We start from the raw sequence: 54,172 nt of genomic DNA, 5'->3' as shown, positions 1-54,172 counted from the left end.
TGCTGGCAAAAGAGGACTGGTTATTGGGATGGAGAAATTTGAGAACCAACTCAAACTTTCTATTTTGAGAGGGTTCGCACTCAACATCCTGCGTCGCAATGGTTATCATTCCATCACAATTGCACAAAGATTTCTCTCTAATGATATTGACAAACTTCTTTTCCTTATGGAATGAAACAGCCCTGGAGCGGGGAGGGGTTGGGGGTGGGGTGCAATGACAGTGGGAATCATAAATAATTACCCGGACTTGATATTAAAACCTGCTTTTGCAGGTTTTGCCTGTGTGCAAGCAAGATTAACTGCAATTTATAATCGCCACTTTTTTCATTACAAATTACAAACTACGAATTAATAATGCAATTTGATACCCAACTGCTACCACGCATTAATGCCACAGCCAAAAGAGAAAATGGTAAACAATATTATGTAGATGCCAACGGAAATCGCTTTCCCAGTGTTACTACAATACTTAATGCCACCAAATCACAAGCAGACAGAGACAGATTATTAAACTGGAAAGCGCGTGTTGGCACAGAAGAAGCTACCCGCATTACTACAACTGCTAGCCGTCGGGGAACCCAAACACACAAACAAATTGAGCGCTACCTTCTTGGACAAAACCCTGTTTGTCCCGAAGCAAGTCGCCCTTATTGGGAGAGTATCCAGCCAGTTTTAGAACAAATCGACACAGTTAGACTTGTAGAAGGCTCTGTTTTTCATCATAATTTGGGTTATTCTGGCAAAGTTGATTGTATTGCCAGCTATCAAGGTATTCCTTGTATTTGTGAGTGGAAAACAGCAGACAAACCCAAAGGTTCAATTGAGCATTTATATGAACATCCACTACAACTTACGGCATACATAGGAGCAGCTAACGAATATTATCAAGATTATGGCATTCAACTAAAGCACGCTCTCTTGGTAGTAGCAATTCCAGAAATGCCAGCAGAAGTATTTTGGTTTGAATCAGCAGTTATTAAAGATTACTGGGAGCAGTGGGAAAAAAGAGTTGCCCAGTTTTGGGAACGCAGAAGTATTTGGGGTTAATCAGTAGGATTACATAATTACCGGGCGTTAACCTTGTAATGGCAAGACAGTAATTAACCCAGAAAATCTTACAAAATCACCTATGTTGTGAGTGAGTAATTGAGGAATGCCATAAACTAGCATCGTGGCGACAATATTTGCATCATGAACTTGCTTACCACCGCTAGGAATTTCCTCCATGAGTGTCAGTAGCCTTTCCGTCACATGAGAATTATCTTCAATCAAGCGAAAATAACTAGCAAAATATCGTACATCTGCCACTAAAGATGTAATAGGAATATTCCCAGTTAAGTCACCTCGTCTTGTCATTGCTGCCAAATACTCTCTCAAAGTTTGGCGACTAATCCATAAATCAATACCTTGTTCTGTAAGCGCTTGCAGTCGTTCTGTCGCTTGTACATGAAATGGCGACAAGGCTAGATTTGCATAAACTAAAATATTCGTATCGATGAATACAGGGTTATTAGTCGTTTCCATAAAGGTCTTCTCTGCGGAAAGTTAAACTTTCCGAGACTAATCCTACAGGATACGCGGAAAATTTGAGAGGCGCTTTCTTTTCTTTCTTCTCCGTTTCCTCAGTCAAAAGCTTTTCATCAATCACTATTACCACCTGATGTTCACCCTCTGGAATATCCAATGGTAACTGCGCTGTAATTTTACCATCTTTGGTAACTGTGGCAATTGTTTCTATACTTTTCATCTCATTTATCCTTAATCAATCCATTACAGCTAACACAGCTTTCGGCAATAACTTATCTTTAAACCAAACAATTCTGGCGGGGACATCATTTAATTTTACTCCCGCCTTTTCTAAATTAAGTCGCTCGGAAATTGCTAAAATTAAGTCATCACGTCCAGCCCGTCGCACTTGAGAAAACTTCTTTTGTAAATATTCTGGTCGCCAATAACCAACAATTTCTAATAAGAAGGTGCGTCCATCAGCATGAACTAAGCGAAAATCGGGAATCATCACACTACCGGGAATCGGTATCAAATCAACTTCTCGCTCTAACGCCCAACCACTTTTCAACGCATCCCACTTATCTGCAAAGGATGCTTCTAACATACTATCGTAGGGCTTTCCTGGTGGATAATGGGATACCAAACCACATTCAGAATTGAGAGTAAAACGTCCAGTTTTCCAAGTATTTGTATAGGCATCACGAGTTTGGAGAATGGAAGAAAGACTCCATTTAGTAACGTGAAGTAAAGCCGGAATAAGTTTAGCGATCGCTAACCCATATCGCGTACTAGGATTAAATAAACTTGTCGGGCCATCAATGGTAATTGTAAACCCGTGGTCAGCATCGCCCTCAATATAAGCCATCAATTGAAACAACTTTAAATAGCGAAATAATAGCTTATATTCGCCCGGAACATTTCGGTGAGCATTTAACACCAGTTGACTGGCCTTATAAAATACACCCTGCACCTGAGATAAATTATATCGATTTAACAAATCTGGTGCTGTTGGTGCATCAAAAACAGTCAAAATCTTATTTTCAGATAAATCAGCATAGAGTCCATTACGAACCTGTTCTAATAAAACTTCCCGTTCAAGTTCTTGAGTTAATTCATCAGCAATTTTACTCAGAGTTACTTGTGTAGATTCTCGACTAGAAACTGATTTTGCAGCTAATGAAAACACCCGTTCTCTTAACATCTGTGGTTCTAAAGGACTAACTACCTCAAAAGTGCAAAAACTGCTTTTAAGAATATAAGCTAATCCCCGCTTCACCCGATAATCTGTAGAATCTCCTTCAAAATCAGTCAGTTGTCGCTCAAGTACACCTTGAGTCTTCCCCACTGCTGATTGAAAATAATTAATTAACTCAATCGCCAACTCCGAAGTTTTTTGATCAATCTTCAGTCTCTTCGGAATGATCTCCTCTCCGTTTTGGCGATGCATCAGTAAATCTGTCGGTAACATCTGCTGAATTCTGGATTTTAGATACTTCGACTACTTCGACTACTTCGACTACTTCGACTTCGCTCAGTACAAGTTCGCTCAGTACAAGTTCGCTCAGTACAAGTTTTGGATTTTGGACTGAATAATTAATTTCTAACTGTTCCGCAGCCTTCAAACTCCGTTCCTTCCCACTCCCATACACAACCTGTAACTTCCCTTTCCTCCCTTGTTCTCCCCCTGCTCTTTTTTCCCCTCTTCGCCTAGCTGAAGTCCCCTCCTCACTCGTATCCTCCGCTACCACCTCATACAAAATCGCCTGTTTATTCTCAATATTCCCCTTCCGTAAAACCCTACCCAATCGCTGAGTATACTCCCTAGCCGAACCAGTTCCCGATAAAATAATTGCAACAGTTGCCGCCGGCACATCAACCCCTTCATTCAACACATGAGAAGCAACCAAAGTATTATATTTACCCTCCCGAAACTTTGTTAATATCTCATGGCGTTCCTTTACAGGAGTTTGATGAGTAATTGCCGGAATTAATAACTCTTGAGAAATGCGATAAACCGTCGCATTATCAGCAGTAAAAATCAAAATTCTTGCCGGATAATGTTCTGCCAATAAATCAATCAAAATTCGCAACTTCCCATCAGTACCTAAAGCGATATCTTTCGCTTCTCGATGCGCTAACATCGCTCTACGTCCAGATTGCGATCGCGCACTCATTTGCACAAACATTTGCCAACCCTGAAGGCTTCCCAAAGAAATCTTTGATTGCTTTAAAAAGTCATTGCGAGTTTGAATTAGTTGATTGTATCTTTCTCGCTCAAGTTGCGATAACTTTACTTTAATTTGGACAATTTCATGTTCTGCTAACGCCTTCCCCGCCAAATCCTCGGCGCGTTTGCGATATACTTCTTGACCAATGAGGATATTTAACTCAGCGTGTTTACCATCGGTACGTTCTGGTGTCGCTGAGAGTCCAAGACGATAAGGTGCGATCGCATATTCAGCAATCACTCGATTAAAATCTGTCGGTAAATGATGACATTCATCAAAAACAATTAACGCATATTGATTTCCCAACGTCTCAGCGTGAATTGCTGCACTATCATAAGTTGCAACTAGGATAGCTGTTCTATCCCGCGAACCACCACCCAGCAATCCCACCTCAGCATCAGGGAAAGCCGCTACTAGGTGTGCATACCACTGATGCATTAAATCCAAAGTTGGCACCACAATTAGCGTTGTGCGCGGCGTTGATTGCATTGCCATTTGCGCCAAATAAGTCTTACCTGCCGCTGTAGGAAGCACAACCACCCCTTGTCTACCCGCCAGTTTCCAAGCGGCTAGCGCCTCAGTTTGGTGGGGATAGGGTTCCATTTCCAGAGTGGGAACCAAATCTACGGGATAAAATTGCTTGGCCTCATCGATAAAATTCACATCTTCCGCTTGTAGTGCTTCCACTAGCGATCGGTATCTAATTGCGGGAATGCGGAATTTTTCAACTCTATCATCCCATGTAGCGTAGTCCATCCAACCTTTCCCACGTGGTGGTGGATGCAAAATTAATGTGCCACGATCAAAATTTAGTGTGGGGGTACGAGCCATGAGTATTGGGCATTGGGGATTGGGCATGGGGGATTGGGCATTGGGCATTGGGCATTTGGCATTGGTAATTTTTCCATTCGCCATGCCCCATGCGCTATGCCCCATTCCCTAGTCTATTGATTACTAATAACGCAAAAAGTGCATGATTCATCCAAGTAACTCCAACAAAATCCAACTAGATACGCTTATTAGTCATGAAATGTCTGATTGGCAAACCAATAAAAACCTTTACCATATTGTCGGTTTTACAGAGCTTTCAACTCGTATCAGTAGCTTGGCACAATTAAACCGAACTATACAAAGTTTTGTATGGGTAAAGGGAAAAGGTTAAAGGGTAAAGGTTTTTCCCTTTTACCCTTAACCTTTACCCTTCTTAATTTAGTTGTGTTTTTTAGCACATACTTACTTATTTCCTGCAAAATTAGTCGAGTGATTAAATATAATATTAGGTAGTATTCAGGTTTGTGAAACAATTTATCAGCTTTTAAAGAATAAATATTTATTGGAAAAACGAGGTTCAATTCAGGTTAAAGGGAAAAGACAAATGATGACTTGTATACTAAATAAAATTAATTAAAAAATTTAAGAGTTTTCTCCTATTGGACAGAGATTAAAAAATAAAACGTATATAATTAGAGCGAGGCTTATCAAGTTATTTAACCTTTGTTAAAATTGAGTTTTACTACTTTAGATAGATTAACCGCAATTAACTGCTTAGATAGATATTTTTCGGATGCATAATAAATGTTGAGCGATGTCTACGACGGGCTACGCCAACGCATTGTCTAGCTGATTTTGGGAATAATCTTTTAGCTAGCTGCATAAAAGGAGAAGCCACATTGAAAGGAATACGTTTCCTTCTAGCGCCCTATGCTGTAACCTTATTGGCTGTTGGTAGCGCACTGCTACTAACACTATTGCTACAGCCACTACTGAAACCAACTATTTTCCTACTGTTTTTTGCTGCCGTGGCGCTTAGTACCTGGTATGGCGGCATGAAAGCAGGGTTACTGGCTACTGCTTTGTCTACTTTAGCCGTTAGCTACTTTTTTTTAGAGCCTGTGTTTTCGCTCCTTGTTACGAATGTAGAGAGCATAGCGTGGTTAGGCTTGTCTGTTTTTGTAACAATACTTATTAGCTTGCTCAACTCAGAGTTAGGCACTGTGAAACAACATCTGCAAACGAGTTTGCAGAAGCTAGAGGCGAGCGAAGGAAGATTTAAAAGATTGGTAGAGTCCAACATTATTGGGGTAATTGTAGCCAATATGGACGGGGCGATCGCAGAGGCTAATGATGCTTTTTTACGAATGGTAGGTTATTCGCAGGAGGATTTGCTAGCAGGGCTTCGATGGCGCGACATGATACCACCAGAATATATTGAAATTAATAATAGTGCGATCGCAGAACTCGCAACGAAAGGCGTGTGTCAGCCCTTTGAGAACGAATACATCGGCAAAGATCGTAGCCGTGTTCCTATTCTGTTAGGTTCTGCTTTGTTAGAAAATAACCAAAATGATATTATTTCTTTTGTGATTGATTTAAGCAAACGCAAACAAGCAGAACTTGCCCTTTCCAAAAGCGAAGAACGCTACCGCACTTTTTTAGAGCAGAGTTCAGAAGGTATCTGGTGTATGGAATTGGAAATACCAATTTCACCAGATTGTTCAGAAGAGGAGCAAATTCAACATTTTTATCAATATGGTTACTTAGCAGAATGCAACAATGTTATGGCGCAGATGTATGGCTGTTCTCATGCCGAAGAAATTATCGGCGCCAGACTAGGAGACTTTGTTGTTGCCTCCGATCCACATAATATTGAATATCTGCGTAACTTTATACGTTTTAACTACCGACTAATCGATGCTGAGTCCCATGAAATAGATAAGCAAAGTAATTCCAAATATTTTTTGAATAATCTGGTGGGAATTGTCGAAAATGGGCTTTTAGTCAGAGCGTGGGGAACTCAACGCGACATCACAGAATACAAAAGAGCAGAAGTAGCACTCCGTCAACGAGAAGATCAACTCCGCCTAATTACAAACGCTGTGCCCGTCCAGATTTCCTATGTTGATGGTGAGCAGCGTTATCGCTTTAATAACAAAGGATATGAAGACTGGTTTGGAATTCCTACTTCCGAAATTTATGGTAAACACATTAAAGAAGTTTTAGGAGAATCAGTTTATCAGTCAATTCTTCCTTATATAGAAACGGTACTTTCAGGAGAACAAGTAACTTACGAAACCCAATTACCTAATAAAGATGGCACAAACCATTATGTGAATGTCACTTACGTTCCTCAATTCAGTCAGCAGGAAAAAGTTGCAGGATTTGTTGCTCTAATCACAGATATTACACTTCACAAGTTAGCAGAAGCAGCTCTCAAACAAAGCGAGAAACGGTTAAAGACACTCACCGAAAAAGTTCGCATAATTCCTTGGGAGGTAAATGCCATTACCGGAAATTTTACTTATGTAGGACCGCAAACCGTTGAGATTATTGGCTATCCATTGTCAGACTGGTACACCGATGATTTCTGGGCAAAACACATGCATCCAGAAGATCGGGAGTGGGCTATCCAGTATTGCCAAGAATCTTCTCTATCACTGAATAATTATGAATTTGAATATAGAATGTTGGCTGCTGATGGCAGAGTTGTCTGGCTATATGACATTGTGAATGTGGTGCGGGATGAAAATGGCCCGCAGCTACTACATGGATTCATGATTGATATTAGCGATCGCAAGCAAGCAGAGCAAGAACGCGAACAACTGCTTAAACGCGAACAAGCAGCACGCGCCGATGCCGAAACTGCCAACCGCATGAAGGATGAGTTTCTCGCCACACTTTCCCACGAACTCCGTACACCTCTCAACGCTATACTAGGCTGGACGCAGCTACTTAGAACTCGCAAATTTGATCAGGCTACTACTGTTCGGGCACTAGAGACAATTGAACGTAATACTAGATCCCTGACGCAACTGATTGAAGATGTTCTCGATGTGTCACGAGTTATTAGAGGCACACTTCATTTAAATATGGATCGGGTAGAACTTGTACCACTTGTAGAAGCGGCAATCGATACTGTGTACCCAGCAGCCCAGGCTAAAGAGATTAATATTAAGTGTAGATTCGACCCAAAAGTAGAGGTAGTTGTGGGCGATGCCAACCGTTTGCAACAGGTTGTGTGGAATTTGCTCTCCAACGCCGTCAAGTTTACACCCAAGGGCGGTGGAGTTGATGTGCAATTGGAGCGCATTGCATCTTACGTGCAAATTCGGGTGAGTGATACGGGAGTGGGAATTGCTCCCGAATTCCTACCCCATGTATTTGAACGCTTTCGTCAAGCTGACAGTTCCAGCACGCGATCGCATGGCGGATTAGGATTAGGGTTAGCGATCGTTCGTCACTTGGTAGAACTACACGGTGGCACAGTCTCGGCCGAAAGTCCAGGAATTGGACAGGGAGCGACATTCGTTGTCAGTCTGCCAATGAAAGCTATTTAGGATAGAGGCAGGGGGCAGAGGGGAAAAACTTACTGCAACCGGACATGATATAAGTTCTCTGTCCTGCTTCTAAGCTGAACGCTAGAGAGTTCAGCCTTCACATCCTCGATGACATTAAATTTGGGACTACGACAAATCAAAAGTCATATCATGTTCGCTTGATTACTTACTAAACCCGAAGAACCCCACCCCGCCAAAGCTACGCTTCGTCTCCCCTCCCGAAGAGCGGGGAGGGGATTAAGGGGAGCCAGTGCGGTCTTGGGGTCTCCCCAAGTGGAGCATCTGGCGTGTGGGGTGCAATGACTGTGGAAATCATAACTAATTAGGCGGACATGATATCACTAGACTTCTTGGCATTTGTCGGGGTAAAGGGGAAGGTGGGGCCCCCTCTGGGGATAAGGGTAAAAAAACTCAAAATCCTTTCCCTTTAACATGAGTCCCTTTTCCCTAAGAGTGCAAAAATATATTTTTGCAAGAGGTCTACTGTACACTCTCTCACCCAATAATTAATTTGCTCAAACTATATTTGAGTGAAGCGATCTATTAAGTCCAATAAAGAATTTCAGCATTTGGAAAGCGTTTACTAATCTCACTCTCAAAAAAGCTACGTAACGCCTTCATTGTGTCTTTCTCATAAACGTACTTCGTCCCGCCAAACTTATTACGCTTGACACTGCGTTTTGCCTCATCCATCTCTAATTTTGATTGCGGATACCAAGTTTGTAACACTTCTTTTGACCCTGGTGTGAACCGATGCGAGATTAACTCAAAGGTAAGGTTACAGTCAAAATCCAGTGCCTCGTTTATCTGGTCAAATAAACGACTATAGTGCATTTGCCAATCATCTATCGGCATAATTGGCGCGATCACCAAGCCTACTGGATAACCGCCACCGCCACGCTCTTGTGATAACGCCAACCGTCGCAACGCATTCAGTCTGGATGCTACGGATGCCGTGCCACCTTCAAACTTACCAGAAATCGGTGCAGCATTAACGCTCATCCGACAGCGAGTATTCCCATTATGTGGTAAGTCGAGTAATCCATCCACAGCATCAAACTTCGACACCCAACGTAGATGTGCATTGGGACGAGTGCCAAAGTAACGGATACATTCAGCAAGACTTCCAGTTAAATGCTCGATACCCAATGGGTCTGTGTAACAGCTAACTTCAAAACTTGTGGTTTTCCCCTGTTGCTCGTAGTTAGCTAAGTTCTCTAATATCTGCGGTAAGTTGGCAAAAGCCCGAATGACAGGTGGTCCCGACAAGCTACCCGCTAGGTAGCAGTATTGACAGTGAGCCGGACAACCTTCGGCAAGGTGAAACTGCCAATCCGCAGAAGGTGGAATCGGACTCAGTTTAAAAGAACTGGGTGGTGCAGTAACCACAGCTAAGGTACGCTTGGCGATGTTGTAAGTATCCCGCTCAGATTCACCGCGCAGTCCCTTCAGGCGGTTTTGTGATAGTTCTTCTATTGGTAAGTTGAGTGACTGCACACGTTTAAGAATCTGCTGCCCCCAATCCTCATCTAAGGCAGCAGGTGTAAACAGTACCCGTTCAGGTATCCACAACCTTGGCGATCTTGTTTGTGTATCTGATACTGAAACTTGGTCTGTAATGGTATTCAGCAATATCTTTCTCCGTTATTTAGTTTGCTGACTTCTGCAATTAATTTTCCAGGACTTGCTTAATTCGTCGTTCTAACAAATCGAGATCCAAACTGCCTTCATCACGGTTAATTCGGCGCACAGTGGAATTAACATTAGCTAAATTAACCAATAAATCTTGAAGAATTTCCTGTTGCTGACGGGCTTGAGTAACTTCGCGTGGTTCCTGTACCAAATCACGTATGATGGTATCTTCAGCGCGAGAGGCGATAATTGGATCGTTTTGCCCTTGAATGTGAACAAAGGTTCGTCGGCCTGGGCCTCGCTCCTCTTCTATTGGTATAACTGCTGTCACTTGATCAGAACGCACATATTTGCCAAATCCCAAATGGACTAGCTCTGATGAGAGTATTTTCATATAATTGAAGCGTTATTTTTATGTCTTACTTATATTGTAAAATCTAGAAAAGTGACTTAAAGCCATAGAGCATACGGGTTATACCCAATTCAAGGTAGTAGTTTCCTTTCCCAATTTAATGTCCTCATCTGCGATCGCTCTCAAAAGTATGATGACTTAAATTAGTCTTCTCAATCTAGTGACTTTATTTACAGCAAACTTTATTTTCCTACGTATTTCTTACATAGCCTCAAATTTTGGAATAGGCGATACCTACGGTAAGCTACGCTAACGCACTTCATAAAGCGATCGCAATTTGAGAATATCTTGCCATTCGAGATCGGTGAATGGTTGGGTAACTAGTTCTATACCAAAGTACTGTTTGGCTGTCTCTGTCAGTGTATCCACAATCTTTGCAATCCAGTCATCCTCTTTCTGTGTATTGCAAAGTGAGGTATTCCACGGAGCCGATTGTTCAAAGATTTCCTGAAATAAACCTTTGTCTGTAGACAAAATCATTGAGCCGTGTTGAAGAATGGTATTTCTTCCCTTGCGTTGGGCACTACCAATAAATTTACTTCCATCGGTAGTAACTAAGTCAGCTGCTGTTGCTGTGTTGAAGCAACTGGGATTGTGAATGTAACCTCGTCCAGCAGAACCATAATTTAACTCAATATTCAAGGTTTGCCAGCCTTGGATCAAAAAGTTACAGATTTTTTCATAAGTACCCCAGCTTTTTCCATTACTAGCTGAGGTAATCAGGGCGTAGCTTAAGTCTCCTTGGTGGAGAACAGCTCTACCTCCCGTTGGCCGACGAACTAGATTGAGTGGCTGTCCTTGGTAAATCAGATTATGCCACTCGGCAGGCCATTGTTTTTGCAGATGTCCCAAGGAAAGAGCATAAGGATACCAGGTATAAAAACGCAGGGTAGGCGGGTGCTGTCCCTTTTCACATTGGTTGAACAACCAAGCATCGATCGCCATTTGCACTCCCCCTGATGTCTGAAGCATTGGGATGAAACGCCAGGTGGATGGTGATTCGGTTGCTAGTTGTCTCATAGGTTTCAGACTATAGAAAGAAAATCAAATAATTGATGCGCCATTTCTAATTTAGAACAAGGTGCAATTTCTACCTGATTTCCTTGACTATCTAAAAATATTGCTTGATTATTATCGCTACCAAAACCACTATCAGGTTGATCGATGGGATTGGCAACAATGACATCGAGTTTTTTATTCTGTAATTTCTCTAATGCAGGTTTGACAATATCCCCAGTTTGTGCAGCAAAACCAATTAATTTTTGATGCGGCTGTTTGTGTTGTGCTAACTGGGCAACTATATCCGGTACTGGTTCCAGAGGTAAAGCTTGGGGGAGCGATCGCTTGGGCAATTTCTCTGTACTATAATCTCGTGGCTTCACATCGGCCACGGCTGCTGACATGACAATGATATCAGCGCTGGGTAAAGATTCCACCATGACGTGCTGCATTTCGTCTGCGCTAACAACAGGAATCGCTTGTACTCCCAGTGGTACATCCCAATTAGCTGGGCCATGTACCAGAGTGACATTTGCCCCTCGATGAAATGCGGCTTGCGCTAAAGCTAATCCCATTTTACCTGTGGAAGGATTACCAATAAACCTCACTGGATCGAAAAACTCTCGCGTTCCCCCAGCACTAACTAAGACTCGTTTACCTACTAAATCTCGTTTGCCTTGAGTGTGTAACAACGATTGGATGTGAGCGAATATTTCTGGAGGTTCTGCTAATCTACCAGCACCGATGCGATCGCACGCTAATAATCCTGATGCTGTATTCATCCCATGATATCGGCTATCTATCAATAACTGTTGCCAATTCCGTTGCACCGCTTGCTGTTCCCACATATCAGTATTCATTGCGGGTGCTAACAGCACGGGACAAGTAGAAGCCAGCACAGTATTTGTGAGTAAATTATCTGCCATCCCGTAGGCTAACTTTGCTAATGTATTAGCTGTCAAAGGGGCAATTACCATAATATCTGCCCATTCACCCAACTCAATATGCAACGGACGAGAGTGAGTTGGTTGCCAGAAATCATCATCTGTGTAGGCGGGATGACGAGATAGGGTTGATAAAGTCAGAGGCGTGATAAATTTTTGCGCCGAACGGGTAAGGATAACTCGGACTTCCACCCCAGTTTTAAACAGCGTCGAAACCAATTCACAGATTTTGTAGGCGGCGATACCGCCACCTACACCAATGAGAACCCTGTTCAATTTTGGATTAGTCATGGTAAAAAGTTAGGAGTGAGTCGTTCAAAAATTAGTACTAAATAGTTATAAATTCTAATTCTTAACTCCTAACTCCTAACTCTCAACTAAGCTTCATCGTAGGGTTCCAAGTCTAAGAGGTAGATATAGGGTTCAACTAACTCTGGACGCTGAAATGCGATCGCTCGCAATAGATGCCAATCGTTTAAACCCTCAAAAGCATTACTATAATTATCCAGTTCCAGACGTGTAGCTAGTTCTTCTACTTCTACTGCACTCATGGCAGCAATTTCTTTTTGGGAAATGCTTAGAGTTGTCATAATACTTGCCCCTCCCGTATGCAGCACTCGCCTTCAGCATGGGTTAAGTTGCGCTGAACGCAGCCACCCAATATATATTACTCATTAGAAGTCATTAAGTTCGTGAAAATTGTCAGAATTTGTACCAGAATTTATAAAAAATTCGTAATCCTGACTAAGCAATTGTATTTACAACGAAATTTCGTAGCACTTCTAACGTTTTTGGATCTATTTCATGCCCCATATCAAATTCGTGGTATTCTACTGCCACTCCTAGAGACTTTAGAGTTTCTCGTGCCTTCAAAGCAGCTTTCAGGGGCACAACTTCATCATATCTACCGTGAGTGATTAAAGTCGGCGGAATCCCACTTTTAGCTGCCGTTAGCGCGTCGGGATGTAAATACCCGCTCATGACAACTAAACCTGCTAAGGGTAATTTTGAACCGACATCTAAAGTCATTGCTCCGCCTTGAGAAAATCCACTCAAAATGGTACGTGACAAAGGTATGCCAGTGGTACTTTCTAAAGATTCCAAGAAATCTGTTAGCAGTTGCCGACTTTCTGCCAACCCTTGATACATATTTTCCACCCGCAGGTCATACCATGCCCTCCCTATAGGGGAATAGGGATAAGGATAAGGTGCATTGGGCAATACAAACTGGTAATCGGATAAGTTGAGCAATGGTAACAAAGATGCTACATCCTCAGCATTAGCACCCCAACCATGCAAAGTGACAATTAAGCCTGCTGGAGGTTGAGAATTTGCTGTCGGAACGGTAATGGCTTGTAAAGACAGAGGTTTACTCCTAAAATTCTACTCTTTTCATAGATCCTATCTGCTTGCCCAAAAAATACCTACCTTGTTTTGGTGCTAGCAACCAAAAGCCAGACAGTAATTTTGTCTGAAAACATTTTTTCACCAATTTCTATAAGAATAATTTCCAGCTAGAAGTTATTGCTTTTAGGCATTTTTTATTTAATAAAAATAATTATCAATTCTTTTGCAAAAATTTATTCTAATTAATTGACAATAATATGGATAAATAATTATTTCAACTAAGAAATGAATTGCTTCTCTCTATTGAGTTAGCAAGATATTAGTCTGAGTATACATTAAAATGTCATTAGGCAAACTGCCTAAATTAATAGTAATATATTTCAATAAACTTATTAATAGTGTGTGTTTTATTGGAGAAAGCTTATGAAGCGCCGCAAATTTGTCTATATAGTAGGACTAGCAACTGCTAGTGGTGGATTAGCGATCGCTTGTAATTCTAATCAAACTCCCACCGATACTGCCCAATCGCCATCAGGGCAAGCTACACCGACTACGGCTGCTAGCGGTACATTAGAAAAAGAGCTAGTAGTCTACTCAGGACGCAACGAAAAACTCATTGGTGAGCTGATCAAACAATTTGAGCAACAAACTAATAGTAAAGTACAAGTTCGCTACGGCGATACTGCTGAGTTAGCATCAGCAATTTTGGAAGAAGGGGCAAACAGTCGCGCAGATGTCTTCTTTGCCCAAGATGCTAGCGCCCTCGGAGCTATGCAAAAAGCAAATCGAGCAGTACAGTTACCAACATCTCTTCTCAATCAGGTAGATAGTACCTACCGTTCACCAGAGGGGAAATGGCTAGGTGTTTCTGGGAGAGTTCGTACAGTAGATTACAACTCTAAATTAGTAAAACCAGGGGAATTACCATCGTCAATTTTTGGCTTTACTGAACCGAAGTGGAAAGGTAAAATTGGCTGGGCACCTACAAATGGTTCCTTTCAATCTTTTGTCACCGCCTTACGAGTTGCAGAAGGAGAAGACAAAGCAAGGCAATGGTTAGAAGGTATTAAAGCTAACAATCCTAAAGTTTATCCTAATAATGCTGCGATCGTGGAAGCCTTATCTCGCGGCGAAATTGCTGTGGGATTTGTCAATCATTATTATCTAGAACGAGTTAAGCAAGGTAATCCTCAAGTTCCTGTGGAGCATCATTTTACCGATGATGTGGGTTCCTTGGTAAATGTTGCAGGCGTAGCAATTCTTAACAGCGCCAAACATCCCAATATTGCTCAAAAGTTTGTCGAATTCATGCTGAATGAAAATGCCCAAAACTACTTTGCTAATCAAACCTATGAGTATCCTCTAACTTCGGCTGTTGCGCCCAAAGGTAAACTTAAATCTCTCCAAGAAATTAAAAAACAAGCTCAAAAAATCGACTTGAGTAATCTTAGCGATTTAGAGGCAACACTCAAACTCATGCAGCAAGTACAAGTCATTTAACTTGCAATAGGCTTGTAGAAGCTTTAATTGATTACCTGCTCAAACAGAGTTCACAAAATTACTTTGCTCAACAAACGAATGGATATCCTTTAGTCAAAGGAATTCCAGCACCATCAAAACAAATACCAATCAGTAAGCTCAATCCACCTAATGTTAGCCTGACAGATTTAAATGATTTACCAGGAACTTTGAATTTACTACAGCAGGCAGGAGTTTTGTAACAGTTGAAAGCGGTTCGCCCTCCCTTATTTCTCACATTAGCAGCAATAGTAGTGGCAGTTGCGATCGCTCTGCCATTGCTATACTTAATCATTCGCACCGCAGGTATTGGCGGGGAAGAGTTATGGGAATTGATTTCTCGTCCCCGCAATATCAATATTTATTTCAACAGTGCGGCAATGGCGGCAACGGTAACATTATTTTCTACCCTAATCGCCGTACCATTAGCATTTTTAACTGTGCGCACAGACTTACCAGGAAGACGTTTTTGGTTAGTGGCGACAACATTACCATTGGCGGTTCCTAGCTATGTAGGTAGTTTTGCACTGATTGCGACTTTGGCACCACGGGGTAGTTTTTTGCAGTTGTTGCTTCAACCATTAGGAGTAGAAGAATTACCTTCTATTTATGGTTTTCCTGGGACAGTTTTGGCAATCACTCTGTTTACCTATCCCTATATGCTGCTGACTGTGCGTTCTGGATTACAAGGGATTGATTCATCTCTAGAAGAAGCATCTCGTAGTTTGGGTTATGGCAGTAGAGAAACCTTTTTCAAAGTAACTTTACCACAGTTGAAACCATCAATAATTGCAGGTGGATTATTAGTAGCTTTGTATGCTTTGCGTGACTTTGGTACACCATCGCTGATGCGATTTGATGCTTTTACACGGGCAATATTTTTGCAATATAAAGCTAGTTTTAATCGTAATTCCGCCGCAGCTTTATCTTTGATGTTGGTGACATTGGTGCTGCTGATTTTGTGGTTAGAATATCGAATGCGATCGCGTGCAGCTTATTATAGTCGTGGTTCGGCTTCTCTACGTCCACCAAAAATTGTCAAATTGGGAATTTGGAAATGGCCAGCTTTCGGCTTTTGTCTACTAATTACTAGCTTTGGTGTAATTTTACCAGTAGGTATCACCTTATTTTGGCTGATTCGCGGACTTAACAGTGGCTATACTTTCCCCAATTTATTCCCCACCATTCTCAACTCCATTGGCGCAGCTGGACTAGCGGCTTTAGCTACGACAATCTTTGCTCTGCCAGTAGCAATTTTAGCAGTCAGATTTCCAAGTAAAATCACCGCCATAATTGAACGTTGTTCTTACATCGGTTTTGGAGTTCCAGGAATTGTTGTTGCCTTATCTTTAGTATTTTTTGGTGCCAACTATTTGCCAGCACTGTACCAAACTCTGCCGATGCTAATATTTGCATATTTAGTTTTATTTTTACCGCAATCAGTGGGAACAGTCCGCAGTTCGCTTTTGCAAGTCAATCCCCAGCTAGAAGAATCAGCCCGTAGTCTAGGTAGGAATGCTTGGCAAACTTTAAGAGAAGTTACTCTCCCTTTGGTACAACCGGGTGTGTTGAGTGGTGCGGTGCTGGTATTTCTTACAGCGATTAAAGAACTACCTGCCACAATGCTGTTAGCGCCTATTGGCTTTAGTACTTTAGCAATGCAAATTTGGCAAGCTACAGAAAATGTGGATTTTGCCGATGCGGCGGCGGTTTCATTAGCTATGCTACTAGTTTCTATGGGTTCAACTTTATTGGTGCTATCTCAAGAGAACGTCAAAAAAGAGAAAATAATAAGCAAAGCCCAAGTGTAAACAAAGTTCTAACTACTCCTCTGTTATCTACTTATGCAACAAGCAATTCTCGACTTACAAAATGTCACCAAGCAGTTTGCAGAAAGTACCTTTCCTGCTGTAGATAACGTATCTTTGACGTTGCAACAAGGAGATATATTGGGATTGCTTGGCCCATCTGGTTGTGGTAAAACGACGCTGTTGCGAATGATTGCTGGTTTTGAGCGATCGCAAGTAGGAGAAATTAAAATTGGTGGACAGATAGTTTGTAATAATTCTACTTGCACTCCAGCCGAACAGCGCGATATCGGTGTTGTTTTTCAAGATTATGCCCTGTTTCCCCATCTAAATGTGGCAGAAAATGTGGCTTTTGGGTTGAAACATTTCAGTAAACAGCAAATACAAAAACGCATAGCCGAAGTCATTAATTTGGTGAGACTCGAAGGCTTAGAAAAACGTTACCCTTATGAACTTTCAGGTGGACAACAGCAAAGAGTTGCCCTCGCCCGTGCTTTAGCACCCCAACCCCAACTCATGCTTTTGGATGAACCTTTGAGTAATCTTGATATTCAAGTTAGGTTGCGCTTACGAGAAGAAGTGCGCGACATTCTCAAAGCGGCGGGTACTTCAGCAATTTTTGTTACCCACGATCAAGAAGAAGCATTAGCTATTTCAGATATAGTAGGTGTCATGCGCCAAGGACATTTAGAGCAACTAGGCACACCAGAAAAAATTTATACTCATCCAGCATCAAGATTTGTCGCCGAATTTGTCACTCAAGCTAATTTCCTTCCCGCGCGCCGCCAAGGTAATGTGTGGGAAACAGAAATCGGCAGTTTTGAGTTAACAGCGAATCACACCGAAGATACTGGCGAAATTATGATCCGCCAAGAAGATTTTATCTTAAAGCCAGCTACAGATGCGCCCGTAGTTGTCCGCACCCGACGATTTTTAGGGCGCGAGTATCAATATTGTTTACAAACTCCCTCTGGTAAAGAACTCCATGCGCGAACACTGAAAGATATAGCGTTACCTTTGGGTACAAGGGTAGAGTTATCTATCGCCAGTGATACTATAAAGGTTTTTCCGCAGTAGATTTTGCTTGCTGTTAAATCCCAAATAGTATGCGCCACAGAAGAGCATAAATACCATGAGTTCAGAGGGGCAGAGGGGAAAAAACTTGGTATTTGAACTCTTGCACAAGAGACCTCTTAGGGAAAAGGGACTTATGTTAAAGGGAAAGGATTTTGAGTTTTTTTACCCTTTTCCCCCGCCCCTTATCCCCAGAGGGGGCCCCACCTTCCCCTTTACCCCGACAAATGCCAAGAAGTCTAAGGTTTTGAGAGATGTGGTGATAAATCCGGGTTTTAAGATGTTTTTACTAGATATTTGAAGAGGTCATTAATTATTTTATTAGCTCCGATAGTCCCTCCGACATTCCAATTTACGTTGTATACCTGTTTATTTTGAACAGCTTTAAGTTTTGACCAAATAGGCTTTTTCAAAAAAGATAAAAATTCAGGATTTGCTTCTTTAAAATCTCTTTTTAATAAATCGGTCATAATAAATAAAAAATCTGCATCGTATTCTGGTAAAACTTCAATACTTAATGTTAATTCACGTTGTTTTTGATTTTGTTGAATTAGTCGTAAACCTGCGTCACTAATGATTTGACCATAAGGTAGAAAGTCTCCTCTATAGCTATAAAAAATATCTGCCGAACCTGCAAGATAAATTACGGATATTGTTTTTGCTTCTAGTTGTTTTCCTAATTGCTGCCGCAATTTTTGGATTCGATTTTGGTACTGAGTCAGAAGTTCTTCGGCGCGATCGCTCTTTCCCAACACCTGGGCTACATATCGTAGTCTTTCTTTAAAATCGTACATGGTGGGAAAATCGATCAGTACTGTAGGCGCGATGCTGGAAAGGAGTTTATAAGAATTCTTGAGGTTTGTTAACCCCAGAATTAAATCGGGTTTTAAAGCAAGAATTTTCTCTAGGGAAGGTTGACTCCCAATACTGCCCAAAACTGGAACGTCAGCAAGTAATTCGCTAGGTATACCTCGAAACTTTTCCTCACAGCCCCCACAATACACGACACCAACTGGCTTTATACCCAGCGCCACTACAGAATCGAGAATTATATTTTCTTCTAATACAATAACTCGCTGCGGTTGAAGTGGAATTTCAACTTTACCTAAAGCATGGCTAACCGTTTTTGTTTCTATAGGCGTTCGTGCAAGGGTTGACTTGTGAGTTACTATATGTGTGTTGTGGTTACAGGCTGCGATCGCTAAAACCACAACTATTGTCAGAAAGAATGGTAAAAATTTGTAATTACTCGAAACCTGTCGGGGTTGCCATAAGATATGTAAGCTGAAAAAAACAGTCTTGACAACCCAAACAAACTTAGCAAAAGTCAAAGCACAAATAGCTTTCATACCAAGTAACAACCGCATAATTGTACTAATGGCTTTCTTTGTCATTGTGGAATATTTTTCTTTAACTAATATTTGGCAGGTTGTTCAGAAGACTGATAATATATTTAGGCTCTACAAAAGAGAGAGTTAAAACTCCCAGCTAATTGAGCCGAAAATTGTAAAAGGCGCACCTCTTCGCAGAAATGTGCTGCCATCGTCAGAGGTTCTAATATAGTCCGTATCAAATAGATTACGAATATTGATACCAGCTTTAAAACCATCTCTACGGTAGTAAATCGCTGCATCGGTACGCAAGTAATCGGGTATTTCAAAGGAGTTAGCTGAATCTCCCGATCGCGTACCCACATAAAACAGCCCCAAACCAAATCCCAAACCCTTCAAATCGCTATTTTGAAACTCATAGGTTGTCCAGAGACTAGCTTGATTTTCTGGTACACTCACCAATCGATTGCCTACAGGAATATCGTCTTCTTCAGTTTCAGTTACTTCTGCATTAGTGTAAGCATAAGAAGCGATCGCTTTCCAACCTGGCAAAATTTCCCCTGTAATATCTAACTCAATCCCTCTACTCCTTTGTTCCCCTATCTGAATGAAGTAATCAGACTCTGCTCGTTCACGATCGGGAGTTAGAATATTTGACTTAGTAATTTGATAGGCTGCCAGTGTTGCCGAAAGCCGACCCTCTAGAAAATCACCTTTAATACCTACTTCATATTGTGTTCCTCTTGTAGGCTCAAATGTTTCACCATCGGGGTTTGATTCAGTTACAGGGACAAAAGATTGACTGTAGCTGGTGTAAAGAGAAATAGATTTGCTGGGCTGATATACCAAGCCGATTCGGGGACTAAAAGCACTATTTTCAGGGTTTTCTGTCGTCTGCCCTGTCACGTCATTTGTATTATCGCCTATAACCCAATCGAAGCGCCCACCGATTAATAACTTCAGATTATCTAGAAAGCTAATCTGATCCTGAAGGTAAATGCCATAGCTTTGAGAACGATCGGTAGAGCTAGAACGTGGGCCATAGTTGAAGCTTGGAATGTCGTAGTTTGGATTGGCAATATCTAGATTAGGAACATTACTTGCAATTGACCTTGCAAAAGTCTGGGTATAACTATTGAAATCAAAACCTATCAAGATTTGGTGTGAAATTGATCCCGTATTAAACTTTCCAAGTAAGTCGATCTGTCCAAAATAGTTGTCTGTTGTAAAATCACGATCTTGAGCAAATTGCCGTAAGGACTGATCGTTCACTACTTCTGTTGCTAAAGTGTATTCTTCAGCGTTGCTACTAGTAACTACAGAAAAGTTATTACGAATTTGCCAGTTATCACTAAACTCGTGGCTGACGGTGTAACCAAACTTTTGGGTAGTATTATTTACAAAAGCATCGTCAGGATATCCCTGATAGAAGCTCCGAGGCAGAAATGTATTATCGCTAAGAATTGAGGTATATTGCTCAAAAGTTCCTTTAAAATTAATATACTCATAGTATAAAGTCAGGTCTGTTCTATCACCCAATTTCCAACTGATTGTTGGTGCAAATGTAGTCAGATTGGTGTTGACAAAATCTTGAAAACCATCAGAAGTTTGATAGCTAGCATTTAAGCGATAAAGCAAAGTTTTATCGTCATTTAAAGGCCCTGAGAAATCAAGACTGGGCTGATAAAAGTCACGATTCCCCGCCTCAAATTCGAGCTTATAATAGGGTTCACTCAAGGGTTGTTTGGTGACGATGTTGACGATTCCACCAGGTTCTACAGCCCCAAACAAAACCGAGGCTGGCCCTTTTAGAATTTCCACTCGCTCAATCGTGCCCACTCCTGTCAAGCCAAAAGAATTTACATCTCGATAGCCATTTCGGAAACTTCCACCCTGTTCAAATCCTCTGATAATGAAGTCTTGTGCAGGCGAACCGTTGTAGTCAGCGCCGTCAACTACGCCACTGACGGTTTCCACTGCCTCAGCTAGACTTCTCGCGTTGCGATCTTCCAGCACCTCTCGCGGCACTACCTGAATAGATTGGGGAATATCGCGCAACGGTGTATCTGTCTTTGTTGCCGTCGTCGCATCCTGCACGCGATATCCATCTTGCTCACCCGTTACCACCAACTCAATCGGCTCATCCTGCTGTGCTGCTGGTTCCTCTTGGGGTGTCTCACTTGTAGGCTTTTCTTGAGCTTGTGGTGTTTCTGGTTGTTGCGCCGCAGTTACATCTGGGATCACGCCAAAAATTAGCCCTTCATCACTGTCAAATAACTCAACCTTTGGCACTCCTCCCTCACCCGTGACTGTTACCCGGATTGTATTGGCATCAAGGTTTGTAACTGTTATCTCAGTAATCCCTGCAACTGGGTTTTGGGAACGGAATGTAAACGCATCGCCACTGGCTAAACGCAATTGCGTATTAAGAATATCAGCGATAAAGTTATTTTCCGCACTGCGATTTGTAATTTTTAGCTGCTCTCCTTGAGTGGTTTCTAAAACCACCTCCACACCTTTATCTGTCGGATTGGCTTTCACTCCCGTGACTTGCACAACTTCTGATGAGGATGCTGGCGACTGTACTAGTAATTCTGCACTTTGGGAAATCTCGCTCAGTTTAGCATCCTCACTTCTAGCAGGAGTGTTGATCAAAACAACAACTGCACCTGTGAGCAGCAGACTTTGAAACAATTTATCTAACTTCATTTAGTCACCCACACTCCCTCACACCACTTGACAGTATTAAGAAAATTTCCTAACTAAACTGGCAGTGTATGCATAATAAGGGATACGGATTTTTTATTTGAACGCTAGACGGATTTTATTTGAACGCTAGACGGATTTTTGGCGCTGCTGAAAGTATTGTTTAGGATTCAAGCCGAACTTTTTACGGAAAGCAAAGGCAAAGTAGCTGCGACTATCAAAACCTACCCTAAATGCCACTTCTTCAACCTTCATTTCTCCTAATACTAAAAGTTGTCTGGCTTTTTCCAGCCGATATTCGTGTAAATATTTAAACGCAGATGTTCCAAAAACTTGACGGAACCCACGCTTCAATTTGAAGTCATTTAGCCCTACTTGTCGTGCTAACTCTATCAGACTGGGTGGATTTTCTAGATTACCTAGCAATATTTCCTTGGCTTGATAAATTTTATCAATATCGCTCAAATCCCTGGCTGGAAAGCTATGATTATGAACATCCTGCTTTTGAAATTGCTGAAAATGAAGCGTAATCAATTCCATCGACTGACTTTCCAGATACATTCGCTTCATCAAACCTTGATAGGGACACTGGAGAATATTACATAACACCGTCCACATTTGCTGTGTGATTTCCCCTTGGTGGTAATAGGGCTGTAACTTATCACCCATTAAGGCTTGGCGCAGGAAAATTGGTATTTGTTCTAATTCTTCTTCGCCAAAACTTTGAAAAAATTCCTGTGGTTCGATTTTCAGATAAATTCGTGAAAACTTCTCACCGACTTTCCACCATTCAGTTTCTTTGATATCGCAGTTACATTCAGAATAATACCTGCCTAGTGATTCGTTAGTCTCATCAGTTAAACCGTGGCGTTCAATTCTCACTTTTCCTGAGAGAAAAAAACTTAATCCAAATTGAGATTCATCCAAACTATCTCTAACCCACACAAGATCATCAATAAAATCCTCTTCATGTATGCAAATAGACAAGCCATTGCGTAATTCTATCCAGCATTCATAGATATTACAAATATTTAAAATCTTCCCTTGACGGATAGTTTCGACCCCCTTTGATTGACTGGAAATTGCGCCATTATGCTCACTTTCTACCCACAGTTCTTCCCACTCTGTAGATGTAAAAATTTTTGTCATAGTTTAATAATAATTACTATCATTATCAAGCTGATATATGATTGGATCTGAGGCACTGTCAAGAATTATCCAAAAGGCAAATCCATGCTATGTTAAATGCTTATAGCCGCTCCTAGCCAGCTTGTTGTGAAATGCTGATATTCATAGCGATCGCTCTGGCGATAAGTACCCCAGCAAGCTATATAATCCCTTATCTAAATAAGAAAGATTCTTAATTATTGCACGAAATTCAGCGTTATAAAAGCGACTTGTTCACAGTCGCTACGTCTAACCCAAGTGTATTGATATATAGCAGTCCGAAATCATTCGTGAAAATTTGAGATAGTTATAACCACCCTGTAGTCTTGATTCATTAATTTCAACTTGACAGGCTACTATTAGGGAACATGGTCGGATTTGCCAAGAGCCAAGCTTTTTCAGTCTAGGCGTTATTAAATAACCCCATCTCTGACACGTTTAATTCAAATGAATGGGGTGGTGATTCTAGTAACAAAGGCGAACCTTTTACAAAAACGATACCTGCGGGAAGCTACCCTAACGCATGGCTTCATAAGAATTATTTCCTAAAACTTCCTGCATCACTTCGACTTTTTTCGACTTTGCTACCTCGGCTCCGGTTCCATCGAGCGACTTGTACTGAGCGTAGTCGAAGTAAGTCGAGATGCTTGGCACAAGTCAAGGCAAGTCGCTCAGTAACCGCCTGCTCTCTGCCTTTGTTCGGTTAAATAAAACGCAAAAAAGGCAGATACCTTGTCTGCCCTTAAGACCTTAGAGTTAAATTTTTGGTTTTAGAGCTTAATAGCGGCCACCACCACCGCCACCGCCACCATAGCCTCCTCGTCTACCACCAGAGGAACCTCCGTCTGTTTTGGGCTTGGCTTTATTAACTTTTAAGCTTCGACCCATCCATTCAGCGTTATCAAGGGCATCAATCGCCGCTTGTTCTTGTGCGTCTGATTCCAATTCCACAAACCCGAAACCTCTCATCCGACCAGTTTCTCGGTCGACAGGCAATTGAACATTTTTTACAGTTCCATATTCTGCAAAGACTTGCCGGAGGTCATCTTCTTTAACCTCATAAGATAGATTACCGACGTAAATTGACATAGAATGTCTCCAGAATCAGGGGATGTAGAGATTTAGATCCGGAGAGGTCTGTAATACAAGTATATATAAAAACAAACTGTACAGCCGAATTTCATCTTCCACGCATACTTTAACATAAATTGAGAAGTTATGTTCTTAAGTAACACTATACTTAATCTGTCGATCTAAATACTCGGATAGTTGGCAAAACTCTTTTACAATCGACCTACCAGCGATCGCATGAAATTTGCAGTCATCAAAAAATTTCCATAACTGAACTTATTTCTCTTCAAAGAATATTAATTGGTAATTTTTAAATTTTGTTCAATCAAAATTTCGAGAGAGGGCAATTCAAGAAAAGCAGTGCGATCGCTTGTAACGTAAAATTAGTTTCCATCCAGCATTTGCTAACAGCTTGACGCCCATGTTTTGCGACTACCTCATCCAAATCCTGACTGCTCGTGTGTATGATGTTGCCCAGGAAACACCACTGGAGTATGCTCCAAATTTGTCTGCACGGCTAAATAATCAACTCTTGTTGAAACGTGAGGATATGCAGTCAGTATTTTCCTTTAAACTGCGAGGTGCTTATAACAAAATGGTGCAACTGCCACCAGATATATTGGCACAGGGTGTAATTGCAGCGTCTGCGGGGAACCATGCTCAGGGAGTCGCCCTTGCAGCAAATCGTTTGGGAACCAAAGCGATTATCGTCATGCCAGTAACCACACCCCAAGTCAAGGTGGACGCGGTGAGAATGAGGGGCGGAGCAGTGGTGCTACATGGAAACACTTATGATGATGCTTATAGCTATGCGCGTGAATTAGAAGTAGAAAAAGGATTGACCTTTATTCATCCCTTTGACGATCCCCACGTAATTGCTGGACAGGGAACAATTGGGATGGAAATTTTACGGCAATATCAGCAACCCATCCATGCCATATTTGTAGCAATTGGAGGCGGCGGATTAATTTCTGGAATTGGGGCTTATGTGAAACGATTACGTCCCGAAATTAAGATTATTGGTGTTGAACCAGTTGATGCTGATGCCATGTCTCAATCGCTCAAAGCCGGGCATCGGGTACGCTTATCCCAAGTAGGGTTATTTGCTGATGGTGTGGCGGTGCGGGAAGTCGGTGAAGAAACCTTCCGTTTATGTCAGCAGTATGTAGATGAAATTATTTTGGTGGATACAGATGATACTTGCGCTGCGATTAAAGACGTGTTTGAGGATACGCGATCCATTTTAGAACCAGCTGGTGCATTAGCGATCGCAGCTGCCAAAGCCTATGCCGAACGAGAACAAATCGAAGGGCAAACCTTAATTGCTGTCGCCTGTGGTGCAAACATGAATTTTGATCGCCTCCGCTTTGTGGCAGAACGAGCAGAGTTCGGTGAACGCCGCGAAGCGATCTTTGCAGTCACAATTCCAGAGCAACGGGGAAGTATTCGCCAGTTTTGTGAATGTATTGGCAACCGTAACTTGACCGAGTTTAATTATCGTATTGCCGATGAAAAAACAGCCCATATTTTTGTCGGCGTGCAAATTCAAAACCGTGCCGATGCTGTCAAGATGGTAGAAACCTTTGAAGCTCATGGATTTGAAACCCTTGATTTAACCGACGACGAACTAACTAAACTACATCTGCGGCACATGGTAGGTGGACACTCCCCCCTAGCTCATAATGAATTGCTCTACCGTTTTGAGTTTCCCGAACGTCCCGGCGCATTGATGAAATTTGTGACTTCCATGAGTCCCGACTGGAATATTAGTCTTTTTCACTACCGCAATAACGGCTCAGACTACGGTCGAATCGTTGTCGGTATCCAGGTTCCCCCTCACGAGATGGAAGATTGGCAAGCTTTTCTCGATCGCCTGGGCTATCGCTATTGGGATGAAAACAAGAATCCCGCATACAAGCTGTTTTTGGGATAGGCGGGGAGTGGAGAAGAGGCAGAGGGGCAGAGGGGCAGAGGAGCAGAGGGGCAGAGGAGCAGAGGGGCGGGGGAGCAGTATAACAATGCCCAATGCCCCATGCCCAATGCCCAATTTAACGAGAACTCCCTTTCAATATCAGATTTGAGTCCCAAGTGTAAAAGCCAATTTGATTAGGAACCCTAGCGAATCTACCTGTGCGATAGCCTCTAGATAGTTCATTCAGCACCTTATTTTTGATCTCTCTAATTTGCTGAGAATCTAGTTCTCCATAAATTCCGGCGATGACTTCAGCAACGCTGAAAACTTTACCTGGATTTTCTTGTAACAGAGAGGTGAGGGCGTCAATCAAGAATTGACCCTCAAAGGCTTTGAGCATTGGTACTGTTTTTGTCGGGGGAACGAAAGGCTTCTTGTTTTTGTTTTTGATACTCCTAGAAGCAGCATTGCGATTACTTGGGGCTACCAAACTTAAATCCAGAGTATAACAACCTGGCTCATCGGGAATAGTTACCCAGTAATTCCTTTCTCTGCCTTGGGTGAGGGAAGATTGCACTCTACCTTTAACTACTTTGAATAGATGGGAATCTAACTCTCCATAAAGCGATCGCACGATAAAATCGATATGACAAACAGTACCTATCTGTTCTTGCAATAGCTGTTTTATCGCTTCCATTCGCGAGATAGCGTGCTGATACTGAGGTAGCATCGGGATTTCCACTACCTTCGTTGAACTATCGTTGTTCTCTAGGACAATCTTTGGATCTGTTGATGTCGTTAGAGATTGGCTCTCTTTTGTATCAACAGCAGAAAAAGAATTATTTATCTCAACCCGATCTGAGTCTTTTCGTTCTGACTCTAAAGATTCCACCAAGTTGATTTCGCCGATGTCATCAAGGGGTGATAAAAACCGCAGAGAACTTTCTCCAGAAAGATTTGAGGTTTCATCAGTCGCTGTTAATCTTGATATCTGCTTGTTGGTATCAGAAAAAGACCAGTTAGACAACAATGCTTCTACATGATCGAGCTGCGATCGCGCCTGCACAAAGAGGCGTTCATACTCTTCTGTCAGGCGAGCATAATAGTCTCGTAATTCCAACAATGGTGAGAGAAAGGTTCCCGGAGGCGGTTCTAATTGTCCATTTTGAGTCATAGGGCTTTAATCAATTTAAATCGATGTCACTTTTATAAGACATTGCTCTGGGTTTTGCCTTGTGAGATGCTGGCTGGGATTTCTTAGGCGGTTGAGGAGGGCGACATCTCTCACAATATAAAGGTCGAGGGCCGAAAGTCTCGCGTTTTGTCAGATCGTTACACTCTTTACAGACAAACTGGAAAACACGAGTATGAATCTGTCTTTTGTGCGCCCTGACAGTATATTCTCTAACATCAATGAATTTACTTGCCATAATCAGGAATTGTGAATTGCCGACGTTATCAATGTCCTATCAATATAGCTATTCAAGCAAATCAAACCGCATCAGTGTGTGTTTATGTAGAAGTTTTATTCAAATCAGTGAATTTGACATCTAGACATAAAGTGCAGATGAGCAATTTGAGAGTTAGCTGTTAACTATATCTCTCAGCATATAATTGGTGATGAGCAAACACTACTATCATTCTTTAGGCGCAGCAATTTACATTGCCCCGATCAGAAAAATAGATAGGGAAAGTGCAGGATTATTTACTTCCACTACTATTGATTGGCAAATCAAGCGATCGCCAGCGTCTCTCATAGCCCATCAGAAAATTACCGCACTCCTAACCCCTGTTCCTCATGCTAGATGGGTAATGCTTAATGAAGCCATTCCTGTCTAAAGAACAACCGCCTCCTAAAAACAGGAGGCGGCGATCGTTGTTAATCGAAGTATGATTCCAATAAGTTTGATCCCTCTACTAGCAGTATGTCAAGTCAACTTCACTGGGTCAAGAAGAAGGGTGTAGGGGGTAGGGGGTAGGGTGTAGGGATAAAAGACGGCATTGGACGAAGCTTGGAACTTCCACCAATGCAATCGCCCTTTATGACGCGGCAAGTGACGAAGAAGCCCCGTTGGGGCTATTTCTTCCCCGACACCCGACACCCGCCCCAACGGGGCTTAGTCAATAGACCTCTTGCAAAAGTCCCTAACACCCCACCCCCAACCCCTCCCCGCTCTTCGGGAGGGGAGACAAAGCGTAGCTTTGGCGGGGTGGGGTTCTTTCTTATTTTTGATTTATGCAAGAGGTCTAATAAATTTGTAGTCAGGACTTTAGTCCTTTGTTAAGCGCTCAAGCGCTTATTACTAACCCATCAATTTCAACTTGACAGACTACTGCTGACTAGGAGCCGCAGGTTGCGATTGAGGTGGTTGGCGTAAACGCCGCAAAGAGTCCCGCAATTTATTCTGGCTACCGTTATCTCTTCGCCGCCGCCGATTTGTGGTTGCTTGTGGCTTTTGTGATGAATCGGTAGTCGTTTGCTCAGTTCGGGTGCGGCGTAGGGATTCTCTTGCAGTTCCTTGAGTACGAGTTGTTCTAGCTTCAGATGATGAGTTTCTAGCAGGACTTTCTGCTCTTTGAGGTTCTAGTCGCCGACTAAATCCAGATATTGCTGGTCTTGATGGGGGTGCCAACTCTCTGCGCCTACGTCTTGAAGTTCCCTCTGTGGAGTTAGAGTTGGATGCTGCTGTCTGTTGGTTTCTCTCCCGTTCTTGTCTCTTTCTTTCACGTTCTCGGACTTCTTGCTGACGGCGAGAACCATCTACAACGAAGTTAGGGATAAGTGTCGCTTCTTTTCTGCCACCACTTACTTTCATTTCACGCGCTTGTCTGACGGCGGCTTCATCCAAGGTGGAGTTCCCACTAGAGCGAGTAAGACGCACATTAGTGACATTACCTTGTTCATCAAGCTCAAGTTTTAACTTTGGGCTGCCTTCAGGCTTTTGCCCTCGTAATGACGTTGGATACTTGAAATCGCAATTGCGACGGCAAGCTGAACGACTATTACCTGGACTGTTAGTTTTTGGAGGTGTAGGCGCTGTTGCAACTGTCGGACGGTTTCCTACTCCGCTACCAATTCCACTGCCAGTGCCGCTACCAATTCCACTGCCAGTGCCGCTACCAATTCCACTGCCAGTGCCACTACCAATTCCACTGCCAGTGCCACTACCAATTCCGCTACCAGTACCAGTGCCAGTTCCACTACCAATGCCACCACCAGTGCCAGTGCCAGTTCCTCCGCCAGGACCAGTACCACTGCTTGTACCTACAGCAATACCACTACCTGAGCCTAAACCAACACCAGATCCGCCGCCACCGCCACCGCCACCGCCACCACCTGCTGAACTTGCTTTGGAGTCTTCAGACGGAGCTGATTGGGGAATAGATGCAGATTTCACAGGTACTTCTGGTACCGATCGTGGAATAGGTGCAGATTTCACAGCAACTTCTGGCTTGATAGGAATTGCTTTTGGCGGCGTATCTATCGGCTGTGGCTTCTGAGGGACTGCTGTAATCTGTTCAAATTTTTCTACTGGTGGAGTTTCTATAGGCTGTTTTTGGACAACTTCTGGTTCTTGTTTTATTTCTTTTGGAATCTCTGCAATTGGTTTTTCTGATTCCGCAGTCGGAGCATCCACGATCGCCAACTCTATTGGTTCTTCTTCTCCTGTGGGTACTCTGGTCAAATAATTACTTATGCCAGAAGACAGTACGCCGATATGCAGCGCCAGTGAACCTATCAGACTGTAAGTCAGAAAAGACTTGAGAGCCTCAACTTCTTTGGAACGTTGCTCGACAGTAATGCCAGAAAAGCTCATAGCTATTGCTACCTATTCTCACTAATTTAGCTATCTTAGAATGCAAGGTTACAAATATCAAGTAAAAAATTAAAATTAATTGCGATCGCGTTACGGAACCCTGCAATAACAAAAATATCTTTTCAAAGTACCAATATCATGCTTTTTGGACAAAATTAATTTTTGTTGCAATCTAATTAAATTAATTTATGTAAAACAAACTAACAATTAAATAAAAGTCATGAGCATTACATTTGAAAAATTTATCATTATATTTTATATTTTATTGAGAAAAAGTTTCAGCTTTTCTCTAGATTCTGGTAGTCTGATTTTGTATTGTGGACGACGTTATAGAGGCACTACATGGGAATTCAGAATTTGTTTGCAGCAGGTGGTGTGGTCATGTGGCCCCTGTTGGCGTTTTCGGTCTTGGGTGTGGCACTGATCATTGAGCGGATCAGGTTTTGGGTAAGAATTAATCAGCGTCAAAACCGGGTGGTGCGAGATGTTTTGAATCTCTACCGTCTCGATAATGTTGTCGGTGCAATGGATAAACTTCGGAAAAACGCAGATTTGCCACTCGCCCGGATTTTTCTAGCAGCTTTAGAATTAGAGGAGCCAAATCCAGAAGAATTTCGTTTGGCGCTAGAAAGCGAAGCGCAAGCTGAGATACCTGTGTTAAAACGTTTTCAAAACATGTTCGAGACAATCATTAGTCTGGCACCACTGTTAGGTCTTCTCGGCACAGTATTAGGATTGATAACCTCCTTTGCCTCTCTAAATCTTGGTGACGTGGGAGGTAGCAGAACGGCAAGTGTTACGGCTGGTATTAGTGAAGCTTTGGTATCAACAGCATCAGGATTGATAGTTGCTATATTCATACTCATGTTTGCCAATACCTTCCGGGGACTGTATCAACGGCAAATTGCACTAATTCAAGAGTATGGGGGACAGTTAGAATTACTTTACCGCCGTCGCTATGAACGAGGAGAAAAAACGTATGCGTCTACAAGATGAACCAGATATCCCAGCACAGATTAATATTGTGCCGATGATTGACGTGATTTTTGCAATTTTGACATTTTTTATCATGTCAACTCTGTTTTTAACACGTTCAGAAGGTTTACCAGTAAATTTACCGAAGGCAGCCACAGCAAAACAACAACAAGTTCCCTCTAAAGTTACTATCACGGTAGATGAACAAGGAGTAGTAAGCTTGAACCGGAAACCAACCACAGTTGATAATTTAACAGCGCAAGTGCGGACTTTAATTGGTTCTAACTCAGAAATGTTAGTGATTATTAATGCTGATGAAAAAGTTGGTCACGGTCAGGTGGTGGCGGTGATGGATCGGGTACGTCAGGTTGAAGGGGCAAAGTTAGCGATCGCTACCCAAAGACAATAAATAGATATATTGGGCATAACGAAGTTCAGAGAGTCAGGGAAATTCTATATTCTGACTCCTAACTCCTTCTTGTCTAATAGATATCTTCAGCAATCTATTATGTTATGTGTTGCCCAAAATTATTTTTATACACAATTAATTAATTTTGCCTACCTGATTTTCACCAGATGTTTAATTCTAAAGGCAGTAACTTTTATCAAAACAGAATTCAGGAGCCAGAACGAGCGTCTTCATTCTGATATCAAGTCCGGGTAATTAGTTATGATTCCCACTGTCATTTCACCCCACCCCCAACCCTTCCCCGCTCTTCGGGAGGGGAGATAAAGCGTAGCTTTGGCGGGGTGGGGTTCTTGCAATTTAATAAGTAACCAAGCAGACATGATATGACTCCTGACTTCTGAATTCTGACTTCTTCTTCACTGCTGTAGGTTTTGCCAAGGTTAAGTTTCAGCCGAATGCTTCCATTCTAGTATCTACAATCACGACATAATCCAAACTGACTTGATAAATTGCTAATTACACGATCAAAATAAGGCATAGCAAATTTATACAAGCAGGTAGATTATCTGATGATTATTCCAGAGTCAATTAAAAAATTCATTACATGGATACAAGGTTTTGACCATCGTGTTTTGCAAAATAAAGATGATGTAAAAGAAAAGTTTATTTTGCCAATGTTTCACTATCTCTGCTATCCAGAGATATGTCATCGTGAATACTCTTTAAAAACCTATCAATCAGAAACCTACGCCAATAATTTAGAAATTGCTCAGATTTATTTTGCAACAGATGATGTTAAAAAACAAAATACAGATACATCACTGATTTTTGTAGAAGCGATAGAACCGCAAAAAACCAAGTTAAATGAGGCTATTGAGCAAGCTAGATTTTATAGTAATCATTTTAAAACACTATTTTTTATTGTCACCAATGGATATGACATCAATGTTTTTCAGCGTCTACATTCCCATCGAGAAGAATTAGTATTTGATCTAAATATAGATACCTTAAAAAATAACGATGTCGCTTCAAATTTTTATAATAAACTCAATTTTGATTTAGTTAGAAACATCGATAAAAATACAGCCAGTATTTTAACATCTACTAAATGTAGTTTAATAGAAAAATTAATCATACGTCATCCAGATTTACACTATTTTTTAGAAAAATGTGATTTTGAGCCTTCTATAATGCGAGAAGATTGCCACTTAGTTGTTGTTAAACCAAAAGTAGCGATCGCTTGTAATTTACCCAAAGCTTTTGGTGAAGGTAATTGTCAAATAGAATTCAGTAGTATTCTTTTTAAAGGTCTAAAAATTCACTTAAATCATCAAGATATTTTAGGTCAATTAATGACAGGATTATACACTCATCCAGATTGGGGTTGTCGTCGTTTTTTGAAAGAATTAGATAAAAATAATTTTACAGTGCATTTTGGTCAAATAACAGTTATATTATCAAAATTAGAAGCAACAGACTTGTGTTTGTGTATCGATGAAGTTTGCCAAAACTATAAAAACTCAATAATTGAATTTGAAAATGCTCTAGAAACATGGGATTTTGAATTTATAAACTTTTCACAAGTTCGTGGTTTTATCCTTTTTTCTGTAAAACAAGAATTATGGGAGTTAATGCAGCAGTTTACGAAAGAATTTGATTATAAGAAAGGCAAGTCAGAATGGCATCTATTTCATAGAAAAAATATATCAATTCGAGTGAGTCGAGGAATTCGCGATCATGCATTTATCTTTCCCAAATTTGACAGAGATTTATCTTTATTACCTAGTAATCAAGTTAACATAGTCTATGAACTAAATAATGTTAATTTACAATCTATTGAAGCACCTAAATTTAGCTCATGGCAACAAGATATTGGAGTACGAGGAACTTGGACAGCTAGATATACCAAGCAGTGGTTATTAGATAAATATATCCCCAAGGTTATTAATTACTACTCAAAGAAATCTCAATTATCTGAATCGGAATTGCTAGCAAAAATAATAAATTACAGAAGTGAACGTGCGCCAATCAAAGAAATTGATAATATTAGAGATTTAGTACCTTATCTTCGTGATATACAATCTTGGCTACATATCTATGTGGAAAATATTGCAGCTTCACTATTGAAACCATATTACCAAGCCTATACAAATTTAGTGCGTAATACGGATTCTTCCATAATAGGCATAGACTATATTGTTGGGAATTTGCGGCGAGTTGAGTGTAAAAATACGCCAGAAGAAAATTATAGCAATTCCACAGACTGGAAAAACTTGACTTTTAAATATGCTATAGATTGCTTAGATCGGCAAGTAGTAAGAATAAATAATAGTGAATACGAGAATAGTTTTAAGGCAGATTTAATCACTCGCATATTTATTTGGATTATAGAAAATGGTAGAATATCTTTTTCACAAGCTCAGTTAAGTGCTGCTAAACAAGCTTTAATACCACTTTGGGAGCAAAGCCGCTTTGAAATGCGCTATATCTATCCTAATCAATAAAACTACATAATTTGCTGTAAATCCAACACAAATCCAGGTAGTATATTTTCTCCAGATAAACTAGCAGGATTGTCTAATATCTCTACATTTTTACCTGGACGATAAATTTCCACTCGCTTGTTTTTGCGATCAATTAACCAGCCTAATTGAGTGCCATTTTCGATATACTCCTGCATTTTCTCTTGTAATTCTTTCAAGGAATCAGTACGAGAACGCAACTTTACTACAAAATCAGGACAAATCGGGGCAAATTTTTCTTGTTGTTGTGGGGTTAAAGCATTCCACCGCTCAATTTTTACCCAAGAAGCATCAGGAGAACGTTCTGCACCATTAAGTAGCGTGAAACCAGTTGAAGAGTCAAAAACTTCGCCTAAATTAGTTTCAGAGTTCCAAATATCTAATTGAGTTGTAATTTTAACATTACGTCTGCCAGTGTCACTACCTGTAGGTGGCATAATTAATAATTCACCTGATGCTGTACGCTCAAATCGATAATCGCGGTTTTTCTGACACATCTGGAAAAATTGCTCATCAGTCAAGTCGATTTTCAATTTGAGGGTAGAAGGGAAAGTGGTTGTCGTGGCGTCCATAGGCTATTGTGAGCATCTTACTTTCTAGTGTAGTGCTGTGTGGAGTGCGTAGGCGTAGCCCGTCGTAGACATCGCATAATGAGATCGTGGAGTGCGATCGCAATCCAAACAACTTCTGGTTAAATGTTACTAATTGTTACTAATGCTCTATAAGCTTGATACTTTAGAAGGTAGAAAAATTTAGATGCTTTGGTTATCTCAATGGCTAGTGTTAGGAACTATATTTGTTAGCTTAACTTTTAGCACACCTTTAGTTGCCAGTCAGTCTATGAACCAACAAGATATGCAGATATTAATAGAAAAAGCTAAAGATGCATGGGTTGCTCAAGATGTCGATGCCCTTACACAAATGTTTACAGTTGACGGAGAACTAATCGTGCCTGGTCAATGCTGGCGGGGGCAAGAAAGAATTCGAGAAGGACTTGCCAATTTTAAAGAACAGTATTCAGATGTCAAAATAGACATCCACCGGATTATCATTGGCGAAAATCAGGCAGCAGTAGAGTGGTACTACGAAGATACAGAAAAGGCGACAGGTCGTCGTAATAAAGCTGATGACGTAATTGTTGTAGATTTTAAGGATAATCAAATTAGTCGTTGGCGTGAATATTTTGACACACAAACGCCAACTAACAAATAGTTACACTAGTCGTGATAGTCAAATCTCCTTAGCTCAAAATGAACTAAGAAGATTGGAGTGTCAAAATTAAGTTGTAATCTAAAAAACACAAGACGTTTATCACCTCAGACCGCTCTGATAAAGAATTTAACCTTCCCTTGGTGATAACAAGGTGGAGGAAGCGACAAAAACTCCACACCGTCAAGGATTTTTATTGATTTACACTGTTCAAACATCTGTCATCGCTCTCCTTCGATGTTCGATAATGGGCCACAGCGGCATAACACCCATACAGTGCTGTCTATTTTCATAAAACTAGAGTAGCTGACAGTTGGGTGAAAAACTCTCTCTCTCAAGTATAAACACTAGCTAGCCAAGAGATATAGCTATATTGTTTATACAAACTTGTCTAAAGTAAGATTTTAATTCTTAATAACCTTAGCTGCTCATTTGACGCCGTTGGGACTGTGCTTGGTTAAACTGCTTTTGTTGTGGTGTTAATTGGCTGTAATCACTTGAAGATTGCATATCCCATTGTAATTCTGCTAGTAAGAGTAAACTAACGGTCATAATTAGCCCCGTTGAGAGAAACTGCATAACACCGCAGTACGGTAAAACTAAGATTCCTAGCAAATGAATAAACCCCATTAGAATAAATGTGCGTGAACGCATTCCTACCCCGGTGCAAAAGTAGCCGATGGCACTTAATCCTAACCACAGTGGACACAAACGGATTAACACCTCTCCCCATCCCAAAAAAATGCTCAGATCGGTCAAGATTAAACCCGCTATGATTAAAATCGCCCAGCTATAAACAACCCAGCGTAGCTGTTCTACAGTTGCCCAAAACCAAGTTAAACTTACCATACCGACTGCACCGAATAAGGTAAGCACTGACCACAAAATCGCTTGGCTACTCCAGCTAATGGGTAAAAACTGAGCGGTTACGAAAATCCCAGATGAAATTAGTCCCCAGAGAATAAATGCTTGATCGACGCGAGTATAAAACTTTGAAAAGAGGACGAAATTTCCAATTTGGTAGTTGAGACAGACTAGACCTTGAATATCTTGAAAATCTAGCTCTTGCTGTTTTTCACGTAGTAGCGGCTCAGAAGAATTGAAAAAAGTCATTGATAATCTATTACTCTTGGTAGATGAATAAATTATTACTCTATCCAAAGATATATTGTTATTTAAATATAAATAAACAAGTAAAGAATAGTTGAGATACTCTTGAGCATACTACTTATTTTAAGTTTGTATCTTTAAAAACCTTAAACAAGGCCGTACTCACCTTAAAACTATTTAATAATCTTTTAAAAGATCGCTGATGGAATCGGTTATTTTCAATAGCGATCGCAGGATAAAAATACCAAAAAAAGCCGTTATTTTATTTTGCTTAAGCGTAGTGAGGTAGCGATTGCTTCTTGACTCATCCATGCTTAAGCAAAACGACTAATCTAGCCCTCTATTTACGTACTAGGTTCAGCAGTTCTTTTGGAGAAGCCAGCAAGTCAATCGCTACAAAGAATATTTTGCCTTGGGGATCTAGCAAAAACCGCCATGCAATATTCATACCTACGCTGGCACCGAACCAGGGGGTTTGGACTTTGCCTGTAACTTTAACTTGGGTATAGCCATCTTCCACTGGCTCAGATACGCCGCGTTCTGGGAGCATCTTCAGCCCCTGGCATTCTTCACGCATATAAGCACGAATTGCGTCTTGACCAACAATTGGTCTTTCAAAGGGAGGTTGCAAAGCACCTTCGGAACGAAACAGAGAAACCGCAGCATCAAAGTCATTGGCATTCATGTTGTTGATATAGCCAAGCACCGTAGGATTGTTGATGCCCTCAATGGTGACTTTAGTCCGAAATGCTGGTGCAGTGGGAGGAGCTACTGGCTCTGAGACTTTTTTGTAACTACCAGGAGCATTCGGATCGAATCCCATGCTAATTACGGTATTGCGTAGGATGGTAATTTGTTGACCTGAATCTGCATTGCCAATGGCTTGTAACACATCGGCAGCTTTAGGAGAAAGCTTGTAACCTGGTGGAATTGGAGCAACGATTCCCTGAGCCATCCACTCTCCTAACTGATACCAAAAGCCTAACTTGATATTTACGGTGAAGGATGCATAAGAACGGCACAGAGGAGTGTCAGCACGGTTAGCCAAATCGTACATGACTTGCGTTTGAGCCTCAAAAGGCATCTGCTTAATTTGTTCGAGTAAGCCTTGTGCAAGGATCATGTTGGCTGCCCCAGGAGCCGCAACTGTAATACTTCTACCCATCTCGGTATAAGCAAACCAAAGTAATGCTAATTGATCTTCAGCATTGAGCTTAGAGAATGATTCGACGACGGTTGGAACAACGTCAGCAACTAGGGTGCCGGGAAAAATACTTTGAGCCGACTGGATGGTAAAAGACATAGCAGAAATTCCAAAAAAAAAATTACAGTTCTACCAAATGTGAAAAATCAAATGTGCAAAGACCGAGGAAAAATGCGTTTAATTGTTAATAAAGGCACTTAGTAGGTTTTGCATCATTAAACAGCCTGTTTTAGACATAGTTCTAAAAAAGGCATAGTGATGCGTTGCCGTTGAGTTTAGATACTTGGCAAAGCCCATTGCAGGCTCAACTGCATAGTTATTTAGAGAGCCTTAATTAACGGTGGTTTAACGCATTAATACTGCTTTGTATCTTTATGTAAAGAAACATAACAATTTCGTTACAAATAAGCAATACTTTCTCAGTTATATATAAATAACTTCTGCTTATGTAAAATATAAGTTTTACTGATGTTCAATTTAATGCAATTGGTTGTATGAATTCCCCTCCAAGAATCACTAAAGATGCCATAAATCATCACAAAGACGCGACAAATCGCCGTGTCTACAATAGTCTTTCGCGATTCATCGCGTCTCTTGCCTTAACCAAACAGTATTAAGCCGACCTTGTACAAATCCGAAATACCCTACTCATTTGGTACGGTTTCCACTACCTTTCTTCTTGTGTCAAGTGGTTGCAAAAAATATTTACAATAGTTAATATTCGTTTACATAAAGCAAAAGCAAAGAATCAAAAATGACAAGTAAAGGCTTTACCATTAACGAACGCGGTCAACTCAACAGATTTGCGATTGAACCCAAGGTTTATGTTGATGAAACTCCACGGATAGGATTCACCAAATATGCCGAAAAACTCAATGGGCGTTTGGCAATGATTGCTTTTGTTTCACTCATAGCTGTAGAAGTTATCACCGGACACGGTTTGATTGCATGGCTAACCAGCCTTTAAAGAAGACAATTTGAGATTTATTAATTTTCTTCACTTGACGAATAAAGCAATTTAGAGGCAAACTTACTTATGAAAACTGATTTTGATTATCCCAAAAAGGATTTAATTGGACCCGTTGTTTTTAGACCTGCTTTCAACAACTTTGAGACTATCAATGCAAATCAAGCCTGGTCATTGTTTTTTACTGCCGGTCAAGACGACAAAGGACTTGGACAAGAAATTGAGTTCGGCAGATTTTTCACTAACCTGTTAATTGCCATTGGAGTAACTGGAATTATTTGGGCGATTTACTTTAGCCAATTAGGATGAGTAAGTTTGTTCATTTCTAGTGTGTAGTAATTTCAATAGAGGTCTTGGATTTGGATACCAGGACTTCTTTTAAATTTTCAATAGGTTTAAAAAACTCTATTTAGCTTTGGAAAAAGTTTGATGTTGATTGGATTTATAAAGCTTCCCAATTTGTCACGGTATTGTGGATACGTGGGCTTAGAAGTAGCACAAATTGTTTCCAAACATCTTGCTGTTCAAAGTAAAACCTATGTAATTCAAAATAGAAGGGTATTGATACATCAACTTTTAAAGTCTGGTCTAGATGCTCATACAGCAGATCGAACTGTTACTGTACTTGTATCAAGCCCGGTTTTACAATTAAGCAACAAGAACCAGTGTGCAATTAATTGTATGGGAGAGAAACCATACAGGTAGTAAAAAATATTGGGGTTAAAGGAGAGTTTACAGGTGACAAGTAATAATCTGTACCCTATTCCTTTCTTCAGTCCCTACTTCAACGCAAACAACGAATCGCCTCTAATAAACCTCTAGCTTTATTTAGCGTCTCTTCGTATTCTTTCTCTGGCTCAGAATCAGCTACCAAACCTGCACCGGCTTGTACGCTTACTGTCTTATCATGCACTACCATTGTACGAATTGCGATCGCAGTATTTAATTGTCCTTCAAAATCGTAATACCCATACACACCCGAATAAACACCCCGACGACTAGACTCTAACTCGTGGATAATTTCCATTGCCCTAATTTTGGGTGCGCCGCTTACCGTACCTGCTGGGAAGGAAGCTTTCAGTAAATCCCATGCTGTTTTACCAATTGCTAATCTACCCACAACATTGCTAACAATGTGCATCACATGGGAGTAGCGCTCAACTACCATTAATTCATCGACTTTGACACTACCACTCTGACAAACACGCCCCAAATCATTCCGTCCTAAATCGACAAGCATCACGTGTTCGGCAATTTCCTTGGGGTCTTGGAGTAAATCTTGAGCCAAGGCTGCATCTTCCTTAGTAGTTTTACCTCGCGGACGCGTCCCAGCAATTGGGCGTACCGTAGCTATCACTCCACCATCTGAATCGGTTTCGGCTTTCACCATCACTTCAGGACTGGAACCGATGATTTGCCAATCTTGGAAGTTAAAGAAAGCCATGTAAGGCGAAGGATTTATTTGACGTAGCGACCGATAAAGGGCAAAAGGGTCGCCTGTGTATGTTGTTGATAGTCGCTGAGAAATTACTACTTGAAAAATATCACCTGCTTTAATGTAATCTTTGGCCTTCTCAACGCTGGCACAAAAATCAGGGCGGGTAAAATTACTCTTATACTCCTCTGCTCCTCGGTCACTGAGCGTAGCCGAAGTGCTGCTCCCCTGCTCCCCTGCTCCCCTGCTCCCTGGCGGATTCCATTCCAATCGAGTTTTTTCTGGCGATAGAGGGAGAGATAGCTTTTCGAGCATCTGGGTGACGCGATCGCTAGCTTGTTGATATGCTGCTTTCAAATCTACATTCGGATCGCGTAAATCAGCATAAGCGATCGCCCAAATTTTCCGCTTCACCTGGTCAAAAATCAACAAGTGGTCTACCTGCATCCATAACCCATCAGGGATATTCCGCTCATCTGGTGGATAAATGGGCACACGCGGCTCAATCCACTGAATCAATTCATAGCCCCAAAACCCAAACAAACCACCAATTCCTGGTGGTAGCTGTGGTAATTTCACTGGGTGATAAGGTGCTAAACATTCGGCTAAAGCTGTAAAAGGGTCGCCAGCAAAAACTACCTCCGAACCGTCACGGTTTTTCTGAGTCGTGCGATCGCCCCTTGCTTCCAAAACCCACACCGGATCGCAGCCCACTAAACTATAGCGTCCCAGCTTCTCTCCACCTTCTATCGATTCCAACAAAAAGCTATAAGGCTGACCCGCACAGACTTTATACCAAGCAGATACGGGCGTATCTAAGTCCGCCACCCATTCTTGATATACCGGGACGAAGTTGCCTTCTTGCGCTAGGGTAGAAAACTGGGAGAAATTCGGAAAAATCATTATTTTTTAAAGGTAATTGGTAATTGGTAATGGGTAATGGGTTTTTACTTACCAATTACCCATTACTAATTACCCATTAGCTACTAACAGCTAGTTACGGGGCGTCGTAGGTAGTAACACCGCTAAACTTAACTTTAGAGGGGCTGGGGTTTTGTCCGATACGACGGTCTACATAACGCACTTTGTCACGACCTGGGTTCACCTTTTCGGGGAAGACACCATCAGCTGGGTGAAGTAAGGTAGTTTCTCCGTTGGGTAGAATCCGGTAAACTTTGTAATCTGTGATTTTGAGTTTACGAAGTTGCTGACCGCCCAAAAAGATGCCATATTCTTTCCGAGCTATATACAGCAGGTTTTCACCTTTGCGCATAGTAGCAGCACCACCGGTAGGCAATTCAAAAACTTGCTCTTTCGGGCTAGTCCAAGTGATAGCGTACTTTTCTTCAACTGCTGCTTTTGTAAGCAAGCCACCAGTGCTGCCAGCAAATAGCGGGGTTTGTCCAGAGAGTGTTTCTGCCATAAAGTCTGTTCTCTCAACGTTTTTAGGGAATCCTAACATCGCAACCAGGATCATATTGCGATCGCGTCATAGACTGTAACAGTTTTTAGTCATTTGTCCTTGGTTCTTTGTCATTTGTTAAAAACCAATGCTTCAGGAGTGCTGAGTGCTGAGTTAGGAGTGCTGAGTTAGGAGTTATTATTTCTCCTCTGCTCCCCTGCCCCTCTGCTCCCCTGCCCCTCTGCCCCATGCCCAATGCCTATTTACTCTTGACTTTTGTCCGTTTTTCCTCTTGGTTACTCCGAACAATTGGGATAGTGAAGTGAAACTGACTGCCCTGGTCTTTACCAGTTGACTCTGCCCAAATTTCTCCACCCCAGCCATTAACAATTTGACGGCAAATTGCTAAACCAAGTCCAGTTCCGCCAGTGGTGCGGCGCAGCGCTCCTTCTTCTTGATAGAAACGGTCAAAAACTACTTCTAAACGATTTGGTTCAATGCCGCGTCCGGTGTCAGCTACAGTCACCTCGACCATTTGACGGCTGTTGTAAATCGCTTTAATTGTGATTTCTCCTTGGGGTGGCGTAAATTTCAAAGCATTGTCCATAAGTTTTGCCAGTACCTCGACTAGCCAATCACCGTCAGCTCTTACTAAAGGTAGGCTTTCGGCAATTTGAGTCTTGATTTGGGGCGGCTTTTCCGTTGAGGAACGCGTGCGATTTCGGCTGAGTGCTAAATCCACACATTCTTGTAAAGTGAGGGATTCTGGATGCCATTCCACCCGGCCGCTTTCCAAGTTGGAAAGTGTAAGAAAATCTTGTACCAGTTTTCGCATCCGCTCTGAGTCGGAAAGAGCGGTGTTGAGCATGACTTGCTGCAACTCCACAGGCATATCTGGTTCGGTAGCAAGACTTTCCAGGCACACTTGAATTGTAGATAGGGGGGTACGCAGTTCGTGTCCGGTGATGGCTATGAGGTTGCTGCGGGTGCGGTCTAGAGCTTCTAACTGCTGGTTAAGTTCTTCTAGGTTAGCGTAAGCTTCCGCTTGGATGAGAGCTGCTCCTACTTGGGTAGCGATCGCTTCTACCAAATCCAATTCCCCAGGTTGGCACTCATGCGGTGGCATCCGGCAGTAATGTAACTCCACAATCCCCAATAATCGCCCTTGATAGAATACTGGTTCCATCAGCCAAGAACGAATGGCAAACTTTTTGGCGATCGTGGAAAGTCTTGGCGATTTGGTAACGCGGGGGTCACTCAGCGTATCGCTCACACAAACACCTTCGCCAAGTTCTACGATGTCCCGAAATAGGGAATTTTTCTCTAACTCCCAGGTTTGTCCGCAAACAGATAAAACACCAGGGGTCAAAAACTCGTGTTCAATTATGGCTTGGCTATCTGTGGCTTGAGCGCGGTAAATTAGACAGCGACAAGCTTCTAGGTGTTGCCCTAATTCTTGTGCCGCCACCTGGAGAACTTCGTGAGGATCGAGCGATCGCCGAATGGCAGTACTAATAGAGTTGACTAATCGTTCTTTTCGTGCTTGTGCAGCAATAGACCGATAAGCTTTGTGCAATTTGTACTGGCTAGCTTGCAAATAAGTTACTAAGCGCTGCACAAATGGGTCTGTATCAATGTCACAGGCATACTCGTTTACCTGTTCGGCTCCAAAGTAGTTTCGCGGTTCGCCAATGCCAAACCTCTGACGTGCCTGTTGAATTTTACTTGTCAGTTCTGGTCTGTAAACCAAAACCCGATCTAACAACAATTCGGCGGCTTTCAGGCTAACTCCCCTTTCTGATGTCCAAATTCCCTCAAATCTTCGGGCTGTGTCTATATCCAAATTAGGGCTTAGTTCCGGTAGTTGGTTATTTTTGGCAAGAGAACCAAGGTTTTCTCGGCAAACAAGACAAGTAGCATAATTGTCAGCAATCACTACCAAATGCCACTCCTGACTTAAGCCATCCGTTGCCTCAAAAGCCACTTTTTCATAGTGTTCCGAACTGTTGGCGAAATCCGTTTCTGGAGCAGCTAATACGTATATTTGGTTACTCCGCAAGGCAAGTCGCAGGTAGCGATGAGCTTCTTGGCGGTAGAATCGCTCTCGCTGGAAACTAGCAATTACAAGGGGTTGAGCTAAAGTCGCAGCCAAAACTTGATCTTCCATCGCGTGGGAGAGCGCCGTTAGTGAAGCCTTAAAATATAGCTGGGGCCGCAAGTTGGGTAGGGACTTTAGCAGATCACTTAGCACAGAAGTCGAAATGCTCATGAATTATTGTTAAACGCTCAACCTCGATCAGATCCACGTCACAGCTGCATTGTACAAATTCCAAGGGACTCTCAAGTTAAATAGATAGTTGCAATATGTAAAGAACGCTAATAAGCGCTTTTCGCCAAAGCAGTCGCAACACTTTGTTACCAACTAAGGGGCGTGGAACTTGATTTGTTGATTGACAGCCTATTACGCCCAATATACATTCAGGGCAACTGATGCTTTTGCTTGCACAGGTAAAATCTTTCAGGAGTAAGTACTAAAACGTTAATTCTTGTATGGTTTTAACTCCTGTGTTCGCTATATAACCACGGGTGAACGATTTACAGTCCATACAGGCAAAACAGCTTATCGTAGACATCGCCTACTTTGCCGACATTAATTTCTGCTCACTAAATCAATTTTCTTAGCCGTAAATCATGACTGCAATATTTACATAACTTAATTCCTGATGAGTGATTAAACTTAATCAATTAATTATCATAAATTAGTCTAATCAAATATCAAAGATTATTTAAAACAAAATCGGATACTAAATAAATTTTTTTTATGTTCACCAAAAACTGTAAGACGTTTTTGGTGATTATACTATATATCTTGTATTTTTGAAAGTTCAACGACTAATAAATTATCTCAAAATACTCAGTCAGTTTTCAATCTTGGTCTGACATTTATAAAATATAAATTTATCGACGAAAGACAGTTCTTGCTGTTCGCGCAGCGTGTCGTAGGCAGGGCAGTCTTCCTGCTGGCTTTTCATGGAAAGTACTGAAACCCCCATCAGGACTAGGGTAGGGTGTAGAGAACTGATATTGTCTTACTACACCCTACACCCTACACCCCACACCCCACACCTTTGCTCCTTTTCCACATACCGTGAAAAGTCAGAGTCTTCCTGCCGCCTCCTGCGGTCTCGACTGAGCGCTCGCCGGACGTTCTTCTGCATCCTTCAACAAGATTTGTTTATATAGATATAAGCGCTGCTATTTTGTCAGCAATATGTCAGGATTATTTTGGTTCGAATAGCTCAAACGAGTTTTAAAGAGTGTCTTTTGTCGGAAGTTGTGAGGATGAACAAGGAGCAGAGAGGATAAAGCAAAGGGAAAACCCATACTTATAGTGATTTACAGCTATTTAGACCACGACTGAGATGGGAAGTAGGGAGTGGGGGGGTAGTGTAGTTAAATTAATTAAAAAGCGCTGTCAAAGCAGGGCAAGATAACTGACCTGGCTCCGTACTTTGTGTCTCTCGACGATAAGCTATTCTTTATTTACACTACGTGTGTCGACACAAATCTTTCTTTTTTCGACCTAAATAAATTTAGTTGCTCTGTGCCAAAGCAAGAGAGTATTTTTTATTTCCTCTCTGCCTCTTGGGTAAGAGACTTCTACTCAAAAGACCACAAAAATACCTGTACACGGAATTTTGGCTAATGACCCCGGATACGCTAATGACCCCAGAAAAAATTTTTCTGGATGGAAAAACTTTTATTCCTGCCGAACAATTACCGATCCCGGAGTGGCCTTGTGTTGTGGCTGAAAGATCGCAACCGACACTGACGGTTAAAGATGATGATTTATTTTTTGTGACAGATACTATCGGGAACATTTCTGGCTGTTCCCTCAACGATGGCAATCCCAGTATGGGACTGTTTTGTTGTGATACGAGATTTCTCAATCGCTTAGAGTTGCAAATTGAAGGGCGATCGCCTGTACTCCTCAGTAGTACTGCCGAAAAAGGTTTTTCACTCTCCGTTTTGTGTACTACTCCCAGGATCGACGAACGCCTGAAAGCCGAGACTATCGGAATTCGCCGAGAACTCGTGCTGAATGGGGCGCTGTTTGAAGAAATAGAAGTATCTAACTACAGCACAACCACTGTCAATTTTGAACTAACCATCAGCTTTGATGCGGATTTTGTTGATTTATTTGAAGTCCGGGGCTATGACAGAGAAAAACGAGGTCGGCTTTTACGGCTAGTAGAACCTACGGTTGAGGAAGGAACATTTTCTCACGTCGATGGTGTTTCACCAACACCTAAAGAGCCATCTGCTTCTAGAGAAGAATCCTTAACACTCGCCTATCAAGGTCTGGATGGCTCAGTGATGGAATCTCGGATTCTATTCCAGCATCGGCAACCAGACTATTTCAAGGGTTACACTGCGGTTTGGCAGCTTGAGTTGGCTTCTCACGAAACTCAAAAGCTGGGCTACCGAGTGAATATGTTGAGAAACAACCAGTCCAGTTCAACCGTAAGCGCCGCCACTACATTAGGACAAGCGAAAGCCGCTGAGTGGATGGAGGAGCAACACTGGGTACAACAAATTACCCGCATTAGCTCAGATAAGAGTACCTTCAATCGAGTGATTGAGCGGGCTGAACAAGATATGTATTTGTTGCGCCAGTCTTTTGGAAAGCATAAGACTGTTTCCGCCGGGGTGCCGTGGTTTTCGACACTATTTGGGCGAGATTCGCTGATTACAGCTTCTCAAACCCTGATGTTAAACTCGCAAATCGCCAAGGAAACTCTGATATTACTGGCAACATACCAAGGTAAAATTGACGACGAATGGCGCGAAGAAGCACCGGGTAAGATTTTGCACGAGTTACGTTTGGGAGAAATGGCTCGTTGTCAAGAAATTCCCCATACACCTTACTACGGTACAGTTGATGCCACTCCCTTGTGGCTGCTGCTCTATGCCGAACATTATGCTTGGACTCACGATGGAGAACTCCTAGAGCAACTTTGGCCCAATGCTCTAGCAGCAATGGAGTGGATCGATCGCAATACCAAAGAAACCACTTATCTCAGCTACTTCCGTACATCGAAACGCGGTCTTGCTAACCAAGGTTGGAAAGATTCTGGCGACTGTATTGTAGACCGTAAGGGAGAATTAGCCAACGGCCCAATTGCCCTTTGTGAGGTGCAAGCTTACGTCTATGCTGCAAAAATGCGCCTATCAGAAATAGCCAGGATGAAGAAGCGGCTTGATTTGGCTGATCGTTGGCAAGAAGAGGCGAGAAATCTTAAGGTTCGTTTTAATCAAGATTTTTGGGTGGAAGACCAAGATTTCTGCGCTCTGGCTTTGGATGGAGAAGGCAAGCCAGTAGACAGTATTACCTCAAATCCTGGCCATTGTCTGCAATTGGGACTCTTCACAGACGAAAAAGCTCACAGTGTAGCAGAACGGTTGCGGGCACCAGATATGTTTAATGGTTGGGGCATTCGGACTCTAAGTAGTTTGTCACCCGCTTATAATCCGATGGGTTATCACATTGGTTCGGTTTGGCCCCATGATAACGCTCTGATTGCAATGGGATTGCGATCGCTCGGTCTTATCGATCAAGCCTTAGAAATATTCCAAGGTTTATTTGACATGACTCAGCAACAACCCTATCAGCGTCCTCCAGAACTATTCTGCGGCTACGAACGAAACGGCGATAATGCTCCTGTGCAGTATCCGGTTGCTTGCACTCCCCAAGCTTGGGCTACGGGTAGTGTTTTCCAACTACTGCAAATGATGGTTAATTTGGTGCCTGACGCTCAAAATAACTGCTTGCGAATCATCGACCCCGCTTTGCCAGAATCGATTAATCGCCTATCATTTCATAATTTACGAGTCGGCCCCACCATCCTCGATTTGGAATTTGAGCGTTCTGGGACTACAACTGCTTGTCGCGTTGCGAAAAAACGGGGCAATTTACGGGTAGTTATTGAAGCTTAGAAAAAGAGTAGGGGGTGGTGAATTATCCACTCCCTATTTTAGGCTTGGTGCGATTGCTCAGTGACATAATGTCAACATTGAACTGCCCCAGATAACTTTTGCATCAATTTCAGGGGTTTCCTTCAGTCCGTTGCAACCGAATTGTTAGCCTGCGGCATTAGTCTTGCATTTCCCACATGAAATCAACCCCGTAAAAACAACCGAGATAGAGCAGCATACCTCTGGTTTCTTCAGCAGCTATTCTGTAGTATTTTGAAATACATTGAAAGATATACCAATATTCATCTACTTCCTCATCCCATAATGTTCTGTAAACATCTGGATTCAATACACAAGCTTCTTCATATCTGTTAGCAAACTCTTTTTCTGAAATTTGAAGCAGCGCTTCGGAGATTTGCTGAGTTTCTGAGGGAACAAGATATTTTACAGGGCCGAAATCTTTGAAACTACCTTTTGTTCCTTCAATTGAGGTTCTGCCCATCACTGCATTGATTAGCAATCGGTTGTTTTCCTTTTTTCGGGCAACAATAAAAGGTATCTGACATTCTTCCCACAAAGATATATCCTCAGTTAGCAAGTAGTGCATTGCGTGCCAAGAATCAATCTCTAGTCTTCCAATTTTCCATTGCTCCTCAGCAATAAGAGCGTCCAGGTTATGATTAATTCCTTTTTTTTTAAGTAGGTATGTAGATGTTGGACTGCTCCGGTTTCTAGGGCTTCTTTTGCATGAAGGTACAAGTCCAACACATACAAATCTTGTTTCGCTATCTCTAAAAGAGGTGTGGATATTTGTTTGAAGTTTCCCTCTATTCCCATACCTTATTTTTATCAGGGTATTCCGTATATATGCCCAAATAAGATGTTATACAGTTATATGATGTGTGCCAGAACCTTGCCTTGTTTAACTGCTGACTGCGCCACAGGATTGAAAGCTATTACCCAGTCGCTTCGGTGAGTGCTTCAGGAATTATCTCACCATTCACACTATGCAGTTTCAGGCTAGCGATGCGAACGCCTCAAATTCAAAAATGGTAATAAATTTCTGCTAAAAAAAATTTAAGGATGTAAAAACAACAATCATTTACACCCAAATTGCTTACAGACGCGATTAATCGCGTCTCTACGTTATGCTTCTTCGGAATTATCTCTTTTATGTCCTGGGGATGCTTCGTAAAGTGCATCGAGATGTTGACGCGCATCTTCAACGTTAATTGAACGCATTACCAAAAGTGGCTCTTTAATTAAGTTGCCCGCGCTATCTAATAACTCTGGATGGGGTACAAACTGTTTCTTTGATGAATAATAACCATAGTTGCCTTGGTTATTCATTGGCGACGAATTCGTGGGGTAGGTTCGTTCCCGATCAAAACTGAACATAATCAAGTTACGAATTAAGTTGCCAACAGCTATAAATGCAAGGATTGTAAAAGCAAGAATGTAAAGCAAATGTAACATTGGATTTTCCTCCAGAACAGCAATTTTTAAAACTTTATTTTGTAACGCTTTGTTTCGCCGATACTGTACTTACAGTTAAGACGAGTATTCTACGCACTTTTTACGCGCTTACATTTATATGAAACTATTTGTCAACCGTTATTCCACTTACGGTAGCATAGGATACATTATTTTGTTAATCCAGCTAATGTTAAGAAATCCTTAAGAATTATCTATTATCTCTTTAACGATTGATTTACCATCTTGCGTAGACGCTTCTTTGGCTAGTCTTGAGACACCGCTAAATTGTCTGCCGAAAGTTTGCGCTTAAACTTCACGTCCTTGACGAAAGCGAATTGCGACATTCCAGCATTCTGTCACTAATTCATGCCAAGGCATTAACGTTGCCATCTCAATCCCGACTTGTTTATCAGTTGCATTAAATAGCATCTTCGCCGTATTTAGTTCATCTTGCGCTTGCTTGACCCGCAAGAGCAAGTCAGATTGCTCTTGGTGACTCATAAATGATAGTTCCTCAGTTTCGAGTAAATGGCGCGATCGCGTAAACCAATGCTGAAAATCTTCCAGCAGCGGATCTAAAACCGTTTTCAACAACTCAGTCCCTGGTAAATTTGAGTCTGGCATAAATGAGAGGAATATTTCAAACTTGCTTACTAATATTAACGTTATTTACGTTTCTTAACATTTGCAGAATTATTCTCATAATTCCCAGATGTAAAAATTTGTAACAAAGGTCACAAAATTTATTATATAGTCTTGATAACTGGTTTGTACAGTGCCTTTGGACAGGCATCTATAGGTATATATGACATCAAGTTGTAATTCATAAGATAATTTAGCGATGTCTACGATGGTCACTGAGCGCAGCCGAAGTGCGGGCTACGCCTACGCAACCAATCCTGAATTTGACACTCAGGTAACAAATCAAAAATTTATCTTTATCTTTGGATTGAAGAAGAATTCAGGAGTCAAAATTCAGGACTCAGAATCAAACCGCTACGCAAAGTCATTAGTCCAAGAGAAAGCACGCCCACTCTCTAACATAGTTTGAATTACTCCGATGAAAAAAAATTTTTTCTGCCCACTGTCAAAGCAAGTTTACAGTGAACTTTGTTGAACTACTCATGGCATTGCAAGGGATAGAGTATGCACCAATAACTAATGACAAATGACAAATGACTACTTAACCAAAGTCGTTATAGTTGAATAAGCCTACAGATTCAGATAAATCACCTTTTGTAATCACTTCGCCAACGGTTCAGCAGCCAATGTCGCCAAATTCATCAAATCAGTCCGAACAATCAGAGCAAGTTGAAAAAATTTATTTACCGCGTACCAGCGAATCGGAGAACTTAAAGAAGATTCGTCACACTGCTTCCCATGTTATGGCAATGGCAGTACAAAAGCTGTTTCCCAAGGCGCAAGTTACAATCGGCCCTTGGATAGAAAACGGTTTTTACTACGACTTCGACAATCCAGAACCATTTAGCGAAAACGATCTCAAAGTCATCAAGAAAGAGATGGCGAAGATTATTAATCGCAAATTGGCGGTTATTCGAGAAGAAGTCAGCCGCGAAGAAGCCGAACGCCGGATTCAGGGAATTAACGAACCTTACAAGCTAGAAATCCTGGCAGATATCAAAAACGAACCAATCACGATTTACCACCTGGGGAATGAATGGTGGGATTTGTGTGCGGGGCCTCATCTGGAAAATACTAGTGAATTAAACCCCAAGGCAATTGAATTAGAAAGCGTTGCTGGTGCTTATTGGCGTGGGGATGAAACTAAAGCCCAATTACAACGCATCTACGCTACCGCTTGGGAAAGTCCAGAACAACTCGCTGAATATAAGCGACGTAAAGAAGAAGCGCTACGGCGAGATCACCGGAAACTGGGTAAGGAACTGGGATTATTTGTATTTTCTGATTTAGTGGGGCCGGGTTTACCTTTGTGGACACCCAAAGGTACTCTGTTGCGGAGTACTTTAGAAGACTTCCTCAAGCAAGAACAGTTAAAACGGGGTTATTTATCTGTAGTAACGCCTCACATTGCCAGAGTAGACTTATTCAAAACCTCTGGACATTGGCAGAAATATAAAGAAGATATGTTTCCTTTGATGGCAGATGACTCCGAAGCTGCTGCACAGGAACAGGGGTTCGTCATGAAGCCGATGAACTGCCCCTTCCACATCCAAATATATAAGAGTGAGTTGCGCTCTTATCGAGAACTACCGATGCGCTTGGCGGAATTTGGCACTGTTTACCGCTACGAACAATCAGGGGAATTGGGCGGTTTAACACGGGTGCGCGGTTTTACTGTGGATGATTCTCACCTGTTTGTCACCCCAGAACAGCTAGATAGTGAATTCCTCAGTGTGGTGGATTTGATTTTGTCGGTGTTCAATAGTCTGCAACTAAAGAACTTTAAAGCTAGACTCAGTTTCCGCGATCCAGCTAGTGACAAATACATCGGTTCCGATGAAGTTTGGGACAAAGCCGAAGGTGCAATTCGCCGTGCAGTCGAAACCTTAGGGATGGATCACTTTGAAGGTATTGGAGAAGCGGCATTTTATGGGCCCAAACTCGACTTTATTTTCAGTGATGCCCTAGAACGGGAATGGCAATTAGGAACTGTGCAGGTAGATTACAACTTGCCAGAACGCTTTGATTTGGAATACGTCGCCGAAGATGGTGTTCGCAAACGTCCAGTGATGATTCACCGTGCGCCTTTTGGTTCACTAGAACGGCTAATTGGGATCTTAATTGAAGAATACGCGGGCGATTTTCCTTTGTGGTTAGCGCCAGTGCAAGCTAGATTACTGCCAGTGGGTGATACACAGTTAGACTTTGCTAAAGATGTGGTGGCGAAGATGCGTGCATTGGGCATCCGTGCAGAAGTTGATACCAGTGGCGATCGCTTAGGTAAACAGATTCGTAATGCAGAGAAAGAAAAAATACCCGTGATGGCTGTGGTGGGAGCTAAGGAAGTGGAAACTAATACCTTGAGTATTCGTACCCGCGCTTCTGGGGAATTGGGAGTTATCCCTGTCGATGAGGTGGTGGATAAGATGAAGGATGCGATCGCTAAGTTCGAGAATTTCTAAAATCTAATCGCAGACGCACACTAATCACAATTGGTGTGCGTTTTGTCTAGTAGATCAGATTATTGGCTAGCTGGTAGGTTTTGGCAAAGGTGCGATCGCGTTCTACTTGCAGGCTGAAACCCTAACTTTGTCGTTGCCAATTGGAAAACCCTAATTTTGCAGTAAACTTTAAACTTTCTGCATAAATTGATTGAAATTTATTGACAATACTATATGCTGACATTCTCGCAGTTATAAATGTTGAGAAATTTATATTTAGCTTGCAAAATTTTCAGAGTTAATCAATTAATAAATCTGTAAACTTACCTTTGAATGAAGAAGAACGCTCTCTTTTAGGTGTTGTGAATCCCGCAGAGTTTGACAAAGCCGTTGTCATTGCGTCGAAGTATGTTCAATTTCCGACAAATTGAGGAAAAGTAGATACCGAAATTAACCAGAAAAAGGCAACGATCACTGCTTTTATTTAACAAGCAAACAAGAAGTATTGCAGTCACAGAAATATATGATAAAAAAAGTATTTTTATATAAAAGTTGTGATTAACAAAGAGAATATTATGAGTAAATATGATTATATTGTCATTGGTGCAGGCTCGGCGGGCTGTGTTGTCGCCAATCGTCTAACAGAAGATGGTAAAACAACCGTGTTATTACTCGAAGCAGGCAATCCAGCTACCTTACCAGAACATCAAGTTCCTGTAGACTGGACAAAACTATGGGGTACTGAGGTTGACTGGGCATATTTTACGGAAGAAGAACCACACTTAAATAACCGCAAAATCTATTGTCCGCGCGGGAAAGTCTTAGGTGGCACCAGTTCGATCAACGCGATGATTTATATTCGAGGCAGTCGGCATGATTATGATCGCTGGCAAGAATTAGGCAATCATGGTTGGAGTTACCAAGATGTGTTGCCATACTTCAAGAAATCTGAAAACCAGCAGCGTGGTGCATCCGAATTTCACGGTGTTGATGGATTATTGAATGTCACAGATCCCATTGCTCCTAGCGTGACATCACAACTATTTGTGGAAGCAGCTGTCGCACTAGGCTATGAGTGCAATCCTGATTTCAATGGCGTAGAACAGTCAGGCGCAGGACTTTATCAGTTAACAGTCAAAGATGGTAAGCGACAAAGTACAGCAACTGCATTTCTGCTGCCAATTCTCGATCGCCCCAACTTAACAGTTACCACTGGTGCATTAGTCACTCGGCTACTATTTGAGGGAACGCGCACTATTGGAGTGGAGTATCTGCATCAAGGAACGATGCACCAAACCTTTGTAAATCAGGAAGTTATTCTCAGTGCTGGTGCGTTCGATTCACCTAAACTGCTGATGCTCTCTGGAATTGGGAATGCAGAACATCTGCGATCGCTAGATATTCCTGTAATCGCTGATTTGCCCGGTGTCGGTCAAAACCTCCAAGATCATCTTCATGTCGCCGTTGCACACCAAGCAACTCAGGATTTACAACCTGCCTCAACTAGCAATATCGCTGAAGCTGGATTGTTCTTGCATACTGAAGGTCGTTTAGATGTTGCACCAGATTTACAGTTTCACTCTGGCCCTGTTTTGTGGACACATCCTGCATACTCCCGCGAAGGGCCAGGATTTACTGCTACAGTCTGTCTGACTAATCCCCAAAGCCGTGGTGATCTTACCCTGCGTTCTGCTTCGCCCCACGATCCAGTTGTAATTCGGATGAATTATCTCCAAAATGAATCTGATTTGCAAAAGCTGCTTACAGGGATTAAAATTATCCGCCAGATATTCCACTCAGATGTCTTTGATGAGTTCCGAGGTGAGGAAGCTGCTCCCGGCGCTGAGAAAAAAAGTGATGAAGCTCTCCTAGCTTACATCCGGGAAACCTGCGACACTGTATACCACCCTGTCGGCACTTGCAAAATGGGAACAGACTCCGATTCAGTGGTAGATCCCGAACTGCGGGTACATGGTGTTGAAGGGTTGCGTGTTGTAGATGCATCAATTATGCCAACTATTAGCACGGGAAACACCAATGCACCCACAATTATGATTGGGGAAAAGGCAGCAGATTTGATTAAAGCTACCAATCGGGTTTTAACGCAAGTGCCGTTAGCAACTGGTGTAGATGCCGAGCAGCTTGTTGTTAGCGATCGCTCTGCCTAAATTTATATGTTTTAAGCTGCGATCGCAATGTATTTAATATCAAAGACTCGTTATAGCACTTCTTGTTTGTGTGAGGTACACCCGTAGGGGCACGGCATTGCCAATTGGTGTCAACTTAAGCTCAAACGCTTATTCCACAGGCATTTTACCCCCCTTAATCCCCCCTTATAAAGGGGGGAAACAAGAGAATCTCGTTCCCTCCCCTTTATAAGGGGAGGGTTAGGGTGGGGTAACGCAGATCGTGATGGGAAGCCAGAGAACTGAATATCAGGTTTTGACAAGGGTTTGACGTTAAGTTGACACCAATGGGCACTACCGTGCCCCTACACCCCACGGTATAATGTTGTACTGCATCTGAATGGAAACCGCTATAACGGAGATAAAAGGTGGATTCATCCAGTTCAAATACTCGTTAACGGAGATAAA

General features: G+C 41.9%; 45 protein-coding genes. 18 read left to right on the top strand and 27 right to left on the bottom strand.

Features of this window, described 5'->3' with window-relative positions; genetic code table 11:
• Positions 1-354 precede the first annotated feature (354 nt).
• Positions 355-1,047 carry a PD-(D/E)XK nuclease family protein gene (locus tag RMY27_RS26780; protein ID WP_322667896.1) on the top strand — a complete coding sequence of 231 codons (693 nt, stop codon included), beginning with the start codon at positions 355-357 and terminating at the stop codon, positions 1,045-1,047.
• 27 nt (positions 1,048-1,074) lie between these two features.
• Here the strand turns inward: RMY27_RS26780 and RMY27_RS26775 are convergent, their stop codons facing one another.
• Genes RMY27_RS26775 through RMY27_RS26760 form a run of 4 tightly spaced genes read right to left on the bottom strand, consistent with a single transcriptional unit; the run spans position 1,075 to position 4,568 of the window.
• Positions 1,075-1,524, bottom strand: coding sequence for a type II toxin-antitoxin system VapC family toxin (locus tag RMY27_RS26775; protein ID WP_322667895.1), 450 nt, complete (start codon positions 1,522-1,524; stop codon positions 1,075-1,077).
• Positions 1,511-1,747 (bottom strand): hypothetical protein, encoded by a 237-nt coding sequence (locus tag RMY27_RS26770; protein ID WP_322667894.1) that lies wholly within the window; start codon positions 1,745-1,747, stop codon positions 1,511-1,513. Before RMY27_RS26770 ends, RMY27_RS26775 begins: the two co-directional genes overlap by 14 nt.
• Before the next feature lie 15 nt (positions 1,748-1,762).
• Positions 1,763-2,977, bottom strand: coding sequence for a DUF790 family protein (locus RMY27_RS26765; RefSeq protein WP_322667893.1), 1,215 nt, complete (start codon positions 2,975-2,977; stop codon positions 1,763-1,765).
• Complete coding sequence (locus RMY27_RS26760; protein WP_322667902.1) at positions 2,907-4,568, bottom strand: DEAD/DEAH box helicase; 1,662 nt, start codon at positions 4,566-4,568, stop codon at positions 2,907-2,909. The genes RMY27_RS26765 and RMY27_RS26760 overlap by 71 nt, the downstream gene beginning before the upstream one ends.
• 439 nt (positions 4,569-5,007) lie before the next feature.
• Between RMY27_RS26760 and RMY27_RS35620 the strand changes: the two genes are divergently transcribed.
• Together RMY27_RS35620 and RMY27_RS26750 are read left to right on the top strand one after the other, a co-directional pair.
• Entirely contained in the window at positions 5,008-5,145 is a 138-nt protein-coding gene (locus RMY27_RS35620) for an adenylate/guanylate cyclase domain-containing protein (protein WP_416212369.1), read from the top strand.
• A 262-nt stretch (positions 5,146-5,407) separates the two neighbouring features.
• Positions 5,408-8,071 (top strand): PAS domain S-box protein, encoded by a 2,664-nt coding sequence (locus RMY27_RS26750; protein WP_322667892.1) that lies wholly within the window; start codon positions 5,408-5,410, stop codon positions 8,069-8,071.
• Between the two features lie 543 nt (positions 8,072-8,614).
• Here the strand turns inward: RMY27_RS26750 and RMY27_RS26745 are convergent.
• The 6 genes from RMY27_RS26745 to RMY27_RS26720 all read right to left on the bottom strand — a co-directional run bounded on the left by RMY27_RS26745 (position 8,615) and on the right by RMY27_RS26720 (position 13,408).
• The gene (locus RMY27_RS26745; RefSeq protein ID WP_322667900.1) at positions 8,615-9,637 is read right to left on the bottom strand and encodes a spore photoproduct lyase family protein; all 1,023 of its coding nucleotides are present in this window, start codon (positions 9,635-9,637) and stop codon (positions 8,615-8,617) included.
• A 103-nt stretch (positions 9,638-9,740) separates the two neighbouring features.
• Complete coding sequence (locus RMY27_RS26740) at positions 9,741-10,097, bottom strand: hypothetical protein (RefSeq protein ID WP_322667891.1); 357 nt, start codon at positions 10,095-10,097, stop codon at positions 9,741-9,743.
• A 267-nt stretch (positions 10,098-10,364) separates the two neighbouring features.
• On the bottom strand, positions 10,365-11,135 hold the full coding sequence (locus RMY27_RS26735; RefSeq protein ID WP_322667890.1) for a biotin/lipoate A/B protein ligase family protein: 771 nt from the start codon (positions 11,133-11,135) through the stop codon (positions 10,365-10,367).
• A gap of 5 nt (positions 11,136-11,140) precedes the next feature.
• Entirely contained in the window at positions 11,141-12,349 is a 1,209-nt protein-coding gene (gene coaBC, locus RMY27_RS26730) for a bifunctional phosphopantothenoylcysteine decarboxylase/phosphopantothenate--cysteine ligase CoaBC (protein ID WP_322667889.1), read from the bottom strand.
• An 86-nt stretch (positions 12,350-12,435) separates the two neighbouring features.
• Positions 12,436-12,648, bottom strand: a complete 213-nt coding sequence (locus tag RMY27_RS26725; protein WP_094351471.1) for a DUF2555 domain-containing protein — start codon at positions 12,646-12,648, stop codon at positions 12,436-12,438.
• A 154-nt stretch (positions 12,649-12,802) separates the two neighbouring features.
• Positions 12,803-13,408 carry an alpha/beta hydrolase gene (locus RMY27_RS26720; protein ID WP_416212368.1) on the bottom strand — a complete coding sequence of 202 codons (606 nt, stop codon included), beginning with the start codon at positions 13,406-13,408 and terminating at the stop codon, positions 12,803-12,805.
• A gap of 420 nt (positions 13,409-13,828) precedes the next feature.
• On the opposite strand from RMY27_RS26720, the gene RMY27_RS26715 reads away from it, so the two are divergent.
• The 3 genes from RMY27_RS26715 (at position 13,829) to RMY27_RS26705 (ending at position 17,808) form a co-directional block, all read left to right on the top strand.
• Complete coding sequence (locus RMY27_RS26715) at positions 13,829-14,905, top strand: iron ABC transporter substrate-binding protein (protein WP_322667888.1); 1,077 nt, start codon at positions 13,829-13,831, stop codon at positions 14,903-14,905.
• A 224-nt stretch (positions 14,906-15,129) separates the two neighbouring features.
• Positions 15,130-16,734, top strand: coding sequence for an iron ABC transporter permease (locus tag RMY27_RS26710; protein WP_322667887.1), 1,605 nt, complete (start codon positions 15,130-15,132; stop codon positions 16,732-16,734).
• A 33-nt stretch (positions 16,735-16,767) separates the two neighbouring features.
• A complete protein-coding gene (locus tag RMY27_RS26705; protein ID WP_322667886.1) occupies positions 16,768-17,808 on the top strand; it encodes an ABC transporter ATP-binding protein in 1,041 nt (346 codons plus the stop codon).
• 272 nt (positions 17,809-18,080) lie between these two features.
• Here the strand turns inward: RMY27_RS26705 and RMY27_RS26700 are convergent, their stop codons facing one another.
• From RMY27_RS26700 to RMY27_RS26680, 5 genes are all read right to left on the bottom strand, one after another.
• Positions 18,081-19,199 (bottom strand): iron-siderophore ABC transporter substrate-binding protein, encoded by a 1,119-nt coding sequence (locus tag RMY27_RS26700; protein ID WP_322667885.1) that lies wholly within the window; start codon positions 19,197-19,199, stop codon positions 18,081-18,083.
• 81 nt (positions 19,200-19,280) lie between these two features.
• On the bottom strand, positions 19,281-21,845 hold the full coding sequence (locus tag RMY27_RS26695; protein WP_322667884.1) for a TonB-dependent siderophore receptor: 2,565 nt from the start codon (positions 21,843-21,845) through the stop codon (positions 19,281-19,283).
• Positions 21,846-21,971: 126 nt separating this feature from the next.
• Positions 21,972-22,991 (bottom strand): AraC family transcriptional regulator, encoded by a 1,020-nt coding sequence (locus tag RMY27_RS26690; RefSeq protein ID WP_322667883.1) that lies wholly within the window; start codon positions 22,989-22,991, stop codon positions 21,972-21,974.
• Positions 22,992-23,525: 534 nt separating this feature from the next.
• Positions 23,526-23,663, bottom strand: coding sequence for a hypothetical protein (locus tag RMY27_RS26685; protein ID WP_322667882.1), 138 nt, complete (start codon positions 23,661-23,663; stop codon positions 23,526-23,528).
• Positions 23,664-23,786: 123 nt separating this feature from the next.
• Positions 23,787-24,098, bottom strand: coding sequence for an RNA recognition motif domain-containing protein (locus RMY27_RS26680; RefSeq protein ID WP_289798627.1), 312 nt, complete (start codon positions 24,096-24,098; stop codon positions 23,787-23,789).
• A gap of 403 nt (positions 24,099-24,501) precedes the next feature.
• Here RMY27_RS26680 and ilvA point away from each other — a divergent pair, with 403 nt between their 5' ends.
• Positions 24,502-26,013 carry a threonine ammonia-lyase, biosynthetic gene (gene ilvA, locus RMY27_RS26675; protein ID WP_322667881.1) on the top strand — a complete coding sequence of 504 codons (1,512 nt, stop codon included), beginning with the start codon at positions 24,502-24,504 and terminating at the stop codon, positions 26,011-26,013.
• A 115-nt stretch (positions 26,014-26,128) separates the two neighbouring features.
• On the opposite strand, the gene RMY27_RS26670 is transcribed toward ilvA, so the two are convergent.
• Complete coding sequence (locus RMY27_RS26670; RefSeq protein ID WP_322667880.1) at positions 26,129-27,166, bottom strand: hypothetical protein; 1,038 nt, start codon at positions 27,164-27,166, stop codon at positions 26,129-26,131.
• A 10-nt stretch (positions 27,167-27,176) separates the two neighbouring features.
• The gene (locus RMY27_RS26665) at positions 27,177-27,422 is read right to left on the bottom strand and encodes a hypothetical protein (RefSeq protein WP_099099597.1); all 246 of its coding nucleotides are present in this window, start codon (positions 27,420-27,422) and stop codon (positions 27,177-27,179) included.
• Between the two features lie 190 nt (positions 27,423-27,612).
• On the opposite strand from RMY27_RS26665, the gene RMY27_RS26660 reads away from it, so the two are divergent.
• Positions 27,613-27,831 carry a hypothetical protein gene (locus RMY27_RS26660; RefSeq protein WP_322667879.1) on the top strand — a complete coding sequence of 73 codons (219 nt, stop codon included), beginning with the start codon at positions 27,613-27,615 and terminating at the stop codon, positions 27,829-27,831.
• 491 nt (positions 27,832-28,322) lie between these two features.
• On the opposite strand, the gene RMY27_RS26655 is transcribed toward RMY27_RS26660, so the two are convergent.
• Positions 28,323-29,810: a TonB family protein gene (locus RMY27_RS26655; RefSeq protein ID WP_322667878.1), complete on the bottom strand. Its 1,488-nt coding sequence runs from the start codon at positions 29,808-29,810 to the stop codon at positions 28,323-28,325.
• Between the two features lie 342 nt (positions 29,811-30,152).
• Between RMY27_RS26655 and RMY27_RS26650 the strand changes: the two genes are divergently transcribed.
• From RMY27_RS26650 to RMY27_RS26640, 3 genes are all read left to right on the top strand, one after another.
• Positions 30,153-30,806 (top strand): MotA/TolQ/ExbB proton channel family protein, encoded by a 654-nt coding sequence (locus tag RMY27_RS26650; protein WP_322667877.1) that lies wholly within the window; start codon positions 30,153-30,155, stop codon positions 30,804-30,806.
• A complete protein-coding gene (locus RMY27_RS26645; RefSeq protein WP_322667876.1) occupies positions 30,790-31,194 on the top strand; it encodes a biopolymer transporter ExbD in 405 nt (134 codons plus the stop codon). Before RMY27_RS26650 ends, RMY27_RS26645 begins: the two co-directional genes overlap by 17 nt.
• Before the next feature lie 569 nt (positions 31,195-31,763).
• Positions 31,764-33,698: a hypothetical protein gene (locus tag RMY27_RS26640; RefSeq protein ID WP_322667875.1), complete on the top strand. Its 1,935-nt coding sequence runs from the start codon at positions 31,764-31,766 to the stop codon at positions 33,696-33,698.
• 2 nt (positions 33,699-33,700) lie between these two features.
• On the opposite strand, the gene RMY27_RS26635 is transcribed toward RMY27_RS26640, so the two are convergent.
• Entirely contained in the window at positions 33,701-34,288 is a 588-nt protein-coding gene (locus RMY27_RS26635; protein ID WP_322667874.1) for a Uma2 family endonuclease, read from the bottom strand.
• 184 nt (positions 34,289-34,472) lie between these two features.
• Between RMY27_RS26635 and RMY27_RS26630 the strand changes: the two genes are divergently transcribed.
• The gene (locus RMY27_RS26630) at positions 34,473-34,928 is read left to right on the top strand and encodes a nuclear transport factor 2 family protein (RefSeq protein WP_322667873.1); all 456 of its coding nucleotides are present in this window, start codon (positions 34,473-34,475) and stop codon (positions 34,926-34,928) included.
• Between the two features lie 417 nt (positions 34,929-35,345).
• Here the strand turns inward: RMY27_RS26630 and RMY27_RS26625 are convergent, their stop codons facing one another.
• Together RMY27_RS26625 and RMY27_RS26620 are read right to left on the bottom strand one after the other, a co-directional pair.
• The gene (locus tag RMY27_RS26625; protein WP_322667872.1) at positions 35,346-36,038 is read right to left on the bottom strand and encodes a hypothetical protein; all 693 of its coding nucleotides are present in this window, start codon (positions 36,036-36,038) and stop codon (positions 35,346-35,348) included.
• 337 nt (positions 36,039-36,375) lie between these two features.
• On the bottom strand, positions 36,376-37,338 hold the full coding sequence (locus RMY27_RS26620; protein ID WP_322667871.1) for an orange carotenoid protein N-terminal domain-containing protein: 963 nt from the start codon (positions 37,336-37,338) through the stop codon (positions 36,376-36,378).
• A gap of 655 nt (positions 37,339-37,993) precedes the next feature.
• On the opposite strand from RMY27_RS26620, the gene RMY27_RS26615 reads away from it, so the two are divergent.
• On the top strand, positions 37,994-38,206 hold the full coding sequence (locus tag RMY27_RS26615) for a chlorophyll a/b-binding protein (RefSeq protein ID WP_322667870.1): 213 nt from the start codon (positions 37,994-37,996) through the stop codon (positions 38,204-38,206).
• 69 nt (positions 38,207-38,275) lie between these two features.
• Positions 38,276-38,515, top strand: coding sequence for a hypothetical protein (locus RMY27_RS26610; protein ID WP_322667869.1), 240 nt, complete (start codon positions 38,276-38,278; stop codon positions 38,513-38,515).
• A gap of 475 nt (positions 38,516-38,990) precedes the next feature.
• Here the strand turns inward: RMY27_RS26610 and trpE are convergent, their stop codons facing one another.
• From trpE to RMY27_RS26595, 3 genes are all read right to left on the bottom strand, one after another.
• Positions 38,991-40,544, bottom strand: coding sequence for an anthranilate synthase component I (trpE, locus tag RMY27_RS26605; RefSeq protein ID WP_322667868.1), 1,554 nt, complete (start codon positions 40,542-40,544; stop codon positions 38,991-38,993).
• Positions 40,545-40,638: 94 nt separating this feature from the next.
• Positions 40,639-41,064 carry a photosystem I reaction center subunit II gene (locus RMY27_RS26600; RefSeq protein WP_322667867.1) on the bottom strand — a complete coding sequence of 142 codons (426 nt, stop codon included), beginning with the start codon at positions 41,062-41,064 and terminating at the stop codon, positions 40,639-40,641.
• Between the two features lie 238 nt (positions 41,065-41,302).
• Positions 41,303-43,312, bottom strand: coding sequence for a DICT sensory domain-containing protein (locus RMY27_RS26595; protein ID WP_322667866.1), 2,010 nt, complete (start codon positions 43,310-43,312; stop codon positions 41,303-41,305).
• A 1,436-nt stretch (positions 43,313-44,748) separates the two neighbouring features.
• On the opposite strand from RMY27_RS26595, the gene RMY27_RS26590 reads away from it, so the two are divergent.
• Positions 44,749-47,040, top strand: a complete 2,292-nt coding sequence (locus RMY27_RS26590; RefSeq protein ID WP_322667865.1) for an amylo-alpha-1,6-glucosidase — start codon at positions 44,749-44,751, stop codon at positions 47,038-47,040.
• 157 nt (positions 47,041-47,197) lie between these two features.
• On the opposite strand, the gene RMY27_RS26585 is transcribed toward RMY27_RS26590, so the two are convergent.
• The 3 genes from RMY27_RS26585 to RMY27_RS26575 form a co-directional block, all read right to left on the bottom strand.
• Complete coding sequence (locus RMY27_RS26585; RefSeq protein ID WP_322667898.1) at positions 47,198-47,659, bottom strand: DUF1877 family protein; 462 nt, start codon at positions 47,657-47,659, stop codon at positions 47,198-47,200.
• A 506-nt stretch (positions 47,660-48,165) separates the two neighbouring features.
• Positions 48,166-48,495, bottom strand: a complete 330-nt coding sequence (locus RMY27_RS26580; protein ID WP_194045128.1) for a DUF2973 domain-containing protein — start codon at positions 48,493-48,495, stop codon at positions 48,166-48,168.
• Between the two features lie 306 nt (positions 48,496-48,801).
• Positions 48,802-49,119 carry a DUF2605 domain-containing protein gene (locus RMY27_RS26575; RefSeq protein ID WP_322667864.1) on the bottom strand — a complete coding sequence of 106 codons (318 nt, stop codon included), beginning with the start codon at positions 49,117-49,119 and terminating at the stop codon, positions 48,802-48,804.
• Positions 49,120-49,336: 217 nt separating this feature from the next.
• On the opposite strand from RMY27_RS26575, the gene RMY27_RS26570 reads away from it, so the two are divergent.
• The 3 genes from RMY27_RS26570 to RMY27_RS26560 all read left to right on the top strand — a co-directional run bounded on the left by RMY27_RS26570 (position 49,337) and on the right by RMY27_RS26560 (position 53,746).
• Entirely contained in the window at positions 49,337-49,546 is a 210-nt protein-coding gene (locus RMY27_RS26570; RefSeq protein WP_322667863.1) for a hypothetical protein, read from the top strand.
• Between the two features lie 217 nt (positions 49,547-49,763).
• A complete protein-coding gene (gene thrS / locus RMY27_RS26565) occupies positions 49,764-51,599 on the top strand; it encodes a threonine--tRNA ligase (protein WP_322667897.1) in 1,836 nt (611 codons plus the stop codon).
• A 554-nt stretch (positions 51,600-52,153) separates the two neighbouring features.
• The gene (locus RMY27_RS26560; RefSeq protein ID WP_322667862.1) at positions 52,154-53,746 is read left to right on the top strand and encodes a GMC family oxidoreductase; all 1,593 of its coding nucleotides are present in this window, start codon (positions 52,154-52,156) and stop codon (positions 53,744-53,746) included.
• Positions 53,747-54,172: the final 426 nt, after the last annotated feature.

Source organism: Nostoc sp. DedQUE09 (genome assembly GCF_034530915.1).
GTDB lineage: Bacteria > Cyanobacteriota > Cyanobacteriia > Cyanobacteriales > Nostocaceae > Nostoc.
This window is presented reverse-complemented; position numbering and strand designations above follow the sequence as displayed.

Bases quoted from the DNA above. Each gene is read 5' to 3' on its own strand.
- RMY27_RS26780 (WP_322667896.1), top strand. From the start codon at position 355: ATGCAATTTGATACCCAACTGCTACCACGCATTAATGCCACAGCCAAA.
- RMY27_RS26775 (WP_322667895.1), bottom strand. From the start codon at position 1,524: ATGGAAACGACTAATAACCCTGTATTCATCGATACGAATATTTTAGTT.
- RMY27_RS26770 (WP_322667894.1), bottom strand. From the start codon at position 1,747: ATGAAAAGTATAGAAACAATTGCCACAGTTACCAAAGATGGTAAAATT.
- RMY27_RS26765 (WP_322667893.1), bottom strand. From the start codon at position 2,977: ATGTTACCGACAGATTTACTGATGCATCGCCAAAACGGAGAGGAGATC.
- RMY27_RS26760 (WP_322667902.1), bottom strand. From the start codon at position 4,568: ATGGCTCGTACCCCCACACTAAATTTTGATCGTGGCACATTAATTTTG.
- RMY27_RS26740 (WP_322667891.1), bottom strand. From the start codon at position 10,097: ATGAAAATACTCTCATCAGAGCTAGTCCATTTGGGATTTGGCAAATAT.
- RMY27_RS26735 (WP_322667890.1), bottom strand. From the start codon at position 11,135: ATGAGACAACTAGCAACCGAATCACCATCCACCTGGCGTTTCATCCCA.
- coaBC (WP_322667889.1), bottom strand. From the start codon at position 12,349: ATGACTAATCCAAAATTGAACAGGGTTCTCATTGGTGTAGGTGGCGGT.
- RMY27_RS26725 (WP_094351471.1), bottom strand. From the start codon at position 12,648: ATGACAACTCTAAGCATTTCCCAAAAAGAAATTGCTGCCATGAGTGCA.
- RMY27_RS26715 (WP_322667888.1), top strand. From the start codon at position 13,829: ATGAAGCGCCGCAAATTTGTCTATATAGTAGGACTAGCAACTGCTAGT.
- RMY27_RS26705 (WP_322667886.1), top strand. From the start codon at position 16,768: ATGCAACAAGCAATTCTCGACTTACAAAATGTCACCAAGCAGTTTGCA.
- RMY27_RS26700 (WP_322667885.1), bottom strand. From the start codon at position 19,199: ATGACAAAGAAAGCCATTAGTACAATTATGCGGTTGTTACTTGGTATG.
- RMY27_RS26695 (WP_322667884.1), bottom strand. From the start codon at position 21,845: ATGAAGTTAGATAAATTGTTTCAAAGTCTGCTGCTCACAGGTGCAGTT.
- RMY27_RS26690 (WP_322667883.1), bottom strand. From the start codon at position 22,991: ATGACAAAAATTTTTACATCTACAGAGTGGGAAGAACTGTGGGTAGAA.
- RMY27_RS26680 (WP_289798627.1), bottom strand. From the start codon at position 24,098: ATGTCAATTTACGTCGGTAATCTATCTTATGAGGTTAAAGAAGATGAC.
- ilvA (WP_322667881.1), top strand. From the start codon at position 24,502: ATGTTTTGCGACTACCTCATCCAAATCCTGACTGCTCGTGTGTATGAT.
- RMY27_RS26670 (WP_322667880.1), bottom strand. From the start codon at position 27,166: ATGACTCAAAATGGACAATTAGAACCGCCTCCGGGAACCTTTCTCTCA.
- RMY27_RS26665 (WP_099099597.1), bottom strand. From the start codon at position 27,422: ATGGCAAGTAAATTCATTGATGTTAGAGAATATACTGTCAGGGCGCAC.
- RMY27_RS26660 (WP_322667879.1), top strand. From the start codon at position 27,613: ATGAGCAAACACTACTATCATTCTTTAGGCGCAGCAATTTACATTGCC.
- RMY27_RS26655 (WP_322667878.1), bottom strand. From the start codon at position 29,810: ATGAGCTTTTCTGGCATTACTGTCGAGCAACGTTCCAAAGAAGTTGAG.
- RMY27_RS26650 (WP_322667877.1), top strand. From the start codon at position 30,153: ATGGGAATTCAGAATTTGTTTGCAGCAGGTGGTGTGGTCATGTGGCCC.
- RMY27_RS26645 (WP_322667876.1), top strand. From the start codon at position 30,790: ATGCGTCTACAAGATGAACCAGATATCCCAGCACAGATTAATATTGTG.
- RMY27_RS26640 (WP_322667875.1), top strand. From the start codon at position 31,764: ATGATTATTCCAGAGTCAATTAAAAAATTCATTACATGGATACAAGGT.
- RMY27_RS26635 (WP_322667874.1), bottom strand. From the start codon at position 34,288: ATGGACGCCACGACAACCACTTTCCCTTCTACCCTCAAATTGAAAATC.
- RMY27_RS26630 (WP_322667873.1), top strand. From the start codon at position 34,473: ATGCTTTGGTTATCTCAATGGCTAGTGTTAGGAACTATATTTGTTAGC.
- RMY27_RS26625 (WP_322667872.1), bottom strand. From the start codon at position 36,038: ATGACTTTTTTCAATTCTTCTGAGCCGCTACTACGTGAAAAACAGCAA.
- RMY27_RS26620 (WP_322667871.1), bottom strand. From the start codon at position 37,338: ATGTCTTTTACCATCCAGTCGGCTCAAAGTATTTTTCCCGGCACCCTA.
- RMY27_RS26615 (WP_322667870.1), top strand. From the start codon at position 37,994: ATGACAAGTAAAGGCTTTACCATTAACGAACGCGGTCAACTCAACAGA.
- RMY27_RS26610 (WP_322667869.1), top strand. From the start codon at position 38,276: ATGAAAACTGATTTTGATTATCCCAAAAAGGATTTAATTGGACCCGTT.
- trpE (WP_322667868.1), bottom strand. From the start codon at position 40,544: ATGATTTTTCCGAATTTCTCCCAGTTTTCTACCCTAGCGCAAGAAGGC.
- RMY27_RS26600 (WP_322667867.1), bottom strand. From the start codon at position 41,064: ATGGCAGAAACACTCTCTGGACAAACCCCGCTATTTGCTGGCAGCACT.
- RMY27_RS26595 (WP_322667866.1), bottom strand. From the start codon at position 43,312: ATGAGCATTTCGACTTCTGTGCTAAGTGATCTGCTAAAGTCCCTACCC.
- RMY27_RS26590 (WP_322667865.1), top strand. From the start codon at position 44,749: ATGACCCCGGATACGCTAATGACCCCAGAAAAAATTTTTCTGGATGGA.
- RMY27_RS26580 (WP_194045128.1), bottom strand. From the start codon at position 48,495: ATGTTACATTTGCTTTACATTCTTGCTTTTACAATCCTTGCATTTATA.
- RMY27_RS26575 (WP_322667864.1), bottom strand. From the start codon at position 49,119: ATGCCAGACTCAAATTTACCAGGGACTGAGTTGTTGAAAACGGTTTTA.
- RMY27_RS26570 (WP_322667863.1), top strand. From the start codon at position 49,337: ATGTCTACGATGGTCACTGAGCGCAGCCGAAGTGCGGGCTACGCCTAC.
- thrS (WP_322667897.1), top strand. From the start codon at position 49,764: ATGTCGCCAAATTCATCAAATCAGTCCGAACAATCAGAGCAAGTTGAA.
- RMY27_RS26560 (WP_322667862.1), top strand. From the start codon at position 52,154: ATGAGTAAATATGATTATATTGTCATTGGTGCAGGCTCGGCGGGCTGT.